General features: G+C 36.2%; 55 protein-coding genes, 1 other RNA gene and 7 pseudogenes (1 of these 63 only partly in view). 34 read left to right on the top strand and 29 right to left on the bottom strand.

Features of this window, described 5'->3' with window-relative positions:
• Together JZ787_RS01775 and JZ787_RS01770 are read right to left on the bottom strand one after the other, a co-directional pair.
• Positions 1–144, bottom strand: the 5' portion of a protein-coding gene (locus JZ787_RS01775; RefSeq protein ID WP_346311493.1) for a hypothetical protein. Its footprint begins 213 nt before the window's first position; 144 of the gene's 357 nt are visible here — the first part of the coding sequence; its start codon is at positions 142–144; the stop codon falls past the left edge of the window.
• A gap of 192 nt (positions 145–336) precedes the next feature.
• Positions 337–486 (bottom strand): hypothetical protein, encoded by a 150-nt coding sequence (locus JZ787_RS01770; RefSeq protein ID WP_346311492.1) that lies wholly within the window; start codon positions 484–486, stop codon positions 337–339.
• Between the two features lie 609 nt (positions 487–1095).
• Here JZ787_RS01770 and JZ787_RS01765 point away from each other — a divergent pair.
• Positions 1096–2046, top strand: coding sequence for a MobA/MobL family protein (locus JZ787_RS01765; protein ID WP_234964329.1), 951 nt, complete (start codon positions 1096–1098; stop codon positions 2044–2046).
• 68 nt (positions 2047–2114) lie between these two features.
• Here JZ787_RS01765 and JZ787_RS01760 read toward each other — a convergent pair whose 3' ends face one another.
• Entirely contained in the window at positions 2115–2960 is an 846-nt protein-coding gene (locus JZ787_RS01760) for a hypothetical protein (RefSeq protein WP_346311491.1), read from the bottom strand.
• Positions 2947–3288 carry a hypothetical protein gene (locus JZ787_RS01755; protein ID WP_234964327.1) on the bottom strand — a complete coding sequence of 114 codons (342 nt, stop codon included), beginning with the start codon at positions 3286–3288 and terminating at the stop codon, positions 2947–2949. Before JZ787_RS01755 ends, JZ787_RS01760 begins: the two co-directional genes overlap by 14 nt.
• 1096 nt (positions 3289–4384) lie before the next feature.
• On the opposite strand from JZ787_RS01755, the gene JZ787_RS01750 reads away from it, so the two are divergent.
• From JZ787_RS01750 to JZ787_RS01700, 11 genes are all read left to right on the top strand, one after another.
• Positions 4385–4993, top strand: a complete 609-nt coding sequence (locus JZ787_RS01750; RefSeq protein WP_234966440.1) for a hypothetical protein — start codon at positions 4385–4387, stop codon at positions 4991–4993.
• A 26-nt stretch (positions 4994–5019) separates the two neighbouring features.
• Entirely contained in the window at positions 5020–6393 is a 1374-nt protein-coding gene (locus JZ787_RS01745; protein WP_346311490.1) for a CAP domain-containing protein, read from the top strand.
• Complete coding sequence (locus JZ787_RS01740; protein WP_346311489.1) at positions 6383–7162, top strand: hypothetical protein; 780 nt, start codon at positions 6383–6385, stop codon at positions 7160–7162. The genes JZ787_RS01745 and JZ787_RS01740 overlap by 11 nt, the downstream gene beginning before the upstream one ends.
• A 33-nt stretch (positions 7163–7195) precedes the next feature.
• A complete protein-coding gene (locus JZ787_RS01735; RefSeq protein WP_234965584.1) occupies positions 7196–7579 on the top strand; it encodes a hypothetical protein in 384 nt (127 codons plus the stop codon).
• Positions 7580–7675: 96 nt separating this feature from the next.
• On the top strand, positions 7676–7921 hold the full coding sequence (locus tag JZ787_RS01730; protein WP_346311488.1) for a type II toxin-antitoxin system HicB family antitoxin: 246 nt from the start codon (positions 7676–7678) through the stop codon (positions 7919–7921).
• Positions 7922–7954: 33 nt separating this feature from the next.
• Entirely contained in the window at positions 7955–8236 is a 282-nt protein-coding gene (locus JZ787_RS01725) for a hypothetical protein (protein WP_234965586.1), read from the top strand.
• A 26-nt stretch (positions 8237–8262) separates the two neighbouring features.
• The gene (locus tag JZ787_RS01720) at positions 8263–8835 is read left to right on the top strand and encodes a DUF6088 family protein (RefSeq protein ID WP_234965587.1); all 573 of its coding nucleotides are present in this window, start codon (positions 8263–8265) and stop codon (positions 8833–8835) included.
• Positions 8836–8989: 154 nt separating this feature from the next.
• Complete coding sequence (locus tag JZ787_RS01715; protein ID WP_234965588.1) at positions 8990–9304, top strand: type II toxin-antitoxin system prevent-host-death family antitoxin; 315 nt, start codon at positions 8990–8992, stop codon at positions 9302–9304.
• Between the two features lie 2 nt (positions 9305–9306).
• Positions 9307–9588, top strand: a complete 282-nt coding sequence (locus tag JZ787_RS01710; protein ID WP_346311487.1) for a hypothetical protein — start codon at positions 9307–9309, stop codon at positions 9586–9588.
• 252 nt (positions 9589–9840) lie between these two features.
• Complete coding sequence (locus tag JZ787_RS01705; protein WP_130235165.1) at positions 9841–10146, top strand: hypothetical protein; 306 nt, start codon at positions 9841–9843, stop codon at positions 10144–10146.
• A 392-nt stretch (positions 10147–10538) separates the two neighbouring features.
• Positions 10539–10850, top strand: coding sequence for a 3-hydroxybutyryl-CoA dehydrogenase (locus JZ787_RS01700; RefSeq protein WP_234965590.1), 312 nt, complete (start codon positions 10539–10541; stop codon positions 10848–10850).
• A gap of 142 nt (positions 10851–10992) precedes the next feature.
• Here the strand turns inward: JZ787_RS01700 and JZ787_RS01695 are convergent, their stop codons facing one another.
• The gene (locus tag JZ787_RS01695) at positions 10993–11547 is read right to left on the bottom strand and encodes a hypothetical protein (RefSeq protein ID WP_234965591.1); all 555 of its coding nucleotides are present in this window, start codon (positions 11545–11547) and stop codon (positions 10993–10995) included.
• Between the two features lie 213 nt (positions 11548–11760).
• On the opposite strand from JZ787_RS01695, the gene JZ787_RS01690 reads away from it, so the two are divergent.
• Both JZ787_RS01690 and JZ787_RS01685 read left to right on the top strand, forming a co-directional pair.
• Positions 11761–12324 (top strand): tetratricopeptide repeat protein, encoded by a 564-nt coding sequence (locus tag JZ787_RS01690; protein WP_234965592.1) that lies wholly within the window; start codon positions 11761–11763, stop codon positions 12322–12324.
• A gap of 85 nt (positions 12325–12409) precedes the next feature.
• Positions 12410–12814 (top strand): hypothetical protein, encoded by a 405-nt coding sequence (locus JZ787_RS01685; RefSeq protein ID WP_234965593.1) that lies wholly within the window; start codon positions 12410–12412, stop codon positions 12812–12814.
• A gap of 182 nt (positions 12815–12996) precedes the next feature.
• On the opposite strand, the gene JZ787_RS01680 is transcribed toward JZ787_RS01685, so the two are convergent.
• Together JZ787_RS01680 and JZ787_RS01675 are read right to left on the bottom strand one after the other, a co-directional pair.
• Positions 12997–13302: a hypothetical protein gene (locus JZ787_RS01680; protein ID WP_234965594.1), complete on the bottom strand. Its 306-nt coding sequence runs from the start codon at positions 13300–13302 to the stop codon at positions 12997–12999.
• Between the two features lie 272 nt (positions 13303–13574).
• Positions 13575–13949 carry a rod shape-determining protein gene (locus tag JZ787_RS01675; RefSeq protein ID WP_234965595.1) on the bottom strand — a complete coding sequence of 125 codons (375 nt, stop codon included), beginning with the start codon at positions 13947–13949 and terminating at the stop codon, positions 13575–13577.
• A gap of 282 nt (positions 13950–14231) precedes the next feature.
• Between JZ787_RS01675 and JZ787_RS01670 the strand changes: the two genes are divergently transcribed.
• Positions 14232–14585 (top strand): YnfA family protein, encoded by a 354-nt coding sequence (locus tag JZ787_RS01670; protein WP_234966442.1) that lies wholly within the window; start codon positions 14232–14234, stop codon positions 14583–14585.
• A 37-nt stretch (positions 14586–14622) separates the two neighbouring features.
• On the opposite strand, the pseudogene JZ787_RS01665 reads toward JZ787_RS01670, so the two are convergent.
• Positions 14623–14842 (bottom strand): annotated as a pseudogene (locus JZ787_RS01665) (DUF6500 family protein).
• 295 nt (positions 14843–15137) lie between these two features.
• Here JZ787_RS01665 and JZ787_RS01660 point away from each other — a divergent pair.
• Positions 15138–15398: a LysR substrate-binding domain-containing protein gene (locus JZ787_RS01660; RefSeq protein ID WP_234965596.1), complete on the top strand. Its 261-nt coding sequence runs from the start codon at positions 15138–15140 to the stop codon at positions 15396–15398.
• Positions 15399–15400: 2 nt separating this feature from the next.
• On the opposite strand, the gene JZ787_RS01655 is transcribed toward JZ787_RS01660, so the two are convergent.
• Both JZ787_RS01655 and JZ787_RS01650 read right to left on the bottom strand, forming a co-directional pair.
• Positions 15401–17053, bottom strand: coding sequence for an EAL domain-containing protein (locus JZ787_RS01655; RefSeq protein ID WP_346311486.1), 1653 nt, complete (start codon positions 17051–17053; stop codon positions 15401–15403).
• Between the two features lie 282 nt (positions 17054–17335).
• Positions 17336–18901, bottom strand: coding sequence for a sensor domain-containing diguanylate cyclase (locus tag JZ787_RS01650; RefSeq protein WP_268842018.1), 1566 nt, complete (start codon positions 18899–18901; stop codon positions 17336–17338).
• A 200-nt stretch (positions 18902–19101) separates the two neighbouring features.
• Between JZ787_RS01650 and JZ787_RS01645 the strand changes: the two genes are divergently transcribed.
• From JZ787_RS01645 to JZ787_RS01625, 5 genes are all read left to right on the top strand, one after another.
• Entirely contained in the window at positions 19102–19623 is a 522-nt protein-coding gene (locus JZ787_RS01645) for a sigma-70 family RNA polymerase sigma factor (RefSeq protein WP_234965599.1), read from the top strand.
• 7 nt (positions 19624–19630) lie between these two features.
• A complete protein-coding gene (locus tag JZ787_RS01640; RefSeq protein WP_234965600.1) occupies positions 19631–20515 on the top strand; it encodes a FecR domain-containing protein in 885 nt (294 codons plus the stop codon).
• A 74-nt stretch (positions 20516–20589) separates the two neighbouring features.
• Positions 20590–23313 carry a TonB-dependent hemoglobin/transferrin/lactoferrin family receptor gene (locus tag JZ787_RS01635; RefSeq protein WP_234965601.1) on the top strand — a complete coding sequence of 908 codons (2724 nt, stop codon included), beginning with the start codon at positions 20590–20592 and terminating at the stop codon, positions 23311–23313.
• A gap of 96 nt (positions 23314–23409) precedes the next feature.
• A complete protein-coding gene (locus JZ787_RS01630) occupies positions 23410–23997 on the top strand; it encodes a biliverdin-producing heme oxygenase (RefSeq protein WP_234965602.1) in 588 nt (195 codons plus the stop codon).
• An 82-nt stretch (positions 23998–24079) separates the two neighbouring features.
• A complete protein-coding gene (locus tag JZ787_RS01625) occupies positions 24080–24505 on the top strand; it encodes a YbaN family protein (protein ID WP_234965603.1) in 426 nt (141 codons plus the stop codon).
• A 142-nt stretch (positions 24506–24647) separates the two neighbouring features.
• Here JZ787_RS01625 and JZ787_RS01620 read toward each other — a convergent pair whose 3' ends face one another.
• Positions 24648–25979 carry a basic amino acid/polyamine antiporter gene (locus JZ787_RS01620; protein ID WP_234965604.1) on the bottom strand — a complete coding sequence of 444 codons (1332 nt, stop codon included), beginning with the start codon at positions 25977–25979 and terminating at the stop codon, positions 24648–24650.
• A 12-nt stretch (positions 25980–25991) separates the two neighbouring features.
• Positions 25992–26867 (bottom strand): homocysteine S-methyltransferase family protein, encoded by an 876-nt coding sequence (locus JZ787_RS01615; RefSeq protein WP_234965605.1) that lies wholly within the window; start codon positions 26865–26867, stop codon positions 25992–25994.
• A gap of 798 nt (positions 26868–27665) precedes the next feature.
• On the opposite strand from JZ787_RS01615, the gene JZ787_RS01610 reads away from it, so the two are divergent.
• A complete protein-coding gene (locus tag JZ787_RS01610; RefSeq protein WP_231869629.1) occupies positions 27666–28493 on the top strand; it encodes a class D beta-lactamase OXA-1006 in 828 nt (275 codons plus the stop codon).
• A gap of 273 nt (positions 28494–28766) precedes the next feature.
• Here JZ787_RS01610 and JZ787_RS01605 read toward each other — a convergent pair whose 3' ends face one another.
• A complete protein-coding gene (locus JZ787_RS01605; RefSeq protein WP_234965606.1) occupies positions 28767–29357 on the bottom strand; it encodes a Type 1 glutamine amidotransferase-like domain-containing protein in 591 nt (196 codons plus the stop codon).
• A 151-nt stretch (positions 29358–29508) separates the two neighbouring features.
• On the opposite strand from JZ787_RS01605, the gene JZ787_RS01600 reads away from it, so the two are divergent.
• The gene (locus JZ787_RS01600) at positions 29509–30051 is read left to right on the top strand and encodes a GNAT family N-acetyltransferase (protein ID WP_234965607.1); all 543 of its coding nucleotides are present in this window, start codon (positions 29509–29511) and stop codon (positions 30049–30051) included.
• 81 nt (positions 30052–30132) lie between these two features.
• On the opposite strand, the pseudogene JZ787_RS01595 reads toward JZ787_RS01600, so the two are convergent.
• Together JZ787_RS01595 and JZ787_RS01590 are read right to left on the bottom strand one after the other, a co-directional pair.
• A pseudogene (locus tag JZ787_RS01595) lies at positions 30133–31052 on the bottom strand (IS5 family transposase).
• Between the two features lie 194 nt (positions 31053–31246).
• Positions 31247–33430: a SulP family inorganic anion transporter gene (locus JZ787_RS01590; RefSeq protein ID WP_234965608.1), complete on the bottom strand. Its 2184-nt coding sequence runs from the start codon at positions 33428–33430 to the stop codon at positions 31247–31249.
• Between the two features lie 537 nt (positions 33431–33967).
• Between JZ787_RS01590 and JZ787_RS01585 the strand changes: the two are divergent.
• A pseudogene (locus tag JZ787_RS01585) lies at positions 33968–34060 on the top strand (lysozyme); the annotation flags it as partial.
• 162 nt (positions 34061–34222) lie between these two features.
• Here the strand turns inward: JZ787_RS01585 and JZ787_RS01580 are convergent.
• From JZ787_RS01580 to JZ787_RS01550, 7 genes and pseudogenes are all read right to left on the bottom strand, one after another.
• Positions 34223–34525, bottom strand: coding sequence for a hypothetical protein (locus JZ787_RS01580; protein ID WP_234965609.1), 303 nt, complete (start codon positions 34523–34525; stop codon positions 34223–34225).
• A 16-nt stretch (positions 34526–34541) separates the two neighbouring features.
• Positions 34542–34943 carry a hypothetical protein gene (locus JZ787_RS01575; RefSeq protein ID WP_234965610.1) on the bottom strand — a complete coding sequence of 134 codons (402 nt, stop codon included), beginning with the start codon at positions 34941–34943 and terminating at the stop codon, positions 34542–34544.
• A 370-nt stretch (positions 34944–35313) separates the two neighbouring features.
• Positions 35314–35460 (bottom strand): annotated as a pseudogene (locus JZ787_RS01570) (IS481 family transposase); the annotation flags it as partial.
• A 50-nt stretch (positions 35461–35510) separates the two neighbouring features.
• Positions 35511–37925 carry a TonB-dependent siderophore receptor gene (locus tag JZ787_RS01565; protein ID WP_346311485.1) on the bottom strand — a complete coding sequence of 805 codons (2415 nt, stop codon included), beginning with the start codon at positions 37923–37925 and terminating at the stop codon, positions 35511–35513.
• A gap of 102 nt (positions 37926–38027) precedes the next feature.
• Positions 38028–39038: a FecR domain-containing protein gene (locus tag JZ787_RS01560; RefSeq protein ID WP_346311484.1), complete on the bottom strand. Its 1011-nt coding sequence runs from the start codon at positions 39036–39038 to the stop codon at positions 38028–38030.
• Positions 39031–39537, bottom strand: coding sequence for a sigma-70 family RNA polymerase sigma factor (locus tag JZ787_RS01555; protein ID WP_346311483.1), 507 nt, complete (start codon positions 39535–39537; stop codon positions 39031–39033). The genes JZ787_RS01560 and JZ787_RS01555 overlap by 8 nt, the downstream gene beginning before the upstream one ends.
• 151 nt (positions 39538–39688) lie before the next feature.
• Positions 39689–39849 (bottom strand): annotated as a pseudogene (locus JZ787_RS01550) (IS5/IS1182 family transposase); the annotation flags it as partial.
• Positions 39850–40523: 674 nt separating this feature from the next.
• On the opposite strand from JZ787_RS01550, the gene JZ787_RS01545 reads away from it, so the two are divergent.
• The 4 genes and pseudogenes from JZ787_RS01545 to JZ787_RS01530 all read left to right on the top strand — a co-directional run bounded on the left by JZ787_RS01545 (position 40524) and on the right by JZ787_RS01530 (position 43030).
• Positions 40524–40748: a hypothetical protein gene (locus JZ787_RS01545; protein WP_234965614.1), complete on the top strand. Its 225-nt coding sequence runs from the start codon at positions 40524–40526 to the stop codon at positions 40746–40748.
• A 319-nt stretch (positions 40749–41067) separates the two neighbouring features.
• The gene (locus JZ787_RS01540) at positions 41068–41253 is read left to right on the top strand and encodes a hypothetical protein (protein WP_234965615.1); all 186 of its coding nucleotides are present in this window, start codon (positions 41068–41070) and stop codon (positions 41251–41253) included.
• Positions 41254–41513: 260 nt separating this feature from the next.
• A pseudogene (locus JZ787_RS01535) lies at positions 41514–41699 on the top strand (transposase); the annotation flags it as partial.
• A 353-nt stretch (positions 41700–42052) separates the two neighbouring features.
• Positions 42053–43030 (top strand): aliphatic sulfonate ABC transporter substrate-binding protein, encoded by a 978-nt coding sequence (locus JZ787_RS01530; RefSeq protein WP_234965616.1) that lies wholly within the window; start codon positions 42053–42055, stop codon positions 43028–43030.
• Positions 43031–43097: 67 nt separating this feature from the next.
• On the opposite strand, the gene JZ787_RS01525 is transcribed toward JZ787_RS01530, so the two are convergent.
• The 3 genes from JZ787_RS01525 to JZ787_RS01515 all read right to left on the bottom strand — a co-directional run bounded on the left by JZ787_RS01525 (position 43098) and on the right by JZ787_RS01515 (position 46356).
• Entirely contained in the window at positions 43098–45164 is a 2067-nt protein-coding gene (locus JZ787_RS01525) for a TonB-dependent siderophore receptor (RefSeq protein ID WP_328284382.1), read from the bottom strand.
• Between the two features lie 290 nt (positions 45165–45454).
• Positions 45455–46147 carry an amino acid racemase gene (locus JZ787_RS01520; protein ID WP_234965618.1) on the bottom strand — a complete coding sequence of 231 codons (693 nt, stop codon included), beginning with the start codon at positions 46145–46147 and terminating at the stop codon, positions 45455–45457.
• Entirely contained in the window at positions 46144–46356 is a 213-nt protein-coding gene (locus tag JZ787_RS01515) for a 4-oxalocrotonate tautomerase family protein (protein ID WP_234965619.1), read from the bottom strand. Before JZ787_RS01515 ends, JZ787_RS01520 begins: the two co-directional genes overlap by 4 nt.
• A 104-nt stretch (positions 46357–46460) precedes the next feature.
• On the opposite strand from JZ787_RS01515, the gene JZ787_RS01510 reads away from it, so the two are divergent.
• The 3 genes and pseudogenes from JZ787_RS01510 to JZ787_RS01500 form a co-directional block, all read left to right on the top strand.
• Complete coding sequence (locus JZ787_RS01510; protein WP_234965620.1) at positions 46461–47315, top strand: LysR substrate-binding domain-containing protein; 855 nt, start codon at positions 46461–46463, stop codon at positions 47313–47315.
• Positions 47316–47570: 255 nt separating this feature from the next.
• Positions 47571–49679 carry a TonB-dependent siderophore receptor gene (locus JZ787_RS01505; RefSeq protein ID WP_234965621.1) on the top strand — a complete coding sequence of 703 codons (2109 nt, stop codon included), beginning with the start codon at positions 47571–47573 and terminating at the stop codon, positions 49677–49679.
• Positions 49680–49734: 55 nt separating this feature from the next.
• A pseudogene (locus JZ787_RS01500) lies at positions 49735–49946 on the top strand (IS5/IS1182 family transposase); the annotation flags it as partial.
• 429 nt (positions 49947–50375) lie between these two features.
• On the opposite strand, the gene JZ787_RS01495 reads toward JZ787_RS01500, so the two are convergent.
• The 4 genes from JZ787_RS01495 to JZ787_RS01480 all read right to left on the bottom strand — a co-directional run bounded on the left by JZ787_RS01495 (position 50376) and on the right by JZ787_RS01480 (position 53066).
• The gene (locus JZ787_RS01495; RefSeq protein WP_234965622.1) at positions 50376–51794 is read right to left on the bottom strand and encodes an integrase family protein; all 1419 of its coding nucleotides are present in this window, start codon (positions 51792–51794) and stop codon (positions 50376–50378) included.
• 150 nt (positions 51795–51944) lie between these two features.
• A non-coding RNA gene (gene ssrS / locus JZ787_RS01490) (6S RNA) lies at positions 51945–52128 on the bottom strand.
• Between the two features lie 99 nt (positions 52129–52227).
• The gene (locus tag JZ787_RS01485) at positions 52228–52512 is read right to left on the bottom strand and encodes a cell division protein ZapA (RefSeq protein WP_004694243.1); all 285 of its coding nucleotides are present in this window, start codon (positions 52510–52512) and stop codon (positions 52228–52230) included.
• 2 nt (positions 52513–52514) lie between these two features.
• Positions 52515–53066 carry a hypothetical protein gene (locus JZ787_RS01480; RefSeq protein ID WP_010326327.1) on the bottom strand — a complete coding sequence of 184 codons (552 nt, stop codon included), beginning with the start codon at positions 53064–53066 and terminating at the stop codon, positions 52515–52517.
• Between the two features lie 64 nt (positions 53067–53130).
• Here JZ787_RS01480 and JZ787_RS01475 point away from each other — a divergent pair, with 64 nt between their 5' ends.
• From JZ787_RS01475 to JZ787_RS01465, 3 genes are all read left to right on the top strand, one after another.
• Entirely contained in the window at positions 53131–53763 is a 633-nt protein-coding gene (locus JZ787_RS01475) for a UPF0149 family protein (protein WP_218287997.1), read from the top strand.
• Positions 53764–53842: 79 nt separating this feature from the next.
• On the top strand, positions 53843–55165 hold the full coding sequence (gene pepP, locus JZ787_RS01470; protein WP_218287996.1) for a Xaa-Pro aminopeptidase: 1323 nt from the start codon (positions 53843–53845) through the stop codon (positions 55163–55165).
• A 673-nt stretch (positions 55166–55838) separates the two neighbouring features.
• Positions 55839–57671: ESPR-type extended signal peptide-containing protein (locus JZ787_RS01465; protein WP_346311482.1), on the top strand; the 1833-nt coding region annotated here is incomplete at its 3' end.

Here is a 57671-nt window from a genome sequence, read left to right as displayed (position 1 = left end):
CGATAGTAGTGTCCCACCAATGAAAAATTTTTGATGATTCTCTCTATTTCTCTTTTTAATATTCTGTTGCTTTTCTAAAGCATCATCAGTATCTAGTATGTTTTGATGAATTTTTACTTTTATATTATCTGGTAATTTTGACATATAATTGTCTAACATTTTCTCAGCTAAAAAATAATGTTCAAGCACTGGTGGAACAACTTCTCCGAAATAACTATAATTTAAAATATCCCGTTCTATTTTGGTGATCGAGTTTGGATCTTTTTTAAATATAAAAAGGAGTTCATTATCATACCTCTTTCTTCTTTTTGTATATAGATATGTTTTTCTGATTAATTACTTTTCTTTATCACTAAATTCTCCTATTTTTTTCTGTTCGATTAATTGAATGACATCATAATGTGAGCTTTCGAAAGCGGGATTATTCATTGCAAAATATTCTATTGCATAGATGTGATCTTGTGTTGTTAAAGCTGTACGACTCATCTTGATATTTTCTCACTAAAAAAATAAAAAATGTATATCACATGTCAATTTTAAAACTTGAGAAAAGTTTAAATATTCAAAAAAAAGTTCTGCTTTTTTTTCTGCTCTCTGTGAGTCACTTTTAGTTTGCTGTTAGTTTTGGCTGTTAGTGATGAGCGATAAAAATCTTTTTTTTGCGAATGCAAAAAAAAGATTTTTATCTCGTCTCCGTGTTCATTTAGATTCGCTTTCAGCGAATCTAAATGAACACTACTTCTCGTCCTGCGGAGCACTTTTAGTTTTATAAGTGATTGTATTTAAATGATATTACTTTTTAGGTGTTCGAAAATGCATTTGATCTGGCTAAAAATAGAACAAACGTCTGTTACACGTTAAAAACTGGGGCTGTTACATGTTTTTTTGCTTGAATTTTGTTCGGTGTTACACGTTAAAATTTCAGCTGTTACACGTTAAAACGGGGGGTGTTACACGTTAAAAGTGCGTACATTTATGATGCTGATATATTTTCTATAAAAAAATCGCATTATTTTTCATTTTCTGCATCAAACGAATAAAATTTTTGAATAATTTTATATGATCCATTTTCTTTATTTGGACTTGGATTTGTATATGTATTATTTTGATTTACGTCATAATGTGAAAAAGCTAAAAACTCAGCATAAAAATTTGCGTAGAAACAAATTCAGGCATTCTTCAGAACTCGGTTATCACTATATTACTCGAACATTACATTTCTCAACGCATAAGCAAGATGTTGAAGAACTTGAATATACAGCATCAGCCAATATGCCAACATGGACAGCTGATAGCCCCGAAGTATTTTGGAATGCAGCGGATCAATATGAAAGTATTAATGGGCGAACATCCACACATATTACCGTGGCCTTGCCGAAAGAACTCAATTATATGCAGCGGATAGATTTATCAAATCAACTTATATATGAATTCTGCGGTCAATATCAGATGCCCTACAGCTTTGCCATCCACAATCATGTTTCATCACTCGATGGACGTTATGAACAACCACACCTACATTTATTATATTCAGAGCGAAGTATTTATGATGGCATTGAACGTACACCAGAACTGTTTTTTCAGAGGAACTGTCCAAAAAATCCGGAGCGAGGCGGTGCCAAGAAACTAACCGCAGATGTACTTGGGCTCGGTCGTCATCAAATTAATCATTATCGAAAAATCACAGAAAATGTCATAAATAAATATTTAGAAAAATATGCACCGGTTAAAGAAGTGGAGATTTATGGAGTTAAGTTCCAAGTTGAAAATAAGGTCTCATGTTTATCGAATAAGGATTATAATAAAAAATATGGGACCAATTTAAAAGATGTTCCGCAAATACCTCGACACTATCTTCATAGTGAAGATCATGAGATTCAAGAAAAACTCAACATATTTAGACAAACAGTTAAAGAGATTCGAGAAGCGAATTTATATGAATTGTATCAAGCCGAGTATCAGCTTGAATTGTCCAGAAAAAAACAATATCAATATGAAAATATTGATATTGCTCAGAAGCCTAAATCTAATGATTTTGACTTCTAATTTATTTTGATTCTCAGTGTAAGGGTAGTTTCTAATAAGCAAGTTCAATCTGGATAAGATGAACTTGCTCACTTGATTAAATAGCTGTCGATTTGCAATTGCTCAAGTGCATACCACTTGTAGCGATCTTGGCCTGAAAAATGCTGTTTGATATAGGCAATATGCCGAATCACGTGTTTCTGCTGTTTGAGTAAATGCTGAATACGCTGATCTGCATAATGAATATCAACGCGCTGCTGCAACAGTGCTTGATAAAAATGACGATAATCCAGCGGCATATTTTTCAAAACTTCATGTGGTGCAATTGGAGAGAGTGGTTGGCTCAATCCTTGTACTGTTGTGTTTTCAGACATGACAATCTTTTGCTGTAGGGAACTTTTCGCTGGTTTTAAGGATTGCGTGGGTGTATCTGTCTGAGCTTTGAGAGTGTGAAACGCGTGTTGAATCGAGTGTATAAGTGCATGTGTTTGCGTGTTTTCCGCAGGATGTACACTGCTTGCTGGTGTATCTGTTGTCCTTGCCGCTTGAGTAGACGATTGCGGTTGAGCTTGAGTTTCAGTATTCGGCTGGATCAGTTGCTTTAACTTTCGATAGTTTATTGAATAAAAATTGGTTTGGAGCCATTTATTTTTTGAGAGCCTTTTAATCACTAAAATCTCCGCTTGTTTTAATTTAGCGACGATCCGTTTGATTGTGGAGACACTATAGATCCCGAGGGTTTGTTGCCATTGCTCATAGCTATGAAACCAATACTTTTTTCCCTGATGGACTTGAGCATCACTTTTTTCTAAGCAGTAATGCAGCTTTTGTAAAAAAGTCGCGGCTGCGACGCCATACGCTTTTGCAAGCGTAGGCGAAGCAATTAAAGGGTAGTCCGAGGGAGCCAGCAGAATATGCTGATTATGCTTTGACATAACGTGCTCCCAAAAGACGCTCAGCACGTTCAATCAGGTTTTGACGTTGATGAGTACGAAATGCCCAGAGCGAAGGGGTATGATTATTTTGATTGAGTTTTGCGACTTCAGCGATTTGTTCATCATTCATCTGGCGCATGCATTGACGAATAATCTGATGCGCATGCTCAAGCTCGGTCAGCAAGGAGTCTGCAGTATCAAGTGCTTGATAAAGATGGGTTAAGCTTTGGAGCTGGGGATTTGAAATGCTTTTGCCAAGTTCAACAATCAGTTGAGAGGCTTGTTTTTTAGATGTGCAAGTGTATGCACCATGAAAAGTAGCGTTCATAGCAGTGGTCCTAGATAAGTTTTAAATACTTACCAGCATTACTTCTCACGGTAATGGTGGCAGCGAGACAGGGGTGAGAATACTGAATCTAGGATCAGCCAACCTTACGGTTGCCCTATCAAGCTGCCATAACGACTGCTAAAACAGTAGACAAAAAAATAGCCGCGAGTGCGACATTAATTTGCACCTAGATTGTATCAGGTTCTCACGCCTGAACACAGATTTTGCTGTGTCCTATAAGCTTATCTGCGTATCCCGTGAACTGTCAACGCTGTATTTGATTATTTTTACAAAACACAACATTTCATTAATTCATTGATTAAGCTTTAGTTATTGGGGAAGTCTGACGGCTGGGTCTACCTATGATGAACAGGAATGTGTTGTTTGATACAGCAGGGCTTTTTTTCAGATCCACTTAAAAAAGTGAATGTTTGGTGAAGATCTATTCAATCATTTTATTCATTTATTTTATTACAGAAGAGCAGTTCATTTTAGACCGATCCATAGCATCAAAATCAGCCCATCGATGGTTTTAATTTGAGCTTATGGGCGAAATCAACAACTTAACTGAATTTATTCAAGCCGATCATGTGAATTTTATCGTATCGCGAAATTGACTAAAGCGCTGGATAAATCTAATATGAGCTCGCTGGCCTACATTGCCAGTCGGTTTTAGCAGACCGTTGATCCAGCACAGAAAATAGCCTGTCTATTTTTTGTGGACCTTCTCGTCCCCCTTTTTTTCTATGGTAGGGCAGGAGGGGGACGTCTTTGACGTGCTGGTTCCTTGGATCCCAGTCTGCTAACCCTCTTTTGCTCTGCCACCATTATTTAGCAGTAATCGGCAGAGCTTCTTAAGATTCAAGGAGCTTCTCATGCTGTACCCATCTATTCTTTATTGTGCCTCCGCACCTGTTCAACCTTGTTGTGTCTTTCAACAGGGCATACAGCACTGATTTTAATTTTTAAGCTGTATTAAAAAAACATTTTTACACGAACAATCTCTAAGGTGGATGGCTCAATCACGCCTATAAAAAATACTTATTTTTATATCCCCTGGTGATTGTCAATAGCATTGAACATGCGGGGAACAATGATGTCTGAATTCACTCAACCAAAAATCATTCCAATCGAAAATCGCCCACCAAAATCCAAGGTCTTTGTTAAGTGCATTGTAGTGCCGATCGTCCTCTTTTTAATTATGGCTAAAGTGTTTTCCTTTGGCTGGTTTGGTTCTCTATTCTTTGGCATCTGGCTGTTGTGGTTTGTGATTGTTTATTACTTGTATACCTATGGCAGCACCTACTTTGCAGGTATGACGGAGCAACTGAGCCGCCAAGGTGAACAGTTTAATTATCACAATCGCGGGGTCTGGATTAACAGTCAGCATAAAACCATCATCCTGTTTGATGAACCCGAACAGCGTTTAGTGAAATACCCATTTGACTATATTACGTCGGTTGGCCACTTCAACTTAGTTGAAGATAAAGTGTCCTATTCAAGCACAGTCACCAGCAATCCGATGACGGGAACGCATATCCACCATCACGAACATCGCAGCCCAGTCAAAAGAGAATACCAAGTCAATATTGGAACACGCGATCAATTCAAACCGCATTACCGCCTCAAAGTGTTGTTTCCTTGGCGTAGCCCCAAAATGGCCAGTGAAATCCGCCAACTGCTATCGGCTGATCATTACCAATAATAACTAAGCATAAGAGGGGGGATAAAATGATGAAACGTATAAAAAAGGGGATACCATCCATTAGAATCAGCACCCTGATGCTGACCATCAGTATGGCGATGGTTGGATGTGGCGGTGGTGGGTCAGGTGGCAATACTGGTTCCAATAGTGGTGGAACGGGTGGGGCAAACGATGGGGGTACTTCACCTCAGCCAGTGACCTGTTCTAAAACGCAATATCTGCAAGAAGGGCTCTGTAAAAACAAGACAGCACAACGCTTTGAACCCTTACAGATCCATCGCTTTCTCAAAGGGCAGGCCTATCAGTTGAACCTGAAGACGGATCAAGATCTGGCCCTCAGTTTTAGCAGTCAGAGTCCGAATATTTGTGACTTTGAACAAGGCGAGCTCAAAGCCCTTGATGTGGGCAAATGTACTTTAAAACTGACACAGGCGGGAACCTCACAGCTTCTTCCTGTGAATAGCACAATGATGGTGGATGTCATTGAGGCGCAAGCAGAGGAGCATAAAGATCTGAATGCCTGTCATGCAGGAAGACCCAGTGAGGCGGAGCGTCAGCTGTTTATCAATACATTGAATGAGATTCGTGCCTTACATAATCTGCCGAAAGTTCGCTATGACCAGGCTTATGAAGACCAAATGATGCAAGCCTCTATGTTACTGGCGGTGAATGAAAAGACCTCACATTATCCAGATGGAACATGGCGTTGTTTTAGTGATATTGGCTATCAAGGGGCTTCAACATCGAACTTGAACTTTGTTCAAGCCTATCAACCTTTAGCCAGCTACGGTGCTGATACCCATGTGATCAATTGGTTGATTGAAAAAAACTCGGCCAGTATTGGCCATCGACGTCATATCTTGAGTCCCTTCCTGAGCAAAACTGCCTATGGCGAAGTCTCCAATACCGAGGCTAAAAGCGTATCGACCATCTTAGGCGCGGCCATGAAAGTGGTTTATCCCTATGCATCGCAAACCCTAAGCACCACGATGCCGAAAGGGGTGATTGCCTATCCGTATCATGTGTATCCGAAGAAATTCTTTGCAAAAACTGAACCTTTATCCCTGTCGATATTAGTCAATCCACAGAATGCCTATGCCAACAATACGGTGGATTTTTCACAGGCGAAGCTCATAGTGACTAGACGAGACAATCAGCACATCCAAACGATCAGCAACATCCAGTATGACAATATCAGCTATGGTTTAGTCGCCAATAATCTGCAATTTCATTTTAGTGCAATGGAATACAACGTGATCTATGACGTTCAGGTGCAGCATGTGATGGTGGATGGAAAAGCTGAGGACTATGCCTACTGGTTTAAGGTTGATGATCAGTCCGGTGAACAACGCTTATCAGGAGAAAAACGCTCATCAGGAGAACCATCCGATGACATTTAAGCTGAGACCATTTTTACTCGCCAGCACTTCATTGTTGGCATTGCAGACTGCGGTGGCACAGCCGGTTTCTACCTTCAAGGTAGTGACTGTGCAGCCTGTGACGTTAGAGCAGGGCTTAAACTGTTTGGATTGGGCCAAGCAAGAACAGTCCTTTAGCAATCAACTGGCCACGGGAGATTGGACGCATACAGCAGCCTCTAAGCTAACAACGCTGCAACAACAATTTAAGCAGCAATACACCAAGCAAAAATCAAGCGTTGTGGATGATCCAGACGATGAAAACTACTGCGAGGATTGTCCTGAAATAGAAGTCTATTTGCCCAAAGATCAACGCAATCCGATTCAACGCATCGAGGCGTTGATGCAGGTCAGTGTGGCTGGGGTAAGTACCTCGATTTATCGCAATGATGACATGGCTCAGACCAAGCAGAAGCTAGAGGAAGGGTTAAAGATTCAGTTCAGTCACTATAGCGGGCAGCAATATAAATACTTTAAACAACAGTGGGATCAAGCCTCAGCACATGACAATGAGAAACGAACCAAGACCCATCAGGTCTTTCAACAATATCCGCATTTAAAGGTGTTTAACGGAGAGGTCTTTCAAAACGGAAAGCGGTACAGCCCTAAACAGATTTACATCTATACCCAGCACTATAAACGGGATGCTTCTGATCTGACCGACATGATTGCCTATATCAGTCTGTATGACCATCCCGTGAATCCATCACAGCACATATTACAGTGTGGCTTTATTGACAATGTGTTCTAAACATCTTCAACTGAATAAATAAAGAGTAGCATCATGAAAAAAATATTTTTAGCGGGCTTATGTCTCAGCCTGTCAAGCTGGGCTTGTGCGGGCGCCAAAGAAAGTCTTGTGGGAAAACGTCTGGTGATGGACATCCCTGAGGTTCAATGTGCCGGCTTGTCCTTCTCCAAAAATGGCAAAGATGCGGCGATGTATGCAGAAATGGGGCAGTGTCAGGATCCCTTACATCTTAGGGTCAGATGGTTGGATGACAAGACCTTTATCTTAATTGAAAAAGTACGCCTCATTGAGACTTCGCCACCCCGTAGCTATTTATATAAGGTCAAAAGCGTCAATCAGCACTATGTAGAACTCACTCAGATCTGGACAGGGTGGGGAGACTCAAAAGACGATACGCTGGGTTATTATTTTAGATAACAAGAGTGTGCTAGTGATTAAGACAGGCCCTTGCTGAGGCAGGGGCTTTTAAAACAAGAAATGAATGATTCGATCAGTATTTATAGGAATTAGATCATGGTATGTAGTCCAGTATTTTATCCAGCAAAATTTGAACAAGAAGGGCAAGCGTACAACGTTTCATTTCGGGATATTCCAGAGGCAATGACCTGCGGTGACAATTTCGAGGATGCGCTACAGATGGCTAAAGATGCGCTGTTCACCAGTATGGACTTTTATCGTGAAGAGGATCGGACTTTACCTCCACCCAGTGAATGCCAAGAGGGTGAGATTCTGATTGCTTTAGTTCAGGCACTAAAATAAACCATCAGATGGATTAAAAGTGAGGAGACCAATGTGGAAAGAAAAGAACAGGAAGACCTGGAACAATACAACGACCTAGAGCAACCCACAGATATTTTATGTGATGTTTGTAAGGAGTCCACTCAACTGAACCATGCTGTCCTGTCTGCCAATTGGGGCAGTGGGTCGAAGCATGATGGAGAACAGTATGAACTGCATTTATGTGAGGCATGTTTCTTCGCGACTCTCGCAACGTTAAAAAGAGAACATCGGGTGAAGCAGATGTTTAATGATGATTTTAATGAGTCTGTATTGGAACGATTTGGTCTGAAATAAAGATGTCACGATGACGGATTGTGCCTATGGATGAAAATATTAAAAGACGATTGGCCACTGAATTGAAAAACTTAGCAGCAGGCTCAGTGTTTTCTGTTCAAGATTGCAGTGTTCCTCTTTCCAAGCAGCAGCTGTTAAGCTTTTTATCTCCCTATTTGGAGCAGGGGGAGGTCAGTCGGGTTGTGCCTAACATTTACTATAAAGTTAAATTCTCAAATCTTTTTAATCCTCCGAGAGCTTTACCTCCTGATCTCTTTGACGTGTTAGACGCGATCACTCGATTAACGGGTGAAACGTTTCAATATGATGGAGGCTATTGTGCCAATCGTTTAGGGTTAAGTACTCAAGTGCCTCTATATCATGTCTTGCATACCAGTGGTCGCTCAAGGCGATTTAAACTGGCGGGTGTAGATGTAGTACTGAATCACACGGATGATCAACGACTGCTTCAATACCCTTTGCAAAAGGTCGGTATGGCGATCTCAGCTTTGTACTATTTAGGCCCAAATGTTGTGGATGATAAGATTATCAAAGCGATCAAAGATCAGTTATCACCTGAGGAGTATGCAAAGTTACTTTCAGCAGATTTGCCGAAATAGCCTATTCCTATTTGCACCCTAACTGTCATTCCTGTTCCAAGTATGCCATCAAGAATTAAATTACATAGTTAAATTGATATTGCATGTTTGAAATATGGTCAAATTATATGGCAAATATGATGCAATTCTTACCATATAGTATGAGGTCTTAGATATGAAGGGATTAACTTTTATTAATGGTGCGACTGTTTCTGCGACTGATGTTCGCAAGTCTTGGAGTAAAATTGTTCAAGCTGTCATAGATAGCCATAAACCTGTTTTTGTTTGCACGAACAATACGCCCGAAGCTGTTGTTCTAAGCTTTGAAGAATTTCAAAACATGCTGGAAATCGTTGAATCTGCTCGACGTGAACAGCTAGGACATCAGATGGTTTGTGATCTGTTGGATATTGCTCAGTTAACTGGTCAGCCGATCAAACATATGCTTTTGAACAAAAAAGGTGTGTTTGAAGAAGCAGAAGGGCAATAAGCATGTCTGTTGGTGATATTTATGGGATTTTCGTAAGATTTGGTTTAGATACTCTTGAAGGGAAAGAGCGTTATACAGTTGAAATTGTTAAAACTAATTTAACAGTTGTACTTTTAGATTCGATTATTAGCCAGTACAAAGCAATAAAAAATGAGTTATCACCTGAAGATTATGCAAAGTTACTTTCAGCTGATTTGCCGAAATGGATCAAAAGGTTGATGAGTGATTATGAAAATTGGACTGCCACCACTTTCCTAGACAAATATGGTCTATTCTTGGACTGACACATGTATTAGGCTCTACATCTCCTGCTTCAGGATTTAATACTAAGAATGTTTTGAATTTCTCCTATTTTTCCTGAGTCCAATAAACAAGACCAAATATTGTATACATTGATTTTAGTTATACTACCTTGCAGTAGTTTATTTCATACTACTTGGTGATACTTTCACATACTAATTTTTAATGCACAGAGTTAAAGACGATGTACTATTTCGCAGAGGATCCCTTCTAGGTAATGTTACCTAGGAGGAACAATGAAAAAACTAAAACATCAATACAAGCAATCAATACAAAGTACTCGACACGATTATCTTTGGAAGGTTTACCCTAATGTCAGAAGTTCTATATTTAAGAAATTTAGTTTTCAGCAAGAGCGTAGCTTTTATTTTTTGCATCGTATTGAATACAAAAGCTATTCGCTTAAAATTCGTGTAGCACGTGGTACAGGCTTACCTCATGTTTGGGATGATTTTCCGACTTGCGTTTATAAAGTTGCTAAAAGTTGGAAACATAATTCTAAGAGAGCACATCAGTACTACAAAGAACATGAACAAAAATAAAAAATGGGAGCTGTTGATTGATCAGCTCCCATTTTTTGTTGTATCGGCATAAGCTCCATTATGTTAAATAGGGCTAAAATTCCCTCTTTGAAAAATCCGATTGTGTTTATCCTAGACAGTTTTAAGCAAATATCGGTAACTGTCAGATTAAGTCGGAACTAATACACATGATCAAAGTTTTAATACTGCGCATCCTGCTTCCAGGCTGCACAGCACATTCGATTTCGACAAAGCTGTATGTCACTGTTTGTGTGCAATGTGTGAATTGAGAGAGCATTTTAAGTAAGGGCGGTTTTATATAAGCACCGTTATGTTAAATGGAGTAAAATTCTACGGATTTTAATATCCATAGAAATCTTTTAGTATTCATTTTTAACATGAAATTTTCCATTATGAAAAAACCAATAATTTTCTCAATATTATTACTAACTTGTTCCTTTTCATATGCGGAAGAAAATGAAGAATGTGAAGGAATTGCATATGCGGCTGACACATTGATGACTTTCCATCAAATGGGTTCAGACGTAGAAAAAGCTAAAAGTATTTATAGCAACCTTTTCAAAGAGGAGGGTGAAATTTTCAATCAGATAGTAGATGAAGTAAAGAAATCACCTGTCCATTCCAAAGAGGAAGATGCAGAGAAAGCTGTTGAAGACTTTAAAAATAAGTGGAAAAACTATTGTATAGAAAACAATATAAAGTGATTCATAATCGGATGATTATCTATTAAGATTTCCTGAAGTTAACAGAATATACCTTGTAAGAAAGCTAAAATGGGATTTCTAAGATCCCATTTTACCGTATTTTTTAAACTTCTTATAAGTGCCATTATGTTGAATGGAGGAGTTAGATCCATCCTCCAGTAATAAAATCTCCTGAATCATACCCAATAGAGTACCCAACCTTTCTCTCTGGGTAAGCAGTTTTATAATGATTGATTGACGCTTGTGCTAGCTTAAGTGCATAAGCTAAAAACAAAGGATATTCAGCATAATTATCTAGTTCTGTTTCATCTGCTAAATCTTCAATAGATCGTAAAATTGCAGAGCTAAAAGCTCCTTGCTCAGGATAATATGTTGTGCCTTCAGACATCCAATCTAGGTTATCTTCTTCTGCAATGTATTGCTCTGATACTGCAAAATATAGATACCCATTATCAGAAAGACCAAACCAAAACCCTTTCTCAATGAAGGGGGAAACCTCTTTTTCTAAAGTATCAATTAAATGAGTTGCTAAACTTTTAACTTCTGTTGCGTAATCTAATTGTTTGAATAGCTCCCAACTTTTGTTTGGCTGCATTTCATGGCAATGATTGATGATCGTTGTCATGAAATTATCAATATCCAGATCATTTTTATGAAGATCAATTTCTTTAAAGATTTTTACGAAGTCAAATGACATAAACAGCCTACATTTTCCAAAAATTTAATAAGTAAGATACTTTTTAGATTGCATAAAATTAACATAATACGAGTTGTGCAAAGCGTGAGCCAATTGCCCAAACTTTTTGCTTCGTTTCACCGCCATTATGCTCAATAACACTGAATTTTCATCTTTATAATGTATAATTACTAATCTACAAAATTAAATATAGCTTTAATATAAAGGAAGAAAATGAAAATTTTCAAAATTATATACATTGCTTTAGGACTAATACTTTCTATGGAAACTCTAGCTAATCCAATATTTTCAAATGACTTATTAACAAAAGCTAAAAATGGAGATTTATCAGCACAATTAGAGTTGGCTGATGTCTATATACATGGTTATGGAGTTGATGAGGATGAAGCCGAAGCTGAGCGCTGGGCTGTTAAATCAGCAGAAAATGGGAATGTTGATGCAATGTATTGGCTTGGTGATGGTTACGCGACATATGCTGATTTATTAGGTGACATGGACCCAGGCGATGCTGAAGAACACTATAAAAAAGCCTTTGTCTGGTTTTCAAAAGGGGCTGATCTGGATCATACGGCTTCTATGGTAGGTTTAGCTAAGTTGTATCGCAATGGTGAAGGGATAACGAAGGATATAGACAAAACATTAGATTTATTAAATAACGCTGTATCTCTTGGTAGTAAGGAGGCAATGAGGGAACTTGAATTTATGTATCAATACGGAGTAGGTGTAGAACAAAATCAAGATAAAGCAAAATTTTGGGAAGATAATGCACAGATGTAACTATTTAAAATAATACACGTTAGATGAAGCTTAAAAATGATTCTATAACCTTAACTTTTATGTTTTTTACTTATATTAACTATACATGAGCACATTCAGCATAAAAAATTTAGTTGCCAAACATGCAATTATTTTTAGTTCTACAGATTCTGAAATATCTATCCATATTTTTATGGAGCCACTTATCTACCAAGATAAGATCGTAAGCCCAATAATTCGCTTAGATGATATTGACTTACCAACAACAAAACTTTGTAATTTGGTAAATAAGTCTTTGGCTTTTACTAAGGGTGATTTAAGTGGTTCGATATATTTAGGTGGTGCCCATCACCCTGTGGATGTAATAGGTTTAAGCTTTTTCCTAAGTAGGCAAAATAAATTAACTGTTCTAGTTAAAGGTATTTATGACTTTGAATATGAGGGGCTAGATGGTGCAACTAATGAAGAGCTTGTATTAAATACATTACTTAGTTGTTGTGATGTTAATTAAGACTAGAAAAATGAATAGGAGTTCTAGTCTTAATTTAATTCTTTTAAAATTAACATAATACACCTTGTACGAAACTTTTGGAACTTTCATATAAAGATCAATGTCTTAGTCATATACGTTCTAGTACACGAAGTACTAGAACATATTTTTTGTGATTATTCATGTTACACGTAATAATTTAATCAAAAAAATATTAGAAAACAACTAATTAAAACAAAAAAGCTAATTTTGATGTTTCTAGCTTTAGGTTCTACAGGATAATTTTTAGATAAAGCTATTAATTTTTCCCTTTTGCTTAAATACAACGGAAATATGATTATCCATATCAAAAAACTTAGTACTGCCCACCAACCTGCACCCATGTTAAGGAATCCACCCTGAGGTGTTTTGCCAATTTTATGCCTTGAAGCATCTATATAAATCCATAGTGAGCATAAACAACCAATTATTTGTAAAATTTGCCCAAGACTAGTTAGGTTAATATTCATTAATTTAATTTCCAATGACTTTGCAAAATTCGTTTCTCTCTAAAGAGTGGTAAAAATTCTTTTAATATGTTGGTGAAGCGCGACAGTGGATGGACTAGCAATTGATGTCGAACGATTGAGTGAGGTATGGTTTGAGTGAAGTGCTATGCAGCCTGAAACCAGGATGCACAGGGCATTCAATTTATACTAAAGTGCATGTCACTATTTGTTTACTGTGTGTGAATTGAGAAAGTCCTTACATGAGGGCTTTATAAAAATATAAAGATTAATCGTTATTCGCTTTCAATGGGATTTCCATCAAGCTCATAGAGCTTTACTTCTCGTGCGCCAGTATCAAAAAATAATTCTTTAAAAGCGCGGATTTCAATTTTAGCCAAACCACCTTGTATAGGCTCCATAATTTGGACAATCGCGATAGGAGCTGTGGGCTTGAAAAAAGATAAGCCTTTAGAATGGTGCTTCATCAAAGCTTTTAATGTCGTTGTAGCACTTTCAAAATCTGCCAAAATCATTCTTGGATGGTTATATGGAATTTGGGGAATTTCTATTGATTTGACTGTACCATCGTTCTGCATCAGACACATACGATCTTTATAAAAATGTATCCATATGGCTTTAGGATGTTTTGTTAAATGATCTTTGATCATTTTAGCTCCTCGGATAAAAAATTATCTGATTATAAATATCTTTTCTTAGAGTTTTCAATTGCATTCAGTGTGATTCGAATACATTAGAATTGAACTGTTTGACAAATTACATTTAGTATTAATTTCAGCAAAGGTTTAGGCTACTGTATGTTTGCAATACTTGAATTAAAAAGCGCTCAGGAGCCTACTTTTAGTATCAAGCCTTATATTCTGCATAAAAATTACTTATTTTTCTGGGATTTTAGTATATTACCTTGCGTAATTGTAATCATTGGGATTTTTATGGAATTCGCATTCAGTAAAATTTTTAACACAGTATTTTTATTCTTTGTTACAGCATTAATGGAAATTCTAGGTTGTTATTTTCCTTATTTAATTTTAAATCAAAACAAATCTCAGTGGTTATGGATACCAACAGCTTTAGCCCTGGCTGCATTTGTTTGGTTGTTAACTTTACATCCTGCTGCTTCTGGTCGAATTTATGCAGCTTATGGAGGTATTTATATTATGTCTGCCTTGTTGTGGTTAAAGTTTGTAGATGGAGTTGATTTAACGAAATTTGATTTACTTGGTGGCTTGATTGTTATGGTTGGAGCATTAACTATTATTCTCCAACCACAAGGATTGATTCGGTAAGGATTTTTCTTAAGTTCTTTCTTTCATGATTAATATTTCAGAGGCCACTTAAAACGATCTGCTTAATTTTTTACTGCCTTTTCAAAGTGATCTAGTTTATTCTCTAAGATCCACCATTGAGCAGCCTCCATCAATAGTTCTGGGTTATCGTTTTTGTTCTTGAAGAAAGCGTAAAAGGAGAGTCCAACATTTTCTCCTTTCTTCTCAATTTTTTCATTGCATCCACGAATAAAAATCTCTTTTAATTCATCTCTCACATGTTTTAGTAATCCATGTAAATTTTTAATCTAACTTGAAAATGACCAGTCCTACGGCTGGGCTTATTTTCCAATAAAAATGATCCAGAACAATTAGTTTGGATTTTCTTAATATTGTGGTGCATCGTATGCAATTTCATACCATTCAGGCTTTGATGAAGAGCTCATTATCATTGCCCCCCAGAACTACTCTAAGATTTTAACGCCTTTAGATGCAAAAAATGCAACAGTGCTTGTTTTTAAAGAAGGGTGCTCTTATCGAGATCGACTTTTAAGTTGGTATTAGTCCTTCAATATGACGCCCAAAAGAATAGCTGAAGTTGCATCCTACCATACCATTCTTGGTGGTGTAGCAGCAGGAATGGGAATTGCGATTATTCCAAAAACTATGTTTGATAATTTCCAAAATAAAGATTTGTTATCGATCCACTCTATAGATACAGAATTAGGAAGAATACAGATTGAATTAATTTGGAGAAAAGAACTAACTTCTGCAAATATTTTGGCTTTAGAGAAATGCCTTAAAAATAGACTATTAATATTAAATTCTGAGTGAGACTAGTTATGGTCTGAACTATTTTTTAAACGATCTTTATTTATCCAGTTTTCAACAAGATGTTTAGGTATTGGTTTGGCATAGTAATAGCCTTGAATAATATTACAATTAGATTTTTTTAAGAATTGATATTGTTCAATTTTTTCGACCCCTTCGGCAACTATATTTAGATTTAAGTTTGCTGCCAAATTTATCATTGTAGAAACTAAAGTATTGTATTTTTGATCTTCATTAATTTTTTCAATAAAACTTCTATCTATCTTTATCTCATTTACTGGCAAATTGATCAGATTCGATAGATTAGAATATCCTGTACCGAAATCATCAATTGAAAGGTGAATACCAAGTTCTTTAATGGTCGAAATATTCTTTAGCATAGGCTCTGATAGAGAAATCATAGTATCTTCAGTGATTTCTAATGTTAGCCTAGAGCCTGATAAAGCATTTTTTTCTAATTCTGAACTGATGTAATTACTTAAATTTGGATTTTCAAAATTTGAAGCTGATAAATTAATTGAAATTTTAGGAATACATACGTTATTTTCATCCCAAATCTTTAGTTGATTACAGACTTGATGAATTACCCAATAACTTAATTTATCCATTTGGCCAGTTTCTTCAATTATCGGGATGAATTGATTAGGAGAGATAAACTCTTTTGTAATTGGGTGGCGTAACCTAACTAATGCTTCTAAGCCATACAATTCATTTTTTTTTATGTCTACTTGTGGCTGGTAAAATAATTCTAACTTTTCATCGAGCAGTGCTTTGCGAACTAATTGAGACAAATAGCTCTTTTGTTTTTCATTTTCACCAATGCCTTTTGAAAAACATGCATAGCTATTACCATTATTGCTTTTGACTTGGTACAAGGCACTTTTACACTGGGAAAGCCAAGACGTTTTGTCAGCTTGATTATACTGGCTAAAGCCAATACTTGCTGTTAATAATAATGAGTGGTTTGCAATGTTAATTTCAGCACCTATCCAATTAAGGATATTCTGAGCTGTTTTTTCTGCTTCATTACATGTTTGGTATGGGGTAACAACGATAAAAATATCTCGTTCAAGCCGACTTAAAAAAAATTGATCTTTTAGTTTAGTCCTTAACTTTTCTCCAAGTCTTTTTAAGAGTTGGTCACCAAAAGCATAACCTATAAGAAGATTGACCTCTTTAAAATGATCTATATCAATCATAAATATCGATGATTGATCTTGCGCGTATTGATCAATATGGTGTAATAAATTATTTCTATTGGGTAAACCAGTTAGTTGATCAAAAAAAGTTAAGTTTCGAATTGTTTTTCTATTATTTTCTTGATCTATAGCAAGTAGACAAAATTCGATCCCAGCATTTGCAATTTTCAGCAGCGTTTCTGATTCAACATCAATTTTTTCCTTAAAATAAAAGGCAAAAGTTGCCACTACATTATCCAAATTATCTTTAATAGGATAAGAGCAACATGCTTGTAATCCATAAGGTAGAGCAACATCTTTATAATTTTCCCAATGAGGGTCTGTCTTAATATCCTCTACAATAATAGGCTGTTTTAGATAAGCCGCGGATCCACAATTTCCTACATTTTCACCTATTTTTAATCCAGCGTAAGAAGCACCATAGCCCGAGTCAATATCAGGTGCAGCCCATGGAATCATTTTTTCATTTTCAATACAGCAGAGGGAGACATATGCACTAGGAATAATTGCTTGTATACGTTTGCACAGGAGATTCCCGAAAGAATGAAAACTTAAGTCATTCGTTAATATTTTAAGAAGATCATTCCTAAGATGTGTGATTTCAGTGTCTAAACTAAAGCCTAATTCATGGATATTTTTAATTTTGTTTAAGGACGGAAAGGGTATGTGCTTGGGCCTAATGTTAATCATTCCGTTCTCTTATTTTATTTCCATACTTGATTTATATCATTTTTTGAGACTTTAACAAACTTGATTTCGTCCTTGGGCTTTAGCTTGGTAAAGTTTCATATCAGCCAATTTGATTACCGTTTCAATATCAGTTGAGTCATGGGTGAAAAAAGAAACCCCTATAGATACCGTTATTTTCATTGAGTCTTGATAAAATAATTCAATTGATTGTCTTAACTCTTCAGCAGCAGCATATACGGTCTTAACATCATCAGTTGCGACGAAGATCATAAATTCTTCTCCTCCAACTCTGCAACAGATATCATGTTTTCGAAACTGACTACTAATGACCGCTGTAATATTTTGAAGAGCCTTATCACCTTGATCATGCCCATAGGTGTCATTAATTTTTTTGAAATGATCAATATCCATGGCTATCAGACCAAAATGTGTGTTGGTCGCGATTAACTCCTGCAACAACAAATCCATTCCGCGTCGATTATACAATCCAGTTAAAGGATCAGTATTTACATCCTGTTTTAACTTTGAAATTTCCTCATTAAATTTTTTAGAACTAAATAGTAAAGCAGTACGGAACCGAAAAACTTCAAAATACCAAGGGTTTACTTTCTTTATTTCATCTTGTATTTCTGGTTTTGTCAGCATACTAGCCATTTGAGCTAAATTATTAAGTGGTGATGAGATACGATGTGAAAGCTTCCAAATAATCATGAACATGATCAAGTAAAAGAACAGTATTCCAATACATGCTTTATAAATAATCTTATTTGCTTGACTCAATAATTCTTCTGTCGGTTGTTGTGAAATAACAGTCCAGTTTACACTTGGAACATGTGCAAAGCCCGCTAAATTAGCAAGATCTTTACTGTTTATGAGTTGAATATTTCCAGATGAATTTTGGTTAATAAACTCGAGACCCGTATTGTTCTTAATTGTCTCTCCAATGCGACCCTGATCAGGATGGAATATAATTCTGTTCCTATTATCAATAACAAATATATAGCTTTTTTTATAAGGATAACTGGTCGATATGAGTTCATTGATTAAATTATTCTTTTTTAAATAAACTGAGCCTGTAATACAACCCAAGAAATTTTGATTTTTATCGAAAATTGGTTGAGAAACCAGAACTAGCAAATTTTTAGATAAGCCTAAATAAGGTGGTGAAATATATGTTTTTTTAAGTCTTAATGACTCTGAAAGACCTAGGCTCGTGTAGTGCTGATGACTGTTAGAAGTCATATTTTTAGGATTAATATTTAAGATATAAGAATTTTTATCTACGATACTAATAGAATTAAACTTTTTTGATTGTAATTTTAAACGTGTTACTTCTGAATTTCGTAATTGATTATCATCAAAATCCTTCCCTAAAAGATGAGCGCTGAACTGTAATTCATCCAACATACTTTCAAAGTACTTATCTGTAGTTAGTGCTATTTTGGTTGCGTATTTTTGATTGTTAAGAAGTGAACTTTGTATGAGTTGTTCTTTAACTATATAATTTAAAATAAGTATTGATGTAATAAAAAGAATAGATGTACAGATAAAAATTAAAATTAGGATGAGTTTTTGAAGATTCAATTTTGTATAAAAATATAAAAAAAAGTTATTCAACAGGAATCCCCACAAGTGACTTGTAATTTTGATGAGAACATTAAGTTGACTCAAAATCTATAGAATTTGGTGTTAATCAATTTTGAGAACAGTATATTATTTTTATTTGTTTATAAGTTGAATTTTTAAAAGGTATAAATTCACGTTGATAAATGAGCAGTCTTAAACGATAATGAGAATTATTTTTACTGGCAATGGTTATGGTAGATGACACTACTTTCGAAGATCACGATCTTGTCAAATACTATGATGAGCTTGTTGAGTATCTCAATGTAAAAATAGGGAATAGGCAAATTGCATTAGATGCAGTACAAGAAACGTATTTGCGAGTTTTACAACGTCCAGAACAGTTTTTGAACTTGGTTAATCCAATAGCTTTCTTGAAGAAAGTGAGTATTAATATTGCTTTGGATAGCCTTAGAAAAGTTAAGAATTATGACAAATACTTTGAAATTATAGACACAGATGAAATTGACTTACTAGTTGACTATTCTGCGTTGTCAGAGCAGGAAATCAGTGTTGTACGTCAGCAATATACAGATTTGATTTTGCACAAGATTAATACTCTACCACCGATGTGCCAAGATGTTTTTTTATTAGTACAATTCCACGGAATGACACAGGTTGAAGTAGCTAAGCAATTAGGTATCTCTCGCACAATGGTTATTAAGCATTTAACCCGTGCATTACAAACTTTTAAATCTATATTTATAGAAGAATAAAAGCATAATGAATCTTAAGAAAAATCGTCAAAAACTTAAGCAACATAGTTTGCAAGATATTCAAAGTATGATTGCATGTTTTGAAGATGATATTTTACCTATCATTCCATCGAAAGTTGAAATTTTACTTCGAGCTAAACAGCGAAGATTGAAGAAAAAAATCTTAGGAAGCTCAGTATTAACATTGTGTACAATGCTATGCGGATTGTATTGGTACAATCCTGCTTATCAAAAACAGAATTTTATGACCCGTTTGGGTGAGCAGAGAAATATTCAGTTAGGTGATGGAAGCAACATAACTCTTAACACAAATACATATATACAAGTTGAAGGGAGACTTCGCAGTCGTGAAATTATTTTACATAAAGGTGAGGCAAGCTTTCATATAAAGCATTTTGAGAATAAGTTTTTTAAACAGTTTGAGCGTAGTTTTCAAGTTACTGCTGGTAATTTGTTTATTGTTGATATTGGAACAGTTTTCAATGTGCAAAGAAATACAAATACGGATTCTACAGTTACAGTACTCGAAGGTGAAATTACTGCGGGTATAGTGAATAAGAAAAATACTATGGTGTATTTAACTAAGGGGCAATCATTAAGTAACCAGAATTATGTACTTTTAGGACCAATACAGACAAATTTGGATATTGTGACAGCTTGGCAAAATGGTCATGTAATCTTCAATAAAACATCTTTAGAATCTGCAATTCAGAATTTCCAGCGATATACAGATTTTGATGTCACGATGAATAATTCTGAATTAAACAATATTAAGATAAGTGGTCAGTTTAAAACGTCGAACTATCAAGAATTTATGGAGGTTTTACCTTACATTTCTCCAGTATCAGTTGTGACTGATTCGAATAAAAATTGGGAAATAAGAAAAAAATAATTAGTTTAGGTTTACATATAGGAAAAATGATTCGTCTTTGTAAATGAGAAGTATTTTTATTTGAGGCGGGTTGTATGGGGTCTAATCATCATAAATGGGTACAGGTAGCTCAACCTGTTTTAAAGCAAACGAGATTAAGTTTTGTAATTGCAGCGATCCTAACATCAGCTCAATTATATGCAAAAAATTTGGAAGTAAATTTACCTAAGCAACCACTATCACAGTCCGTTCAGCAACTCGTAAAGCAAAGTGGTACTGAAATTTTATATGCTGGAAATATTTTAGATTATAAATTTGCTCCTAAACTTAAAGGTAATATGAGTATTGAGCGAGCACTTGAAGTCATTTTACAAGATACTAATTTGACTATTCAAAAGAAGGGAAATATTTACACTATTGTTGAAAAAAAATCATTTCCCATTTCAGCTATTGAATCAAGGGAAAAAGTAGAACAATCATTAAATTCAGCATCTTCAATCAATAAACTCGCAGAACAGCCCTTGGTTCATTTACCAACTATTAAAGCTTATAGCGAAAATGAAAATAATTTATATCGTGAGCCACGTTCAGTAAGTGAGATAACGCGTACACAGCTAGACAATAGACCAGCAAAACATGCGGCAGATATGCTTGAACAAACCGCAGGGGTTTACTCTAGCGTTAGTCAACAAGATCCTGCTTTATCGGTCAATATTCGAGGGATTCAGGACTTTGGTCGAGTAAACATGAATATTGATGGTATGCGTCAAAATTTTCAAAAAAGTGGGCATGGTCAACGTAATGGGCAAATGTATATTGATCCTGAACTTTTATCAGGTGTGAGAGTTGAAAAAGGTGCTACCAGTGGTATGGGAGGTGCAGGTGCTTTTGCAGGAATTGCGACATTTAGTACCGTAAATGCTAATGATTTTTTGACAAATGATAAAAATTTTGGTGGTAAATTAAGAGCGAGTACAGGCGACAATTCGACAAACTTTATTGGTAGTGCAATCGTTGCAGGGCGTTATCAAGATTTTGATATTTTAGCTGGCATGAGTGAGCGTCGTTTAGGTGATTATTATCCAGGTACAGAAGGTAATATTGGTAATATTCGAGTGAATAATCAGACTGGTCGATATGAGCAGTTCATTGATCATTTAAAACAAAATAAAATTACTGATACCAATTATGAAATGCGTTCTTATTTGGGGAAAATTGGATGGAATATTGATGAAAGTCAGCGTTTACAGTTGAGCTATCTAAAAAACGAAACTGCTACGCCAAATGCCAGTGCTTTAAAGGATATTCATGATCCTAATAACTATAGTTCTTATTATTTAGGGTGGACACGTACAGGATTTAGTAATATTGATGCGCAGAATTTAGCACTGGACTATCATTTTAAGCCTGAAAATCAATCTTTATGGGACTTGAATAGCAAGCTCTATTATGTTGATACCAAAGATTATACAGATACCTTTGCAACAAATACTTTAGGTACCAATGGTTATTGGGCAAAGACTCGTTTACAGACTTATGGTCTACAGCTTGAAAATACGTCTAAATGGTCTTTGAGTGATGTTAGCCAATTAGGCCTGAATTATGGTTTAGATATTTTTTATGATAAGGGTACTAGCGATTCTAATCGGGAGATTATGAAGGGGACGACACCCAGTGGTAATCGCTTGATGTCAAGTTTATTTACCAATTTAGCATGGGATTATAACGATTGGTTAAAATTACAAGGAGGAGTGCGCTACGATCGCTATCGATTACGAGGAGCGACAGGTTTTGAAATTACCTCTTTTCCTTATACCGAAAGTAATCCATGTACGGAACGTACTATTACGCGTTGTAGTCCAACTATCCGTACCTACAAAGAATGGGTGCTAAATGATGAAGTAGATAATTTATCTCCCACTTTAGCATTAGCAATTAAACCTGGAGTTGAGTGGTTAGAATTATTTGCCAATTATGGTGAATCTTGGCGACCTCCTGCCATTACTGAAACCTTAACTTATGGTAGTGCGCATAGTAGTTCAACTCAATACCCGAATCCATTTTTGAAGCCAGAGTACAGTAAAGGCTGGGAAGCCGGTTTCAATATTCAACTTGCTGATTTGATCACTGATCGCGATCGATTTGCAGCAAAAGTCGCCTATTTTGATACACGTGTTGATGATTATATCAATATGCATATTGCTTTAATGAAACCTGGAATAATGTCTCCAAGTATTGGTAATGCAGCCTATATAAACAACATGAGTAAAAGTCGATTCAGAGGGATTGAATTTCAACTGAACTATGACGCAGATGTTTTTTATGCAGATTTTAATTATACCCGTATGATTGGTAAAAATGATTACTGTATCAATCCAGCATGGTTGGGTGGTGTAGTTTATGCCACAGGTGGCGGCCGTGGTAATTATTATGAAGTACTAGCAGAAGATTGGAATGGAGCAGTAGCTTGTAATAATGGCTCAATTTTTAATTCATCTGCATTTTTACCAGGCGATCGTGGTTCACTAACCTTAGGTGGACGAGCATTTGATAAAAAACTCGATACTGGAGTAATTGTTCGTTATAACCCAGGCTATCAGGATCATTCATCTCCAACTAATTTACCTTATCTTGCAGATTGGCCAGCCTATACGCTGGTTGATTTGTATGCCAATTTTAAATTCAATGACCAATTTATTTTGCGAGGTTCTGTCGAGAACGTTGCTGATCGTGCGTATGTCGTCAGTTATGCAGATATGCAAAGTAATAGCCTAGGGCGTGGTCGTACCTTTACTTTTGGTGTGGAATACACATTTTAATTATTAATTTAAAAGTGATTCAATTTATTAACTCTATATATTGAATCACCATTTTTAAAGTCTTATTAATAAAAATCAATAGCTAAGGAGTCAACTATGACAGCTTCTTTATATTTACCAACTTTAAGTGAACGTTTAAAAAAGGGGACTGCATCAGAGCACGACCGTGTGGAGGTGCTGATGGAAAAGGCAGCAGTATTCGCCAATAAACATAACTATGCACAACATACCTTGTCCCAATACTATTTCCAGAAGGATGTAGAACATTTATATCATCACCCCGAAGTTCAAAAATTAATTCCTGATTTGGATATTCGAGGACGATCACAGGCTGCATTACAGGATCTCGCTGATTTAGGTTTAGAACCACAATGTAGTGATATTGCGACAGAAAAGGTGGGTTATCCAGAGGCCTTAGGCTGGATCTATGTCTCAGAAGGGTCAACCTTAGGTGCAGCATTTTTATTTAAGGAAGCACAGTCAAAATTAGGCTTATCTGCAGAATTCGGTGCAAGAAATTTGGCAGCGTATCCGGAAGGTCGTATGCGAGTATGGAAACGTTTAAAAGTGGCTTTGGATGAAGCAAATTTTAGTCCAGAAGAACAAGATAAAGTGATCACTGGCGCAATGCAGGGATTCGCTCGTTTCGGAGATTTACTTGAGAGTTTAGAGGATTTGAAATAATCGCTTGAGTTGATTGGAGTGTGTTGAAAATAGCATGCTCCGCTTTTAATCTTAAATCACAGATAGAGGAAATATAGTCTGGATGGAGCTTGATCATGAACAAACTATCAATAAAAAAGTAAAAATATCCAATTCATTTTGGGTACGTTGGACATGTATTATATTGGCATGGTTGTGCATTATTATAGGTACGATCGGGGTAGTGGTTCCAGGCTTACCGACGGTGGATTTTTATTTGTTAGCGAGTTTTTTTGCTGCTAAAGGTTCCGAAAGATTACATGCATGGATGTATGGTAATCGATATATTGGTCCGATTATACGAAACTGGCATGAACATCGATCGATTACTAGAAGGGTAAAGGTAATATCTCTATTAGGAATGAGTTTTGGTGCGATCATGATGGTATGGAAAGTACCACATACGTATGCGGTTGCAGTGGCTATTTTGTTTATGATTTTAGTGCAGGTATGGATGTGGACTCGCCCAGAACCACTGAATGTAGAATAGTTTAAAAAATTTTTAAGAGATTAAGGATAATGGTTTCTACCCAAATGTTATTTGATAAAATTCCTATGTAAATTGTGGACTGCTACTAATATCCTAGACAAATATCATCTATTCTTTTAGAACAGTCCAGATCCTATTATTTTTAAGTAGGTTTACGATTAGTCAGTCTTTGATTTGTATATCTACTGTAGAAAAATATTGAGAGACCAATGATATATAAACACATTGAAAGTAAGAGCAAAGAAATCCCAGCAGCATAAAGTAGCCAAGCTGCATAAATTACAGCCACTATTGCGATCAAGATATGTTTCGTTCGCCTATTTTTCCACGACTCTTTCAAATAAAAAGCTGAGACTAAAAAGTAGGGAAGTAAAATCATCACAGAAGAAATTAGTAATAACTGCGTATAGTTTTTATTGAAAAAATAAACAGAAATTAGTGCAATTTGTACAACTATTGATGTTAACCATAATGATGCAATTGGTACATTATTTTGATTCGTTTTTAAAAAGACCTGTGGGAAGGCTTTATTTTTTGCTGCAAGAAAGGGAATTTCTGTGGCAAAAAGTGTCCAACTTAGATATGACGAACTGACTGAAATTATCAATCCTAAGGTAATAATAATAGTCCCAGGCAGCCCAATCAATTGCTCTAAAATAGTGGCCATTGATGGGTTATGCATATTGGCTATGTCCGCACGATTTGCCACACCATAGGACAATACCGTGACCAATACATAGAAACTTAATGCGAGTAATACTCCAAATACAGTAGCACGACCAATGTCATTTCTGTTTTTGGCGCGAGAAGATAAAACAACAGCACCTTCAATACCTGTAAAAACCCACAATGTAATTAGCATCAGATTTCTGACTTGTTCCCATACGGGCATCTGTAAAGAAAAATCAAAATAATTGGATGTGAATAAATCTAGCTTAAATGCAATATATGTGAAGACGATGAATATTAAAATAGGAACTGTTTTAGCGATGGTTGCAATTAAATTGACTACGGAAGCTTCTTTAATTCCTCTGCTAACTAACCAATGAACTAACCATACAAATACTGAAGAACCAATAAGTGCATAGATCGTGTTACCTTCACCAAAATAGACATGCTGGGGGCTGTCGGTAAACATACCTACGCCAGAGAATGCAATAACAACATAGCCAACAATGCCAATAGTCGTACACAACCAATAGCCCCATGCGGAGCAAAAACCGATGAGCTCACCGAAACCCTCACGTGCATAATTATAAATTCCGCCATCTAAATCTGGTCGTTGCCGAGTTAGATAGAGCAGTGCAAATGCAAGAAACAGGATTCCAATGCCCGTAATGAGCCAAGCAATAATTAAAGCTTGTCCATTGGCAACTAATGCCATATTTTGAGGCAAACTAAACACGCCAGAACCAACCATTGAGCTAAAAACAAGGGCTGTTAAGGACAGTAAGCCAATTTTAGATGTCGACATGAAAATTATTTACTATTTAAAAAATTTTGAAAGTTCTGCAATATGTTCTGGACCGATACCACAACAGCCACCCAATAGCGTTGCTCCAGCTTCTTGCCACTCCTGAGCAAATTTTAAATACAATGCTGGATTTAAATCGGCACGAACTTCATCTAAACCATCATTTGCAGTTGCTTCACTATTTTGTGGAGGAAAAGCATTCGCATAAGCACCAATTTCGACACCATTTGGTAATAAGGGTTTAATCGCAACGATTGCTTGGAGAATGACTTCAGGCTGGCAACAGTTAAAAAGTACAGCTTTGGCTCCTAGGCGTGTAATCGTGTCGGCAGCTTGTTGAATACTTTCACCTGATCTTAATCGTGGCTGTTCAAGTTGAACTTCATCTTGTAAGGTAAATGAAACCCAGAAATCACGTTGATCTTTAGGTAATAAAGCGTGAACAGTTTCAACTTCCTTTAAGCAAGATTGTGTTTCAGCTAACCAGAAATCCACATGTGGTGCTAGCGTTTCTATGATGGGTTTTACAAGTTTTTCTGCTTCATTTTCCTTAAATAAATCAGCACGATATGAACCAAATAAAGGAGGGAGACATCCTGCAATTAAAACCTTTTTTCTGCTTTCTTCAACAGCTGTTTTGGCCTGCATAACAGCAATATTTACCAAATCTTTTACTTCAGCATCAAAGCGTTCTTGACCGATATGAAATGGAACGACAGCATAATTGTTTGTTGTAATGACTTCCGCACCAGCGCGGATAAAATCTAAATGAACCTCTTTAACAATTTCAGGTGCTTCAGTTAAAGCAAGTGCTGACCATTCAGGTTGTCGAAAGGGAGCACCTCTGCGAGCAAGTTCACGTCCAAAGCCGCCATCTAAAATTTTCATATCTTTAGTTTATCATTTAAAAGAGACAGCCATTATAGTTAACTCAGAAAGGGGATTATGGATTTAAAAAGTAAATAAATTATATTTTTTTTGATTATAGATAATTAGAATTACTTATATAAAATGCTTTATTCTTATAAATTTAAATCGATGATTTTTACTAAAATATATAACTTGCTTATTCATATGCATCCTGAGCATTCATTTTTTTTGCATCTAGCTAAATGAAAAAATATTAAGAAAATTGTATATTTATGTTGTTTAATACTTTATTAAAATAATTGAAACTTTGTGATATATAAAATTTCTTGAAAACATAATATAAAAAAAATCCAAAATTAGTTTAACTGAACATATAATGAACATGTAATGTGAGTAAGGTTTTTTATATTTTACAGGTAGTGGAAAGTTCTGGCTCTGTTCAATTTAAAGAAAATAAAATGAATGGAATTTAAAAAAAGACTGTAACCTTACCTTAGAATAGGCTAAATAAGTATTAAACTATTAATACAGCATTAAATTGTTGTGTTGTAAGGATTAGATTGATTTTTATCCATATCTACCTTTTGGCTAAGTATAGCATTAAGTTTTAGGATAGAAATAGATGTCAATACTTTCAAGATTAAAACTAGAGAAGTGATTTTTAACACTCGTTCCACTGCCAATAAATGATCATTTTTTGGCTTTTGCAGGAGCTCGAATATAGATTTAATTATTGTTTTAAATGGGTAAATTTTTTAATTTTATGAAATTATTATCTTATAATATTCAAGAACTCAATTATTTTACGATCCTGTAATGAAAAAATTTGTACTCCCTTTACTTAGTATTTCAATTTTATTGTCTTTGACTGCATGCTCATCAGTTCAAACTACATTTCAAAATGTTTCATTGGTTTCAAATGAAAAAAATAAAGAGGCTATCAAAGGTTACTTTGATGAGGCCCAAACTCAAGGTGTAATTGTTATTAAGGATAATGAACACGTTGCTATGTATGGAAATAGTTTAACACGAGCACATACACAATATGTTCCAGCATCAACATTTAAAATTTTGAATGCTTTAATTGGATTAGAGAATAATAAAGTAACCACAGATGAGATGTTTAAGTGGGATGGTAACAAAAAAGCTTTCTCAATTTGGGAAAAAGATATGAACCTAGGGGAGGCAATGAAATTATCTGCAGTTCCTGTATATCAAGAGCTTGCAAGTCGTATTGGTTTAGATTTAATGCAGAAAGAAGTAAAACGGGTTAATTTTGGTAATGCTAATATTGGAACTCAAGTCGATAATTTTTGGTTAGTTGGTCCTTTGAAGATTTCACCTATACAAGAGGTTAAATTTGCTGATGATCTTGCACATAACAAATTACCATTCAAAATAGAGACACAAGAAACAGTTAAAAATATGCTTCTAATTAAAGAAATTAATGGAAGTAAAATTTATGCCAAAAGTGGTTGGGGGATGGACGTTAAACCTCAAGTAGGTTGGTTAACTGGTTGGGTGGAACAGCCTACAGGGAAGATAATTTCATTTTCATTAAATTTAGAAATGAAAAAAAATATGGCAGGTTCTATCCGTAATGAAATTACTTATAAAACATTAGCGAATCTTGGGATCATTTAAGATATTCTAAAATTAGCATTGTAAAGTGTATACGAACCACTTTATGTTTTCTTATAAGTATCAGTATTTTATATAGGATCATGATTATGCTTACTGCATTGTCATGGTTCTTATGCAATTATTGACCTCTATGCTCCAGTCCAATCAAAAAATACCCTTGACAGTTCACAGCTACTCAATAAGAGTAAAGAAAAAGCGTTATAAATCCCTATAGTTTGAACCAAGCCCTCATGTTGAGGGCTATTTTTATAAATTTATGATGTCTATTAGATTTTAATTGATACAAATAAACTGTCTATTGGTGAGAGGAACTAAAACTGTTTTTTGATAAAAATGACTAAAAATTTCTTGTGTTATATCTGAAAAAGGTTCTTCTTTAAAATGAGGTAATACCGAAAAATTAGTAACAGCCAGTGCATTCGTGCTGGTTAATTCTGGCGCTTTCGATGCGTCATCCATATTCTTTATGTATTCGATATCTGGTGCCAATATTATAGAACCTGCTGAACTACCGATATAAGGTTTTCCTTGGTTTATCAATTTTGAAATAATTTTATCTGTTTGAGATTTCTTGAGTTCCTGTAATAGGAAAAAAGTATTTCCTCCAGAAACGAAAATGTAGTCATTCTTATTGAGTGTTTTTTCTATTATTTCATAGCTTTCTTGATCAATGTCTAAAACTTCAACTAACATTCCTAACTTTTCAAAAGCCAATCGATCCTCATCAACATAAAATGTAATATCCTCTACCTTACTTGCAGTTGGAATGAATGTTACTGTTTTCCCGACAAGCGAATCTTTAATACTATTTTTAAAGTCTAGATATACGTCTGAAAACGATGATGTTAGAAATAGATTTTTCATAAAATAACTCATTGATTAATATATTTATTTATGTAAATTAAAAAGCCAGTCCTTAATAGCTTCTGAATCAATCATCTGAAATAATAGGGTGGATACTTCATGAGCTTTTCATCATTTAATTTATAGTACATCTCGTACAGGAAACTCCAAGATGAGTATAGCAATTATTGAATTTAATAAAGAAAGCATCATGAGTGAACTAACAGAACTATCCATCATATTAGCAGATAGTGTGAACTCAGGAGCATCCATAAGCTTTATGTCGCCATTTTCTTATGATGCTGCCACAGCATTCTGGTCAGGACCAGTTCTTGATGGAATCATTAGTGGGGAACGTATCCTCTACGGTGCAAAGGTTGCTGGAAAACTAGTAGGAACGGTACAGCTAATCACGTCAATGCCCCCTAATCAGCCCCATCGCTCGGAGGTCGCAAAATTAATTGTTCATCCTGATGCTCGACGTATGGGAGTAGCCAGAGCTCTAATGAATCATCTTATAAATAATTCTATTAAATTGGGTAAAACGCTGATTACTCTTGATACCACCACAGGAAGTGACGCCGAGACACTCTATCGCTCAATTGGCTTTGAGGTTGCAGGGATAATACCTGATTATGCTTTTTCTCCTGATAATCAAAAGAAAGCCCCAACAACATACATGTATTTACTAAAAAATAGGTATTACCCCCAATAGATTTTTCAGAACTGATTGGCTTTGTTGCATAAAGCCTTTGAAGGTAGAGTTTTCATAAGTTGCTAAAATTTAGGTTACAACTTAGGTATGAGGTCTGCCTAATTCTGTAAATCTGTTGAGGACTGCTACACGTGCATGAATTTCATTGTCTTGGCTTTGAAAGTTTCTTGCACTGAGTTTATCGCCTAATAACTTTATGCAATGCATCTTGGTTTCGACCAAACTTCGGCGATGATAGCCTGACCATTTTTTCCATAGTGTCCTGCCTAAACGTTTAACTGTTCGAAGTAATTCATTTCGCGCTAGCGAGCTGATCTTTATATTTTTCCAAGCTTTCGCATTTTTTCTGGGTGGAATTACTGCATGTGCTTGCCGATCTGCAATGACCTAATGGCATTTTTGGGTGTCATAAGCACCATCGGTGTAAACGGAGTCAATCTGCTCATCTTGTGGAATCTGATCGAATAAATCACCAAGTACTTGTGAATCACTCACATTATTGGTTGTAAGCTTATAGCACGTATTTGCATGGTTTTAGCATCTATACCAATGCGTAATTTACGCCATTGGCGACGATATTCAGGCTGATGTTTCTTACGTTTCCATTTACCTTCACCTAAAAACTTCAGACCAGTTGAGTCTACGAGTAAATGTAATCCACCACTGCTTTTTTGATAACTAATAGCAATATCAATATGCTTTTGTCTTCTACAAAGCGTCGTGTAATCTGGAGCTGCCCAATCTAGACTACCCAGTTTAATAATGCTTTGAACAAAGCCAGTGACCATATATAAAGACAGGCGGAATAGGGATTTAATTATTAAGCAGCATTGGATAACTTCATCAGAATAAGTTTGATTTCGACCTTGTTTACCATTTGCTTGCGTGTGTCACTGAGTTTTTGGATCAAACCAAATGGCAAGATTTCCACGATTAATGAGCGCTCGGTTATATGTAGATCAATTGAGAGTACGGTAAATTTTAGGTTTAGGCTTATTCATGTGAAAATTATATTGTGGAATAAGTCCTTAGCGATAGGTTTGTGCAACAAAGCTCCTGAAAATTGCAAAGACAATTTCCGAGAGTTGTAAAAACTAAACCTACAAAATCTTTAAAGAAAATACCAATCAGTTAAGCTGATTGGCATTACCTGATTAGGAGGTTTTTTTTCAATGGTCCACGTTACAAACTCGATTTATATAAAATTGACTTTGCCTGTGTGTACATCATAAATTGCGCCAATAATCCCAATTTCTTCAGCTTCAATCATTTCTCTGAGCACAGGACTATTTTTCACAATATAAGCAATATTATTTTGCACATTTAAAACTGTGACAGCATCAATAAAGCTTCGATTAAGCGAACAACTTAACTGTTCTTTTTTAACTGTATCAGCGGCCATCATGATCGGTTTTAAAAAATATTGTACATGCGGCGTTTCTTTGACTTGAGTAATATCTAAATTCTGCTCATACACCTGGCATGCTGAAGTGACTGCACCACAGTCTGTATGTCCTAATACTACAATTAATTTGGATCCTTTACTTTTACAAGCAAATTCTAAAGAGCCTAATACTTTCTCTCCTGCGATATTCCCCGCAATTCGCAGACTAAATAAATCACCAATACCCACATCAAAAACCATTTCAGTGGGTGCCCTAGAATCCATACATCCCAACACTGCTGCCAGTGGATGCTGACCTTGATCTGCAGTCACTCGAATTTGGCGATAAATATCTCGTTGTAAACGATCATTTGAAACAAATCTTGCATTCCCTTCTTTTAAAATATTTAAAACTTGATCGGGTGTGAATTTACGTTGTAACTCACGGGTACTCACATCAATATCTAAAACAGCATCATCTATCTCATGATAATGATTTTTAAAGCCGATAAGTTTTAAGTCAATTTTACGTTTTTGTGCTGTTTCATTTTGATAATCTTGAATCACTTGATAAATATCAGGATCGATTGAATCGGATTGGGTCGCATCAATAATCAATTGCTCATGTTGATGTACATGCTCTAAAGCCGTGATTAAAGACGATCTATTTAAAAAAGTGACTTGTGAGGGTAACTCTATTCGTGTCACCAGACCATGTAAGTGTTTTTCTTTATAGACACGAACACCTTTATGTAAATTGCCATATAAGATAAAGCCAATACTAATGAACAATCCAATCATGATTCCGATTAATAAATCGGTTACTAAAATAGCAATTAAAGTGATTAAGAAAGGTGCAAATTGCTTCCATCCTTTTGAATATAATTGCTTAAATAGTTTTGGATGGCTGAGTTTAAATCCTGTCAACACTAAAATTGCCGCTAATGCAGACAAAGGAATCATGTTCATTAGTGGTACAAAAAACAAAATCGCAATTAATAATAAAATACCGTGAAAAATGGCTGAACATTTACTTTTTGCACCTGAATTGGCATTGACTGAACTACGCACGATCACAGACGTAATAGGCATTCCACCAATAAGACCAGAAACGATATTTCCTGTTCCTTGAGCCCATAACTCTCTATTCGGTGATGATGAGCGTTTTAGCGGATCTAATTTATCTGCAGCCTCCAAATTAAGTAGAGTCTCAATTGACGCGACTACAGCTAATGTAATTGCACCTGTATAAATTAAAGGTTCTGTAAGATAGCTAAAATCTGGAAAAATTAAAACATCTTGATGAGATTCAAGTAAGCTTGGTAATTGAATTAAATTATCTGGTTGAATTGCCCAAGGAGATTGGATCTTAACTAAAATAAAATTAATTAAAGATGCTGCGACAACAGTAACCAATGCTGATGGTAATGTTAACTTTTTTAATGGGCTATTATCCCAAACTAAAAGTAAAGCCACACTTAACAGACCAATTAAAGCAGCACCTGAATCTATTTTCGAAAAAATGGACTGCGGTGTTTCAGTTAAAATTTTCTCCCATGAGAAAGCAGATATACCCAATAAATAAGGCAACTGCGTCATAATTAAAATGACTCCAATTGCAGCAAGTAGTCCTAGAATCACATTATTTGGAATGAAATTGGCAAAAAAGCCCAACTTAAAAAGCCCAAAGATAATTTGTAAACAACCTGCAAAAATAATGCACAATAAAAAAGCGGCATAACTGCCGCTTAACTGATCTAATTGAACTAGAATAACCGCTGTCAGCCCTGCTGCTGGCCCTGCAACGCTAATATGTGAACCACTTAAGAATCCAACAACAATGCCTCCAACAATCCCAGCAATAATCCCTGAAATTATAGGTGCTCCAGAGGCGAGTGCTATTCCTAAACACAACGGCAAAGCGACTAAAAAGACTACGATTCCAGAAAGTAGATCTTTAACATGAAATCGCCTTGAATTTTTTAAAATAAACATAAATCAACCACTTATAATAAATTTAATAAAGAGATTGACCTCAGCTGCTGTCACCCATACTTGGTCTTGGTAATATTGTCTGACAATCCTCTCAATTTAAAGTTTGTTTATGATGGGGTCTTGTGGCTGTTTTATAATATATATACCGTATTCAGATTCAGCTCATATCCGTTTGCTAGTCTCACCCTTTTTTTCAATAATTCGTGAATTCAAAGCACCACAACCACTTATAAATAAAGCATCAGACAATAAAGAATCCTCCAAATAGATAATGCACGTCAGTTAAGTTGATAGGCATTTTCTTTAGATGTTTTGGGCTTTATTGCACAAAGTTTTTTGTACGATAAATTTTGAGTGTGTGTATATTCTGTTACATCTATATTTGAAATATCTAAAATTTATTTCATCTAACTGATATCAGATACAGCACAAATGGTTAAGGCTGAACTCCATAGACGACTGTGGAGCGCTTTTATTAGGCAATACTTATGAAAAGTAACTATTACTGTTGAGCATATAGTGTCTTAAAGTGTAGTAGATCAGTTCGATGTATGGGTGAATGCTGGTGGTAAACGTATGCAAGGGCTTGTAAATCGTCGCGCTAAAGAAAAAGCTTTGTTTCTATCATGACTAAAGCATTCATGTTATGCATTCTGCTTTCAGGCTGCACAGCTCATTTGATTTCGACAAAAGTGCATGTCACTGTATGTGTTCAGTGTGTGAATTGAAAAAGCTCCCGTGTGAGGGCAGTTTCGAATAAGTTCAATTATGAGAAATGAATATTGGATGTCTTTATAGTAAACGTACAAATACAGAGCTTAAGAACAATATTAAGGCAATTAATCCTAAGTAAAGACATGATTTACTTATAGATTGACTATTAACTTGAATCAGATCTTTTATTGATTGATTCCAGGTAATTTGAGTCCATGGATACCAAAAAAATAAAAATCCTAAAGTGCTTAGAACTCTAGATAATGTAAAAGACTCAGATAGTCCATTAATACTAAGTCCAACAGCTATTAACCCTAAAAAAAATCCAAACCAAGATTTAATTAATGGGTTATTCTGAGTATTTGTGGATGATTGATTCATAGCAGTCTCATATGATTTATTTAAAATTCAATTTGTTGGCAAATTTGATACCAAAAAAGATCATCAGCCAAATAAAAATGAAATGTGAATTTTTTCCTATAAATGAGTTTTTTAACTCATTAGCAATAATGATATGTTTGTAAAATAGCCAATAAATTACTGTAAAGGCCAAAAAAGAAAGCAAAAGTATTAGTGCTTTACCAAGCATTAATTTTACATTTTTATTAGGTATATCATTAAGCAGAACTTCGATGAGAATGCTTGTAATAAAGTATGCAGGAACTATATATGCCAAAACTTCGGGTATCACTCCAAAAATAGGCTTGCCTGTAGAAGTATTGATAAAGATAAAGTAAGCAATTCCATATAAAAAAGCTAAACTTACAAAAAGAATAATCCAGCGGAGTTTTTGATTCATTTTTTTAAAGGAAATAATAATTATTTACAATAATAACAAGTTTTATAAGTATTTAATATTCACTAATTTAATTCCCAATCACATTTGTAAAATGTATTTCGATTTAAAGAGTGGTAAAGATTCTTTTAATATGTCGGTAAAGTGCGACAGTGGATGGCCTACCAATTGATATCGAGCGATTGAGAGAGGCGTAGCCTGAAGAAAAAGCCCTCTAAGTGAGGACTTTTTCGTATATTCTAATCATCAGATTTTATTTGATGGATAAAGTTTTCACCTTGACTGGTTAGGTTAAATTGTACTAGCTCAAATTTAAGCTGACAGGCACACTAAAAACTGGAAACTGTCAGCTCAGGTCCGAGCTAGTACAATTTAATCCATCAACACCTTGCTCAGAATATCTTTTCCACCACTTACGTAACGTTGGTCTAATGCCAGATCTCCGACAAATTAAGCTTGCATCATTGGTCTCTTCAAATAATTTAACCCATGCAAGTCTTTGTTGAATTTCTCTGTTCATAGACATCGATTATATTAAATGATGTCTACGAATCACACACGTAACCAAGTTTAAAATTTATATTTTAAGCTAAGTATCCCATTAACAGGTTCGGCATAAGTATATTCATAAGCTGAATAGCCAGAGTAATATTTTTTATCGAATAAATTATTGATATTTAACTGCCCAGTTAAATTTTTAGAAAATTCATACGAAGCCATTATATCAACAGTTGCATAAGCATCTTGTGTTACTTTTTTAGCTCCTGAGCCTTTATAGCCATCACTTTTCCAGTTTACACCTGCTCCAAAGCTAAAATCATTGATACTATATTTAGTAAAGATGTTGATATTTTTTCTTGGAGCTTTTGTATTAATTTTCTCTCCATCTTGTTTTATTTCAAAATTTACAAATCCTGCACTTAAATCCCAGTGGTCGGTAAGTTTTCCAGTTACTTCTAACTCCAATCCCTTTGACGTCACACCATCTTTAGCTTCGTAGATATAATTTCCTACAGGGTTTTTCTCCCAAGTGTTTTCAGCGTAATTATCTTGCTCTATTTTGAATAAGGTGATTCCTGCATTTAGCCTTTGATTAAAATATTCACCTTTAACACCAACTTCAAAGTTTTTTCCTAAAATAGGATCTAAGAGTTTATTGTCTTTATCTCTTGCATTTTGTGGTTTAAAAATGTCGGTATAGCTTGCATAAACAGAATGGTTTTTATTGATATCATAAGTTAAGCCGATGAAAGGTGTAAATTGATTATTAAAGTCATAATTTGAATAGCCATCATTTTTGTTCCATACATCATATTGATAGTTTGTAAGCCTTCCACCCAAAATAATTTTCAAATAATCAATAACTTCAAATTTACCAGTCATATAAAATGCTGTTTGTTTTGCATCTATGTCTTCATATTTTGGTTTTGAATTTGGGGTGTCTGATAAAGGCACATCACTTCCGTTTTCAGTGAAAAAGTTATTAATAGTATGAGGTGTTCCAATTGTTTTTATTTGAGTGTCAATTTTTTGTCGATTATATTGAAATCCTGCAATGATTTCATGTTCTTTATTAAAAAGATTGAAAGGAATCGAGCTATAAATATCAAAATTATCTTCTTGTATGTCTTGAATGTTGTTTCCAAAATCTTGATACTTCAAACCTGTACCATCTTTCTTTAAACTTCCTGTCCATACGTCTATATACCCATAATGGTTATTATTTTTTATATCGTTATGGCTATAAATTGCATTTAATAAAATATCATATGCGAGATATTGCTTAACACCTACAAAGTATGAATATATTTCAGAATTCCAATATGACCAATCTGATGAATAATTTTTTGATCTAGAAAAATTTGTTTTTGTGCCATCACTATAAAAAGCAGGTAAGTTTGAAGAATCGCCATCTATTTTCTCTTTTTCATAGCTTGCACCTGCTGATATCGTTGTATTATCGCTAATATCTGCATCTATAACAGCATAAACCAAATCATTTTCATCATGTACTCTGTCTTTAAAAGTATCTGTTTCTTTATGACTGGTGACTAATCGTCCTCTTACACTTCCATCTGCATTCAGTGGGGTTGATAGGTCTGCTTTGATTTTATAGGTATCCCAACTGCCAGCACTGGCATCTACACTTCCTGTTAATACTTTTGAATCTGCATGTTTTCTCACCAGATTTACCGCACCAGCTGGATTTCCTGCACCATTTGTAAGTCCATTTGCACCTTTTACGATTTCGACGCGGTCAAATTTATCCATATTATAATTATTCATAGCATAAATACTTGTAGGCATTGGAATACCATCCATTTGATAGTAATCCAAATCAAATCCTCTTAGCGTATAATAAGCTCTATTATCTTGAACTCCTTTATCGGCTCCTACACCTGTCACATTTTTCATTAGCGTATCGAAATCATCTATTTTTTTATCTTCTATGAGCTGATTGCTGATGACCGTTACTGATTGAGGTGTTTCTCTGATAGATAAATTGAGTTTGGTTGCGGTACGCATTTTTCCTGTCGTATAAGAACCTGTACCTTCAGTGGTACTTGAATCCGCATTTGCTTTGATGGCAGGCAATTGCGTTATATTATTAGATGAATTTGTAGTGGTGACATCATTTTTTTTAAACTGTTCTGCATCTCGGATTGATGACTTTTGTTGTTGCTCTAATACTTTTAGACTGTAAACACTTCCATCGGAATTTTTAAGCAGCATTAACCCACTTTCTGCCAAAGCTAGATTGAAAGCAGTATCTATATCGTAGTTGCCCTGAATGGCATGTGCTGATTTACCTTTTAATAATTCAGGGTCAGCACTTAGACTAACACCATTTTGACGAGCAATTTGCGCAACTGTTTGGGAAAGGGGAGCTGCTTCAAGATTATAGGTAGACGTTTTAGCAAATGTAGTTTGATGCATGCTTGCTATGACCGAAAATGCAAGTACATGATAGCGATTGAATGACATATGGTTATCCCCAATATAAGATGAAATTTTGTTGTTCACCTTATATGTCACCTGAGAAATTCAAATCCCCTCAGTAAAATGCGTTTATTTTGAAATTTCTTTTTAATCGTTTATTTTTTGATCTGATTTTGAAATATAGACTAGCCCTAGTTTTTGATAAACGTTAATGGGTTGTGTGGTTTTTAAGACTTCTAGGATTTTATCAGTATCATTCAAATAGAACACACCATAAACTTTCATATTTTTGATATTATCACTTAAATAAATCGCACCGCGATGATAAGGCTTTACTAATTCAATAAATTCGGATAATCGCATATCTTCAACTTGTAAAACACCATCTTTCCATCCTGCTAAACTTTCAGCTGAAATTCCCAAATCCTGAATTTGATGTTTGTTAACGCGAACGGTATGACCTTGCTCTACAACTTTAAATCGATGAGTATTACTTGCTTTAACCGTATGCTTTAGTACTGCTAAATCACTGTAATCTGTCTGTTGGTTGACCATAAACTCTGTACCAAGTGCCTGCATTTTCGCCTGATTGGTATGAACGAAAAATGGTCGCTTTTTATCAGCAATGACATTGGCAATAAGTGAACCATCTAGCAAGTAAATATTCCGTTGATTTTCACTGTAGTCTACTTTAATTGCAGAATAAGCTGCTAACGTGATCTGACTACCATCCTTAAGTTTAATCTGTTTCTGTTCGGCTGTTCGAGTGTAATAATCAGCCTGAAAAAAGGACAATGGGCGTGTTTGTTGTAACCAGAAGAACGTTCCAAAACCCATAATAAGAATGAGTGAGAATCCCCCTTTGATCATTCGTTTAACTCGTTGTTTATTTGCTTGTAGAACAGACTGAGTGACTACATTTACAGGTAAGTTTGCATTTAAACTTTGTTGATGAAGCTGCTGAAAAGGTTGTTCTACACTTTGTTGTAATTCTTGCCAGATTTGTTGGTGGAGCCTATTTGCATTAAGCCACTCCTGAAAGTCTTGATAATCATCTTCGTTCGCTAAACCTGATTCTAACAATACCATCCAGTCGACTGCTTTAAGCATGACAGGGTCAATGTTTTTATTTGAAAGAGGGGATTGATCATCAATCATTCGGCATAGTTTTACGTAGTAGCAGGCAATGAATTGTAGCTTGTTTCATATAACGTTCTACGCTTGCTAAAGAAATATTCATGATCTGAGCAATTTCAGGATGAGTTAAAAGTTCCATTTTTTTAAGTAAAAATGTCTGTTGTACCAAAATTGGTAAACCTTCTAGAAGCTGATCAATATAATTCAAAGCCTCTTGTATCAAACATAAATGCTCAGCAGGAATACTCTCTTGATGGATGCCAACGTCTTGTAAACTCTGCAAATAGGCTTTTTCCAAGTCTTGTCTACGCCAAAAGTTAAAAAGTTTTCGTTTAGCTACGGTGAGTAAAAATGCTCGATGTTCTTGAATATTCTGAATTTGTTGAGGTTTCTCAATTATTGAAATAAAAGTATCCTGAACAAGATCTTCGGCAGATTGCTGATTTTGTATTTTCTTGGATAACCAACAGCAAAGCCATTGATGATGGTCTTGATAGAGATGTTCGACAAGATTGTCCATAAATTACAGTTTATGAATGATAATCATTATTGATAATAGCTATCTTTGAATAATATTTCAATATTATAGTCGCGTTAAGATTTTCTGAGATGTTGGTACGGCTTTGCTACATAAAGACTTTGGAGATAGAGCTTTACTAAGATGCTAAAATTTAGGTTACAACTTGGGTATGAGGTCTGCCTAATTCTGCAAATTTATTTAATATGTGAGCAGCACTGCTGCGCAAGGTGTATGGATCTCATTGAATTGGCTGTCAAAATTCCTTGAGCAGAGTTTATCGCCTAATAATTTGATGCAATGCATCTTGGTTTCGAACGCAGATGACTATTTCTGGAAAACTAAAAAGCGCCACCTAAGTCAGAACTACACTCTAACCCTTTACCAAATGTTTATCATATTAAACCGCGACTTAGATCTCATAAAAACATAATTTATTGTAATAATAAGCAAATTACATCTTGGATTTCCTATATATAATGCACATGTCGACTATAAGTTGTAGTCAACCTCCTATGCTAAGGAGGTTTTTTTTGCGAAGAGCAAAATCATGATCAAATTATTGAAGTGTTTATTTGGCCTTCATGGTGCGACTGAAATTGATTACACAATTGACGATGAAGAAGTCTGCGTTTGTAGGGAATGTTTAAAAGAAGTTAAGTAGTTTGCCGTAGTTATTACGGTACTCCAGGCCTCGCTAAAAAGGATTATCAGCGGGGTTTTTTTAATAAAATTGAAATATAGCGAAAGTATAGTTGCAGTCGATAAGAAGAAAAATCAAGTAAATAGCTGCTTATCTATTGGGGAAGCATTAAGCGGATTAGTTACTTACTAACCCTCTGGCCGATGTTTTACGGCACTTCAGTCCTCGCTTATGAATACTTGAGCGGGGGTTTTTCTTTTTATAAGATTGATGATTATTCAGCTGTTGTAATATTTTTGAAATAATTAATTGCTATTTGTATGGGACTACAAATAGGGGGCTGACCGTGGGAATTAGTGTTAAAGATGTTAAAAAGCAACTTTATAATTTTATCGAGAAAGATCTAAAACCTAAGCTATTGGTAATTGGGTATCGAACCTATACTGCACTTATGCGTGAAAATAATTTTGCTGAGAGAGTTACTAAAGATACTAAGTACCCTATGATTCGTTACTACAAAGGTATCGAAATTAAGATTGTGACAGAAAAGCACTATTTTGAAGTTCAATAAAATTTACATTTAGGGAAGTTGAATGAACCACCTTTCGGTGGTTTTTTAATGGATAAGTTAAATGTAATTCAATAATTCAGAATGAAAAGTAAAAATAGCTTAACTTTATTTAATGGGAATGGTACTCGTAAAGAGTTGTATATATTGATTTATTTATCATAAATTTTGTAAAAGGTAAATTATGTCACAATAAGTGTTGATTATTGAGTTTAACAATTGTTAATCATTCGCAAAAATCAATCATTCTCAGTATTGTGTTTTTATGAAGTAAATCTTAATTTAGCGACTCTTCTATTCTTCTTTATTCGGGGAGGGTAAAATGAAAGAAAAACTTGGTGTTTTTATCTTTTATACCCTGATTTTATTTGGAATTATTGTGCTGACCGTAGCATTTTTTAAATTTGATCTTTTATTGTTTATTATTAGTTTTTTTTTGGTTGTCTGTGCACTTTTATTAAAGTATGAGTTTAAATTGGCAATCATCTTTTGGAAAGAATCTGAATAATACGTTAAGAGTTAAAAAAACCGCACTAATTACGATTAGTGCGGTTTTTTAATGGGCGAAAAATATGAACGCAGACCACTACTTCCAGAAAACTAATAAACGTCCACCTAAAACTAAACCATCCGCTAAACCTTAACCTAAGGCAAAAGAAAAATACTTAGAGGCAGAGGAAGTCTGCTGAAGATTCAACTGAATGCCTTCTTGAGCAATTTTAATTTCAAGTTCCTTTAATCGCTTTTTGAAATTATCAAGACTATGTCTATCGTCGACAAAGGCGTAAACTTCGCATTGGTATCGATGCTTAAACGCTGCAAATACATGCAGTTCAGCTCACAACGAGCAATATCGGTGATTCACAGGTACTTGGTGATTTACTTGGTCAAATACCACTTGATGAGAGAATGGATTCTATCTATACCGATGGAGCCTATGACGCTAAATGCTGCTTGTCACTTAAATTTGAGTCGCTTAGGAGTATTTTATTTTTTGAATCTTTGTGCAACAACTTTTCTTAGACAAATATTGTCTATTCCTGAGCTTAATCACTTTGCTCTGTGAAAAAATACGGTTTACTTGAATTACGTGGTTGTGATAAATTTTATTTATGGTTCATGGGTTCCGAAAACTTTGTGAATCTAAAAGGTCTGATCTCAACTCTCAGGCCTTTTTTAATGTGTGTTCATCAACAACAATAACAACAGTATTTCGTTAAGATAAATATTTATGTGAATATTAAATATTTATAAGGATGAGATTAAGTTTGTACACTTGTGCAAAAATTAAATTTAGTTCTTTCAATATGAATAAAGTATTAAGCCTTAGTTTAGCTACCATTTTGGCAAGTGGATTTGCGCTTTCTGGTTGTTCAAAACAACCAGCAGAAGATAAACAAGATGACGTAAAAAATATGAGTACTTTAAGTATTGGTTATCAAAAAGCGGCACTTAAACTTATTGTGGCAAAAGAAAATCAACTTTTTGAAAAAGAATTTCCAAATGTAAAAATTGAATGGAAAGAATTTCCAGCAGGCCCTCAAACCTTAGAGGCTTTATCGGTCAAATCTATTGATTTTGGCTATACAGGAGATGCTCCGATTGTATTTGCTTTATCTGCTGGAAAGCCTTTAAATTACTTGGGCTATGAGCAGTCATCAAGTCAAGCTCATGCAATTCTTCTCCCAAATGAAAGTGGCATTAAGAATCTTGCAGATTTAAAAAATAAGCGAATCGCTTTAACTCGAGGGTCTAGTGCGCATAATTTCTTAGCAGAAACATTAAAACATGCAAATTTATCTTGGTCGGATATACAACCAATATGGCTTAGTCCTTCAGATGCTCGCGCCGCACTTGACAAGAAAGCAATAGATGCATGGGCTGTGTGGGACCCATACATTAGCGCTGCTGAAATTGACGGTAACGCTAAAATTTTATTTGAGTCTACTCATCTACCAGCAACCTATAATTATTATTTAGCTCAGCCTCAATTTATTAAAGATCACCCGAATGATGCTGAAAAAGTACTAGCAGTTTTAAACCAAACTGATGAATGGATTAGAACGCATAAGTCTGAAGCTACAGAAATTTTGGCCAAGAGCACAGGACTAAATACTCAAATTGCAGAACAAGTAATTAACAAAAAACCCATTCCTAATCCTGTAGCGATCTTAACGCCAGAAGTGATTGAATCGCAGCAGAAAATAGCAGATCTTTTTTATGGCCAGACATTGATTCCGAATAGTATTGATGCATCGAAATTTGCATGGAAATCAAATCCTTAAATGAATTAGAAAGAAAAGTGTGGGCATCTGCCCACACTTTTCTTAATTTGTATTCTTAAAAATATTTTTAATACTTGAATTTGACCGTGAAATTTACTTGACGGGGATTACCGAAAGCCACAACTCGGTTATCAATTACACCCGAATAGTAGTTTTTATTAAAAAGATTGCGAACAGATAATTGTGCTCCCCAGTGTTCTGTATCATAGCCTGCGTCAGCGTTATAAATAGTATAAGCAGGTAGATCAATATCGAGACCTGACAATTCTGTTTCACTGGCACCCGTAATTCCTGCACCTACATACCATCCCAAAGAACCTTGAGGACGATAACGAGCCATTAAGCTATATGTATGTTCTGGAGTATTTTCTAAACGTTGTCCAATACTGCTGATATCAGTACTTTTAGTTGTTTTAGAGTCATATGTATAAGCATATGCTCCAGAAGCAGTCCAATGATCATTAATTGCGGCATTGATTTCAGCTTCTATACCACGAGTAGTCTGCTCACCCTCAGTAATTTGGTAGCTAATATCAGTTGGATCATTCACTAGAACATTCTGACGACGCAAATCAAACCAAGATAATGCACCTTGAATCAGTTGATCTGAACTTTGGAACTTAATGCCTGCTTCATATTGCTTGCCTTTTTCTGGGTCGAATAGGGCATCATTTTTATCGGTACCAATATTGGGAACAAAAGAAGTCGCATAACTAACGTAAGGTGCAATAAAGTCATTCGCTAAATACATGATCGATGCATTACCAGTAAAAGCATGATCTTCTTGAGGATCTGTTTTAGTCCCTTTTAGGACATTCTCTGAGGAGGATTTTGCCCAGTCATATCGACCAGCCAAATTGATGATCCACTGATCGCTTAAACTGATGCGATTTCGGGCATAAAGTCCCATATCTCGTAAATTGGTAATACTATGGCTATTCAAACTGAGCGTGTTGATACAACCTTGATTATACTGTGGTGCGAAAGGGTTAATCGTCGCAAAGTTACAACGGTCAGCAGCTGTTTCACGCTTCTCCTGTATAACGTCAAAACCGAACAGTAGATCATGTTCACTGTTGCCAATTTGGAACTTCTTCTGAAGATTATTGTCGATTGTGTAATTGGTATAATCCCAATCTTGAACTTCTAATCGACGTTTTACCGCAGTTTCAGTACCACCTGCTTGTAGAGAAATGAAACCACCATTCATTTCAGTTTTTTGAACAGCCGCATTTTGCTTGAAAATTAAGTCATTACCAAAATCATATTTAAAGTTCCAACCAGCACGATATACATCGGCTTTGTAAGGATCTGATGATGGATCTCCACTAAAGAAAGAGGAATCAATCTTACCTAAAGCGCTTGGAAGTAATGTACCGACTAATGGTGCGCCTTGATAACGTTGATATTCACGATGTTGATAGCTGGCAATCACGGAAAGATCAGCTCGATCTCCTAAATCAAAATTATAAGTTGGAGAGATGTATAGGTTTTTAAAATAAACATAGTCAACAGGATCATCTTGATCTGCATAGCGACCTGTTAAACGGAAGGCTCCTTTTTCGGTTTCACGCGGAGCATAGTTCAAATCGAAGCTGGCTTGTTTAAAATCATAACTTCCATAGCTTAAGTCTGTTTGAGCAAAACTTTCCGCTTCAGGGCGTTTAGTCACTAAATTTACTAAACCGCCAGGTGCTACTTGCCCAAAGCTTACAGATGCAGGGCCTTTAAGTACTTGTACTTGATCAATCCCAGATAAATCAACCGCAACAGCAGATCGGGCAGATGTTCTAAGCCCATCAACAAAGATTTGGTTATTCGCACCTTGCCCACGAATATTGAAGTCATCCCATCCGCGGCGACCACGTTGACCAGAGACTACACCAGCAACACCATTGATTGCTTCAGCTAAGGTTGTCGCTTGCTTTTGATCTAATTGTTCACGTGTGACAACACTTACGGATTGAGCTGTTTCAAAAAGTGAAGCATCAGATTTGAGTAAAGATGCTGCATTCTGAGCAACATACGGTGATTTAGTTTCTTGGGCTTGTATGGTAAGGGTAGGTAGAGTCGTAGACTCGCTCTCAGTGGAATGAGATTGTGCATACGCTGTAGAAACGATAAAGGGAAGCATCGCTAGGATAAGAGGGGATTTTCTATACAACATAAATGTGGAGAAATAGTGAATGTTAATGAGAATTGTAATTGTTTTTATTTATAAGTAAAACTGAGTTTATTTCATTATTAAATTAACTTTTATAAGTAATGAAATCAGTGAATATCAACCGATTTTGGGAAAACGTATCACTTGGATCTAGGTATGCTTACATTGTGTAAATCTTTGCTGAGAACTATGAAAAGCCATTCTATTGTTTTGAACACTTAAATGGCTTTTCAAGAGTGTTCCCATGATTTTAGGGGGTGTTAATTTTTAACAGCAATTAACATCTTTTGAATATGAATGTCTAGGGTATCCAAAGTTGGGATAGGTAAGGCTGTACCCATGAAGATTAAAGGTAGTTCAGTGCAACCTAATATGATTGCGTCAATGCCATCGTCATCATGCATTCTTTGCACAATTTGAAGCATTACTTTTTGAGTTTCATCTGATACAACGCCATGTTCTAACTCTTTGGAGATTTTATCTGCAATAAATAATTGCTCATCGTTATGAGGTGTTACGATACTTATTCCTGCTTTGATAAAAGGAGATTTAAAGAATTCCTCCTGCATTGTAAACTTGGTTCCTAATAGTCCAACTTTTGTATAACCTTGATGCTGAGCTTCATCTTTTGTCGCCTCTACAATACTGATCAATTGCACTGAAGAACGTTTTTGAAGTTGATCAAAAACAATGTGAGGAGTATTGCCAGTTAATGCAATAACTTCTGCCCCACCTACAATAAGATTATTAATCCCATTCATTAGATAAGAAACCAATCCCTCCAAATCTTTATTTTCACAGAATGCTAAAACATCAAATACATTCAAGCTTTCGATAGCTAAGTGAGGAAAAAAGGTTGGTCCGACTTCACGCTGCAATTGATAAACCAGTTTTTTATAGTAAAGAAGAGTGGATTCTGGTCCTATTCCACCAATTAACCCAATTTTTTTCATTTCTTAGTCTCTAGTCTACGTTCTGTTGTTGTTTTTCCTGCTATGCCCCAATTGTCCATGTCTACTTCATCAATGATAATCGTAGTTGTTGCTGGATTTTTATTTAAAACAGTCACTAAGAGTAGAGTAATCCCTTCAATAATCTGTTTTTTTTGTTCAACAGTTGGAGCTTCATTTCCTCCTGTTAGTCTCACATTTACGTACGGCATTGCTATTCTCTTTACATTATAAAATCAATGCCCCTAATCTTAGAGAGTAGCAATGTTCAATAAAATTAAATAATATTTAGTGAAATGTTTAAATTTATTGAACTATGGATATTAGCCAACTTAAAACGCTCATTGTGCTTATTGAAACAGGAAGTATCACTAGAACAGCTAGAATACTAAATAGAGTACCTTCCGCGATTACCATTCGTTTGCAACAACTTGAAGACTCATTAAGCACTCAGCTTTTTGTACGTGAGAAAAAATGTTTAATTGCAACGCCAAAAGCATTAATGCTCTACCAATATGCAAAGCAAATAGTAGCGTTAGCCAATGAAGCAGAAAATAAAATTAAAGCTGATCAGCCCTGTGGGACATTTAGATTAGGCGCCTTAGAAAGCATGGCTGCGTCAAGATTGCCATTACCACTTGCAAGGCTATATGAGACTTATCCAGCTATTGAATTAGACTTTTCTACGGGTATACGTGATGGCTTATATCAATCGCTTTTGGATGGTCATCTAGATGCAATTTTGATTGGTGATGCACCTCAAAATCCGATTCTGAATAGAACTGTTATTTTTGATGAAGAGCTCATTATCATTGCCCCCCAGAACTACTCTAAGATTTTAACGCCTTTAGATGCAAAAAATGCAACAGTGCTTGTTTTTAAAGAAGGGTGCTCTTATCGAGATCGACTTTTAAGTTGGTATCAGTCCTGCAATATGACGCCCAAAAGAATAGCTGAAGTTGCATCCTACCATACCATTCTTGGTGGTGTAGCAGCAGGAATGGGAATTGCGATTATTCCTAAAACTATGTTTGATAATTTCCAAAATAAAGATTTGTTATCGATCCACTCTATAGATACAGAATTAGGAAGAATACAGATTGAATTAATTTGGAGAAAAGAACTAACTTCTGCAAATATTTTGGCTTTAGAGAAATGCCTTAAAAAATAGATTGTTAAGATTAAATTCTGCGCGAGACTTGTTATATCGCAGATGTGATAGAAAATGCTAAATGTCTGATTGCAGATTTTTAGAGATAATTTAGTTGTTATCTTTTATTTGACTATTAATCAGCTTCATATATCAGATTTACGCATAAGGTTTAGAAAATAATTATCATTTACATTTAAATTTATTTCTCATAATATTTCAAAAATTTACAATTTCTCCGTTTTTTCTCCTATTACGTCATTTCAAGGAAATCTTGTGTCACGCCCCCAGTTCAAACGATCAATACTCGCACTCTGCTTATTTCCCTCCATACTTTATGCAGCCGATACAGACCCTACTGTGACGCTTAACCCGATAACTGTGCAAGCCGAAGGCAACTGGTTAGATGAAGCCAATGCGCAGAAAGTACTAAATCATGCTGGAGCGCGTACAGTCATTCAGCGTGATGAGTTGATTAACCGAGGCGCAACTTCTGTCAAAGAGGCTTTACGCACTGTGCCTGGTATTCAAGCTCCTGAAAATGCAGGAACAGCTGGAAGTGATGCATCGTTAAGCATCGGTGTTCGTGGTTTAACGTCACGGTTTTCACCACGCTCACAGGTCCTCGTGGACGGTGTTCCACTTTCGTCTGCCCCTTATGGTCAATCACAACTCTCCTTAGCACCCACTAGTTTAGGCAATATTGAAAGCATCGACGTGGTGCGTGGTGCGGGCTCTGTTCGCTTTGGGCCACAAAATGTAGGCGGGATTATTAACTTTAACTCGCGTACAATTCCTGAAACCTTTGCTGGAACGGTCGACCTCACTACAGAAATTGCAGAAAACGGTCATGTAAAATTTAACCCCAACTTATTTGTGGGTGGAACCTTAGACAACGGTTTAGGCTTAGCGCTGTTATATTCTGGCGTTAATGGAGAGGGTTTTCGCGATAAAAATGATGACTCTGACATCAACGATATTCGCTTAAAAGCTGCTTATGCAATAGATGAATATGCAAAAATTGAAGCCAATCTACACCGCTACGATGCAGATGCAGATATGCCTGGGGGTTTAACCCCTGCTCAATTTGCTGAAAATCCATATCAGTCCTTGCGCAATCATGATTATATGAAAGGGCATCGTACTGACGGTTCAGTTAAATACAGCTATAAAAAAGATGACAATGCCTTTGAGCTTTTGGCCTATCACACTGACACCTTCCGTGATGCAGGAATGGAACGTAGTGGATCAAAACTGTACCAAACAGCGCCACGTAATTATAAAGTGACGGCAATCGAGCCGCGGTATTCGCATGCATACCAACTTGGGACTACTGAAAATGAAGTCTCTGTGGGCTATCGCTATCTACATGAAACCAGTGAGGAAGCGGTTAATCGTGCAAGCTATAACACGGTCACAGGTCCTACAAATGAATATGCTTGGACCAAAGCAGACGGGAAAACAGATGCACATGCATTGTTCATCGACAACCGCACAGATGTGGGTGCATGGTCTCTGATTCCTGGTGTTCGTTTTGAGAAAATCAAAACCACCGAAAATATGTACAAATTAAATAAAGATGCATCAGTACTCAACGGAGTACATGCTGAAAAATCCTATGATGCAGTGTTACCAAGCTTTTCAGTCATGTACAAAGCTAATGAGTTGTGGAATATTTTCGCAAACTACGGTAAATCTTTTGCACCACTGCAATATAGCCAAATGGCCAATACCAATGCGTCAGGTGCTTATCTGACCATGCAAGGCTTACAACCTGAAAAAGCCAATAACTATGAAATTGGTACACACTATTTAGACCCATATCTATCCCTAGAATTCACCCTGTTTTATATTGATTTTTCTGATGAATTAAAACGAGATGATGCAACTCAAACTTACTCAAATTTAGGTGCCACTGAACACAAAGGAGCCGAGTTCGGATTTAAATATAATCTCGGTGCAATCAGTGACGAACTCAGCGGTATTTCGCTATATGCCAATACCACTTACACCAAAGCAACCGCATCTGCTGGGGAAAATAAAGGACAAGATCTCGACTTTTATTCACAATGGGTCGGCAATGCTGGAATAGACTATAAAGTTGATCAATGGACACTAAACACTAATTTCTATGGTCAATCTGGTCAAACTGCATCGGGCATCCATGATGCCACAGGACGCTATGGCAACATTCCTGGTTACGGTTTAGTAGGTGTTCGGGCATCCTATGATTTTTCCAACACACAACTCAATGGTCTCAAAGTGGGCTTTGGTGTGAAAAACCTATTTGACCGTGAATACTACACACGTTCAGCTGATCAAGTTGGTGGAATGTATGTAGGTGCGCCACAAACGTATTACCTGCAAACCTCTTTTGATTTTTAGAAAATGAGCACTGAAAGCTATTCAGTTTTTTATAATTCTCTGGATAGCTTTCATTACATTTAAACGTTTAGGCAGGACATTATGGAAAAATGGTCAGGCTATCATTACCGACGCTTGGTTGAAATGAAGATACATTGCATCAAGTTATTACGCGGTAAACTAAGCGTCAGAAATTTTGACAGTCAAATCAACGAGATTCATGCAAGTGTGGCAGTACTATATAAATTTACTGAATTAGGCCGACCTCATATTCAAGTTGTCACTTAAATTTAAGTCGCTTAGGGGGAGCTCTACTTTAAAATATTTGTGCAATAAAACATCAAAAGATTCATATTTCTACCACGATCCGCTGCTTCAAGAGTTGGTTTTTGATGAACCATTGATGGAACACGAACAGCCCACCATACTTTTTTCTGAAAGCGGTATAGTTTATTTGTTATTATTGTTGATCAGATTAGCTACAAGATTCAAAATCACTGAGAATACTTTAGATTGTTCTGCATCAAGCTAAGACAGTGACGGAAATTCAGCACATAGACAGACATACTCATTATCTTCTGCTGACCATATAACATGATAAGTATATTGCTTGCTAGAGGTTGTATACCTCACAATGTTTTAATTTTATCAAGTGTAGTTAGTACCTGTCTAGTCTGAAAGGGTTTAGTCTTTCCGGTACAATCTTAAAGATTAAAGTTACATTATCTTTAGAGGTGAGTGTTGTTCACAATCTTGGCTAGGATCATGTATCTCAAAGTCATTTGTAATAAAAGGGTCAATAATTTTTTGATTATGTTCTACCCATTGTTTTTGTGCATTTCTTAAAGATTTAGATTTAAAGTGCATTCTATTCTTAATTAGCTTCCGAGCTTGTTCAGAAAGAACAACGCCCTCAATCATATTCATAGCTTTACGTAAGTCATCAAAAGTCACTTGAATATAGCTATCTGTAACATCACTATCATCTTCACTAGTGGTGTGATTAATGAGTTTTTTAATGGTATAGCTACCAATAGCTAGACTGTTTGCTATGGTTCCAAAAGTTCTGCGTAAGTCATGGAAAGTAAAATGAATACCCGTATTTTTAGTGATAGCTTCCCTAGCATTTCTTTTGTCGACGATATGGCTATCAATAGTTTCGCCAGGGAAAACATATTTATTTTCACCTGCTAAGTTTTTTCGCTCTTTCATTATATGCCAAAGCATATCGCCCATAGGTAGCAAGAGATCCTCGTGGTTTTTCGGATCTACAATTTTAAAAGTGCCGTACTTCAAGTCTACATTTGACCATTCGAGCGATTCACCTTCCTCTCGGCGGAGACCTGTTAAGACGAGCAACAGTAAATAGTCTTGATTGGTATATGCTCTATGATTGTGGTTTTGATTACCTGCCCACCATGTATTGCAAACGGCCAATGACCAATCATGGATCTGGTCTGATCGAATGTAGCCTTTTCTACTTTTAATCTTATTCCACTTTTTATCTTGATAAAGAATCCCAACAGGGCTTTTCTCAGTGATAATCTTTTCATCATTATCGTTGTATAAAATGGATGCATTAAAGTTATAAACAGCAGAAAGAAACTTCATGGCAAGGGTAGCTTGAGCTAAGCTGCGTTCGGAAAGCAGCATATACCTATCGAGAATCATTTTTTGTGAAAATTCGGTTATTTTTATGTCTTTCCAGTCTCCAAAATAGTCCTTTACACATCGGCCGTATGCTTCAAGTGTTTTAGCACTCAGTTTCTTTTTTGATTTATAAACTGTATAAGCGTCATCTAAACTAGGGATTAATTCATCTATTTTCTTTGCTTGTATGAAATTACGTTTCAATTGCTCTTTTTGAGCAACAGGATCAATACCTTGATCGATGAGTAATAATAAACGTTTAGCTTCGGTACGCGCTTGCTCTAAGGTGTACACGCCATGCTTACCAATAGTTTTTCTTTTATTCTGGCCATTCGGCATGCGGGTTTCTATAAAATAAGTTTTAGACTGAGTAACTACAATACCAAAACCAATGGTCATAGAGTCACGATAAAAAACCTTTTTTCCCGATGCTTCTAGAGGGAGACTATCGATAAATGTTTTTGTTAGCTTATGTCTTTGAGCCATTGCACTTTTTAACTGATTGAAACAATACACAGCAATATAGCACAATAATTCTAGAGCCTACCATATGCCTACTTTTGATGATTTATACGGATTCAAATGAGAAAGGTGAGATGTATATTTTGTTTTAAGTTGTTGTTATTAGAATAAATAAAGTACTCCGAAGATGCCGCTGCATGTGTCGTTACCCTGAACCCGATGAGTTCAAGGTGGACGCGACGTATACTTGCTGGGTTTCCCACATGAAAGTGGGCATACACTCTAAATATACAGAACACATCCATAAGTTTAAGTATCGGCAGGGGAATAGACCCGCTGGCGAACACCTCAGAGTTGCCTTAAGTATAACGAATCTCACGCTGATGGCAACTCATACACCGCTACGAACTGTAAACAACTGGAGTAAGTGTTGATACTTTATTCAATTCAGTCGAGTTTAAACAAGTTCCGCAACGTCATCGATAATATTTGCCAGTAATCGTTCTGCGTGTGCATACTCTTGTAGTGTTTTATTCATCGACAACACTTCTTGCATTAACTCTAGTGCCACCATAATGATAATTTTACTGGGTTCTACCCGTGGCGCTTTACGGCGAAACTCATCATATTTATCATTTAAAAGCAGAGCTGCACGTTCAAGGTCGGCTTTTTCTTTTTCCGTTGTGACTAAACGAAAGCTATGACCTAAGACACGTAATTCAACGGTAATTGGTTCGCTCATGATTAAACTTCCTCGCCAGCTTCAGTAGGGTGGGCAAGTTGTTGAATTTCTTGCGCGTGATGATCTTGCTCTGTGCCTAAAACAGCCAAACGTTGGATGATGGCTTCGACTTTAGCTTTGGCATGCTCATTTTTTTGTAACAATCTTTCACGTTCTTGCTGAAGTGCTTGGATTTCTTGCTGAGCTTGACGCTGATCATTGTTCATTTTTTCTTTAATTGCACGTAATTCATTACGTTCAGCCAAGATTTCCTGAAAGCGATTTTTTAAATCCGTACAACTTTTTTCCAAACGACTATAACGATCGGCCAAAGCAGTCGCATCAGTGTTTAAGTGTTGATATTGGGTCTGAGCGCTGCTTAATTGCTCAGTTAAATCATCAATTTGTTCTTGCTTCTGGGTAATTAAGCCATTTTTTTGCACAACTTGAGAACGGTGCTGTTCTTCAGCATCCAGTTTAGCTGCATTTAAAGTGCTATTTTCACTTTCAAAATGAGCAAGTCGCGTTTTTAAAACGCCAATATGCGCCTGTAGACGCTGTAATTCTTCTAACATATCGTGGTCGCACAGTGCTGCAAACAAAGGTAATATATAAGAAGTATAGAGATTGGATAAACGAATGCAAGACGATATTTCAGGTTGGTCAGAATGGCAGCCAAATTTTTCTAAAATTGAAGAGATTTCTAGCCCAAGTGAGTTACATGGTTTACTCACGGGTATCATTTGTGTAACTCAGGCACCGAGCCGTGAAGAGTGGCAACACATCCTCACGACTTTGGAAATTCCAGAGTTAAGTGAAGAAGCTTTGGCTTTGTTAGCCGATGAAGCAGAAGATGTCGCACATGCACTTTCTGACGATGAATTGGACTATTTACCGTTACTTCCCGATGACACTCATACGCTGGCAGACCGTGTACAAGCTTTGGCGGATTGGTGCGCAGGCGTAGTGCTGGGCTTTGGTTTGGCGTCTGGTCATATTCGCCCAGATGAAATGGAACTGATCGAACATTTACAAGATGTCGCGGCAGTTGAGTTTGAAGAAACCGATGATGACGAAGAGGGTGAAGAGAGTTATCAAGAGTTATACGAGTTTGTACGTTTAATTCCTGTGAGCTTATCTGTAGGCCGCAAAAAGATTGCGGTTGATGAAAGTTCGCTGCTTAAACACTTTCATAACAAGCAACAAATCGATCGTTCTGTAACAGAAGCGAACAATGTTGTAGAAATGTTTACGCCGCATCGCCCAAGCTGATTGGCATAAGACTTGCTGCGCGTACATGATAGGGTGCGCGTGGCACTTTTATTCTTTGGTATAAAAAGACAGATCAAACATGAAACTAACGCAAGTGGATTTTCAGGAACGCCGTGACCGTTTGGCTGCACAAATGGGTCCGAACAGTATTGCCATTATTGCAACCAGTCCAGTGGCGATGCGTAATCGTGATGCAGACTATAAATATCGTACCGATAGCAGCTTTTTTTATCTGACCGGTTTTGCTGAGCCCGAAGCCGTAGCAGTCATTGAAACCTTTGCTGAAGATGATGAAGACGGTTATAGCTACAGTTTGTTCTGCCGTGAACGTGACCGCGAGATGGAAATCTGGAATGGTTATCGCGCAGGTGTGGATGGCGCGGTAGATGACTATGAAGCTGACGAAGCGTATGCGATAGATTTGTTAGATGAAGAAATCATTGAAAAACTCTTAAGCAAAGAAAAATTATTCTATCGTATTGGGCAACAGCCCGAATTTGATGCGCGCGTAGCAAAATGGATCACGACGGCCAATGGTGAGTCACGTCGTGGGACTGCTGCACCTGCACAAGTGATACAGCTCGATCGTATTTTAGATGAAATGCGTTTGTTTAAATCAGCACAAGAAATTGCATTGATGCAAACGGCTTCTAATATCTCTGCACAAGCTCATATTCGTGCCATGCAAACTGTTAAGCCAGGCATGATGGAATATGCTCTAGAAGCTGAGCTGAATTATGTATTTGGTCAAAATGGCTGTGTGCCGTCGTATAACAGCATTGTCGGTGGTGGTGAAAACGCTTGCATTTTGCACTATGTAGAGAACAATAAAGAGCTAAAAGATGGCGATTTGGTGCTGATCGATGCAGCGTGTGAATATGAATATTATGCTTCAGACATCACCCGTACTTTCCCCGTCAATGGAAAGTTCAGCCCTGAGCAAAAAGCTCTTTATAATGTAATTCTCGATGCACAACTTGCTGCAATTGACGCAGTGCGTGTAGGCAACTCGTATAAAGAACCACATAATGTTGCTGTGCGCATTTTAGTCCAAGGTCTACTTGATCTGGGGATTATGCAAGGTGATATTGAAGAGATTATCCAAAAGGAAAGTTTCCGTCAGTTTTATATGCATGGTACAGGGCACTGGTTGGGTATGGACGTGCATGATGTTGGTTCATATAAGCAAGATGGTGTGTGGCGTGCCTATGAAGAAGGCATGGTCGTGACTGTTGAACCGGGCTTGTACATTGCACCTGATGATGAAACTGTCGATGCGAAATGGCGTGGTATTGGTATTCGTATTGAAGATGACATCGTAGCAACCCAAAATGGTCCACTGAATTTGACTGCGAAAGTGGTGAAGTCGGTAGAAGAGATTGAAGCGTTAATGGCGCGATAAATATAACTTACTGTATAAAAGCCGATCATGTGATCGGCTTTTATTTTTTATAAGGTATTTATTTTAAACAGAGTGAATTGTTAGCTTTAAAATCAGCACTGATTCGAGGAAGAGTCGATTTTATTATACTGTTATGTAGGTTTTAAATTGATTGTTTAAAATGCAATTTTTGAAAATACAGTCATCAATATCTCGTTTATTTTTATTAAAATCTCCAATAATCTCACCCCGAAATATAATATTTATTTGCCTGGTTTGAGTTAAATGATAGTTTTTTTAATACAATGCAGATATGGAAATAATATATTTAAAATCAATAGCATGAATCGTTTAAAAATTTATTTTTTGGTACTAATTATCCCCAGAATTTCATTGGATCCCAAATGTTCCAGAATGAATTTTAAATGCTCATGATCTTCTATGATTTGAACTGCATATTTTATTTTGATTAAGCATTCCTAAAATTAACAAAATATCCGTTATATGAAAGATCTGGTTTATGGACTTGATGGTATTCATAGCCAGCTTTAACTTGGCAGTTCCAAGGATTAAATAGCTTTGATGCAAAAAAAAGATTAAAAAATTATATCTCAAGTATAGATAAATTATAAAAAATGAATATAATGCCCACCTTCTGTAGATTTTGTCTCTTTATTATTTATTAATGTGACTCATGTCACAATGGCGGGTTGGTGTGAATAAAATTTATAAAGTAATTTGGAACGCTTCAATCGGTGCATGGGTTGCCGTTTCTGAGCTAGCAACAGCGAAAGGGCATTCGTCAACTCGTATTAAAGCGGTTGCAAGCTCTAGTACTGAATTAACCATAGTGAAAACAAAAAAAACGATTAATTTAAGTCTATTAGCTGCAGCTTTACTTTCACTTTCACCACAACTATATGCGGTGAAAGTAGGCAATGGTGATGATTCTTCAGCTTATTCTATTGCTATATCTGATCCAAATTGTGGTTCAGCAGTGACCAGCATCACAACCTCAATTGCAATTGGCTGTTCTGCTAATGTTGCTGCTGGTACTGGACAACAAGGTGGTATTGCCATCGGTGAAAATTCACGTGTCATCAATGACGGTATTGCCATTGGCCGTAATGCAAATGCAAATAGTGGCGATGACAAAGGTGGTGTTGCCATTGGTAATGACACTTGGGCGTGGGCGCACAGTGTTGCTATTGGCACAGGGGCAATTGCCGATCAAGCGCAAACGGATGTAGATAATGCGTCAGTTGCGATTGGTGCTAAAGCCAATTCAGGTAATTCTGACGGTGGTGTTGCAATCGGTATTGCTTCTAAAATTGGTGATAATACTGGGGATACTGTCGCGATTGGCCGTAAGGCATCTGTTGAAGGTGGTGCTGAGAAAAGTTTAGCCTTGGGCTCAAACTCTTCTATTGCTGCCAATGCAAAAGAATCAACAGCTTTAGGCTTTGGTTCAAGAGTAGAAAAAAGTAGTGGTGTTGCTATTGGTAATGCCTCTAAAGTAACAAAAACGAATGCTGTCGCAATTGGTTCAAAATCAAATACAGATACCGATGCAACAAAAGAAATAGAAGCAACCATTGATGGCATAAAATTTGGTTCATTTGCTGGTGCTGCAAGTCAGGCGGGCGATCAAGTTTCTTTAGGATCTGCTGGAGCTGAACGTCAGCTTAAAAATGTGGCGGCTGGTCATATTAGTGCTACAAGTACTGATGGTATTAATGGTAGCCAACTTTACAGAACCAATGTGGTATTGGGTAATGTTGCAAATAGTGCTGCAGATATTATTGGTGGTGGCGTTACTGTAGGTGATAATGGCAAGTTAACTGGGCCATTTAATGTCGCTGGTAATGATTATACTTCTATCGCAGAAGCAATTGAAAAAAATGCTGGAGCTGGTACGAAAACTAGCGTTGTGGAAGGCGACAACATCACAGTTACCGATGTCACCAATGCAGATGGTAGCAAAGAATACAAAGTTGCTACTAAAAAAGACGTTAATTTCGACTCAGTCACGCTTGGTAATACGCTCATTAACAATGCTGGCTTAAGCATCAAAGACGGTCCAAGCATTACTGCTCAAGGCATTGATGCGGGCAAGAAGAAAATCACCAATGTGGCGGATGGTGATATCAGCGCGTCTTCGAAAGACACTATCAATGGCAGCCAATTAAACAGCACCAATCAAAATGTGACTAATTTGACCCAAACTGTGACCAAACAGGGTGAGCAAATTACTAGCAATACGGGTGATATTGCCAACTTGCAAAACCAAACTTGGAAGATCCAGACGAATGGTGATGCTGCAAGTGCAGTAAAAGCCTCAGATACTGTTCAATTCTTGGATGGTGAAAACATTGAGATTAAGCGTGAAGCAAATAACCTGACTGTTGCAACGAAGAAAGATGTCAGCTTTGATTCTGTAAAGCTGGGCGATACGCTGATTAACAATGCCGGCCTCAGCATTAAAGACGGTCCAAGCATTACGGCTCAGGGCATTGATGCAGGCAAG

This window comes from Acinetobacter sp. BWR-L5, from assembly GCF_039655985.1.
In the GTDB taxonomy this organism is placed as follows: Bacteria; Pseudomonadota; Gammaproteobacteria; order Pseudomonadales; family Moraxellaceae; genus Acinetobacter; species Acinetobacter johnsonii.
The sequence above is the reverse complement of the archived record's forward strand: the minus strand, read 5'-3'. Positions and strand labels throughout refer to the sequence as shown.

Bases quoted from the DNA above. Each gene is read 5' to 3' on its own strand.
- JZ787_RS01770 (WP_346311492.1), bottom strand. From the start codon at position 486: ATGAGTCGTACAGCTTTAACAACACAAGATCACATCTATGCAATAGAA.
- JZ787_RS01765 (WP_234964329.1), top strand. From the start codon at position 1,096: ATGTATTATTTTGATTTACGTCATAATGTGAAAAAGCTAAAAACTCAG.
- JZ787_RS01760 (WP_346311491.1), bottom strand. From the start codon at position 2,960: ATGTCAAAGCATAATCAGCATATTCTGCTGGCTCCCTCGGACTACCCT.
- JZ787_RS01755 (WP_234964327.1), bottom strand. From the start codon at position 3,288: ATGAACGCTACTTTTCATGGTGCATACACTTGCACATCTAAAAAACAA.
- JZ787_RS01750 (WP_234966440.1), top strand. From the start codon at position 4,385: ATGTCTGAATTCACTCAACCAAAAATCATTCCAATCGAAAATCGCCCA.
- JZ787_RS01745 (WP_346311490.1), top strand. From the start codon at position 5,020: ATGATGAAACGTATAAAAAAGGGGATACCATCCATTAGAATCAGCACC.
- JZ787_RS01740 (WP_346311489.1), top strand. From the start codon at position 6,383: ATGACATTTAAGCTGAGACCATTTTTACTCGCCAGCACTTCATTGTTG.
- JZ787_RS01735 (WP_234965584.1), top strand. From the start codon at position 7,196: ATGAAAAAAATATTTTTAGCGGGCTTATGTCTCAGCCTGTCAAGCTGG.
- JZ787_RS01730 (WP_346311488.1), top strand. From the start codon at position 7,676: ATGGTATGTAGTCCAGTATTTTATCCAGCAAAATTTGAACAAGAAGGG.
- JZ787_RS01720 (WP_234965587.1), top strand. From the start codon at position 8,263: ATGGATGAAAATATTAAAAGACGATTGGCCACTGAATTGAAAAACTTA.
- JZ787_RS01715 (WP_234965588.1), top strand. From the start codon at position 8,990: ATGAAGGGATTAACTTTTATTAATGGTGCGACTGTTTCTGCGACTGAT.
- JZ787_RS01710 (WP_346311487.1), top strand. From the start codon at position 9,307: ATGTCTGTTGGTGATATTTATGGGATTTTCGTAAGATTTGGTTTAGAT.
- JZ787_RS01705 (WP_130235165.1), top strand. From the start codon at position 9,841: ATGAAAAAACTAAAACATCAATACAAGCAATCAATACAAAGTACTCGA.
- JZ787_RS01700 (WP_234965590.1), top strand. From the start codon at position 10,539: ATGAAAAAACCAATAATTTTCTCAATATTATTACTAACTTGTTCCTTT.
- JZ787_RS01695 (WP_234965591.1), bottom strand. From the start codon at position 11,547: ATGTCATTTGACTTCGTAAAAATCTTTAAAGAAATTGATCTTCATAAA.
- JZ787_RS01690 (WP_234965592.1), top strand. From the start codon at position 11,761: ATGAAAATTTTCAAAATTATATACATTGCTTTAGGACTAATACTTTCT.
- JZ787_RS01685 (WP_234965593.1), top strand. From the start codon at position 12,410: ATGAGCACATTCAGCATAAAAAATTTAGTTGCCAAACATGCAATTATT.
- JZ787_RS01680 (WP_234965594.1), bottom strand. From the start codon at position 13,302: ATGAATATTAACCTAACTAGTCTTGGGCAAATTTTACAAATAATTGGT.
- JZ787_RS01675 (WP_234965595.1), bottom strand. From the start codon at position 13,949: ATGATCAAAGATCATTTAACAAAACATCCTAAAGCCATATGGATACAT.
- JZ787_RS01670 (WP_234966442.1), top strand. From the start codon at position 14,232: ATGGAATTCGCATTCAGTAAAATTTTTAACACAGTATTTTTATTCTTT.
- JZ787_RS01660 (WP_234965596.1), top strand. From the start codon at position 15,138: ATGACGCCCAAAAGAATAGCTGAAGTTGCATCCTACCATACCATTCTT.
- JZ787_RS01655 (WP_346311486.1), bottom strand. From the start codon at position 17,053: ATGATTCCATGGGCTGCACCTGATATTGACTCGGGCTATGGTGCTTCT.
- JZ787_RS01645 (WP_234965599.1), top strand. From the start codon at position 19,102: ATGGTAGATGACACTACTTTCGAAGATCACGATCTTGTCAAATACTAT.
- JZ787_RS01640 (WP_234965600.1), top strand. From the start codon at position 19,631: ATGAATCTTAAGAAAAATCGTCAAAAACTTAAGCAACATAGTTTGCAA.
- JZ787_RS01635 (WP_234965601.1), top strand. From the start codon at position 20,590: ATGGGGTCTAATCATCATAAATGGGTACAGGTAGCTCAACCTGTTTTA.
- JZ787_RS01630 (WP_234965602.1), top strand. From the start codon at position 23,410: ATGACAGCTTCTTTATATTTACCAACTTTAAGTGAACGTTTAAAAAAG.
- JZ787_RS01625 (WP_234965603.1), top strand. From the start codon at position 24,080: ATGGAGCTTGATCATGAACAAACTATCAATAAAAAAGTAAAAATATCC.
- JZ787_RS01620 (WP_234965604.1), bottom strand. From the start codon at position 25,979: ATGTCGACATCTAAAATTGGCTTACTGTCCTTAACAGCCCTTGTTTTT.
- JZ787_RS01615 (WP_234965605.1), bottom strand. From the start codon at position 26,867: ATGAAAATTTTAGATGGCGGCTTTGGACGTGAACTTGCTCGCAGAGGT.
- JZ787_RS01610 (WP_231869629.1), top strand. From the start codon at position 27,666: ATGAAAAAATTTGTACTCCCTTTACTTAGTATTTCAATTTTATTGTCT.
- JZ787_RS01605 (WP_234965606.1), bottom strand. From the start codon at position 29,357: ATGAAAAATCTATTTCTAACATCATCGTTTTCAGACGTATATCTAGAC.
- JZ787_RS01600 (WP_234965607.1), top strand. From the start codon at position 29,509: ATGAGTATAGCAATTATTGAATTTAATAAAGAAAGCATCATGAGTGAA.
- JZ787_RS01590 (WP_234965608.1), bottom strand. From the start codon at position 33,430: ATGTTTATTTTAAAAAATTCAAGGCGATTTCATGTTAAAGATCTACTT.
- JZ787_RS01580 (WP_234965609.1), bottom strand. From the start codon at position 34,525: ATGAATCAATCATCCACAAATACTCAGAATAACCCATTAATTAAATCT.
- JZ787_RS01575 (WP_234965610.1), bottom strand. From the start codon at position 34,943: ATGAATCAAAAACTCCGCTGGATTATTCTTTTTGTAAGTTTAGCTTTT.
- JZ787_RS01565 (WP_346311485.1), bottom strand. From the start codon at position 37,925: ATGTCATTCAATCGCTATCATGTACTTGCATTTTCGGTCATAGCAAGC.
- JZ787_RS01560 (WP_346311484.1), bottom strand. From the start codon at position 39,038: ATGATTGATGATCAATCCCCTCTTTCAAATAAAAACATTGACCCTGTC.
- JZ787_RS01555 (WP_346311483.1), bottom strand. From the start codon at position 39,537: ATGGACAATCTTGTCGAACATCTCTATCAAGACCATCATCAATGGCTT.
- JZ787_RS01540 (WP_234965615.1), top strand. From the start codon at position 41,068: ATGAAAGAAAAACTTGGTGTTTTTATCTTTTATACCCTGATTTTATTT.
- JZ787_RS01530 (WP_234965616.1), top strand. From the start codon at position 42,053: ATGAATAAAGTATTAAGCCTTAGTTTAGCTACCATTTTGGCAAGTGGA.
- JZ787_RS01525 (WP_328284382.1), bottom strand. From the start codon at position 45,164: ATGCTTCCCTTTATCGTTTCTACAGCGTATGCACAATCTCATTCCACT.
- JZ787_RS01520 (WP_234965618.1), bottom strand. From the start codon at position 46,147: ATGAAAAAAATTGGGTTAATTGGTGGAATAGGACCAGAATCCACTCTT.
- JZ787_RS01515 (WP_234965619.1), bottom strand. From the start codon at position 46,356: ATGCCGTACGTAAATGTGAGACTAACAGGAGGAAATGAAGCTCCAACT.
- JZ787_RS01510 (WP_234965620.1), top strand. From the start codon at position 46,461: ATGGATATTAGCCAACTTAAAACGCTCATTGTGCTTATTGAAACAGGA.
- JZ787_RS01495 (WP_234965622.1), bottom strand. From the start codon at position 51,794: ATGGCTCAAAGACATAAGCTAACAAAAACATTTATCGATAGTCTCCCT.
- JZ787_RS01485 (WP_004694243.1), bottom strand. From the start codon at position 52,512: ATGAGCGAACCAATTACCGTTGAATTACGTGTCTTAGGTCATAGCTTT.
- JZ787_RS01480 (WP_010326327.1), bottom strand. From the start codon at position 53,066: ATGTTAGAAGAATTACAGCGTCTACAGGCGCATATTGGCGTTTTAAAA.
- JZ787_RS01475 (WP_218287997.1), top strand. From the start codon at position 53,131: ATGCAAGACGATATTTCAGGTTGGTCAGAATGGCAGCCAAATTTTTCT.
- pepP (WP_218287996.1), top strand. From the start codon at position 53,843: ATGAAACTAACGCAAGTGGATTTTCAGGAACGCCGTGACCGTTTGGCT.